At 64.4% G+C, this 51,512-nt stretch carries 52 protein-coding genes, 1 rRNA gene and 1 pseudogene (1 of these 54 cut by a window edge); 41 read left to right on the plus strand and 13 right to left on the minus strand.

All coding sequences use genetic code 11. The annotated features are described in order from the left end of the window. Positions 1 to 15: the beginning of an ABC transporter permease gene (locus CH305_RS20655; protein ID WP_032404014.1), read on the minus strand. The gene continues 843 nt to the left of window position 1, outside the view; only the first 15 of its 858 coding nucleotides appear in the window; its start codon is at positions 13 to 15; its stop codon lies off the left edge, out of view. Next, on the minus strand, positions 12 to 2,873 hold the full coding sequence (locus tag CH305_RS20660; RefSeq protein WP_094704755.1) for an alpha/beta fold hydrolase: 2,862 nt from the start codon (positions 2,871 to 2,873) through the stop codon (positions 12 to 14). Before CH305_RS20660 ends, CH305_RS20655 begins: the two co-directional genes overlap by 4 nt. Before the next feature lie 182 nt (positions 2,874 to 3,055). On the opposite strand from CH305_RS20660, the gene CH305_RS20665 reads away from it, so the two are divergent. After that, positions 3,056 to 3,508, plus strand: a complete 453-nt coding sequence (locus tag CH305_RS20665) for a universal stress protein (protein ID WP_032378962.1) — start codon at positions 3,056 to 3,058, stop codon at positions 3,506 to 3,508. Between the two features lie 71 nt (positions 3,509 to 3,579). Here the strand turns inward: CH305_RS20665 and CH305_RS20670 are convergent, their stop codons facing one another. The 3 genes and pseudogenes from CH305_RS20670 to CH305_RS20680 all read right to left on the minus strand — a co-directional run. Continuing rightward, positions 3,580 to 5,901 carry an ATP-binding domain-containing protein gene (locus CH305_RS20670; protein ID WP_094704756.1) on the minus strand — a complete coding sequence of 774 codons (2,322 nt, stop codon included), beginning with the start codon at positions 5,899 to 5,901 and terminating at the stop codon, positions 3,580 to 3,582. Positions 5,902 to 6,049: 148 nt separating this feature from the next. Beyond that, positions 6,050 to 7,240, minus strand: coding sequence for a DoxX family protein (locus CH305_RS20675; RefSeq protein ID WP_032378960.1), 1,191 nt, complete (start codon positions 7,238 to 7,240; stop codon positions 6,050 to 6,052). Between the two features lie 133 nt (positions 7,241 to 7,373). Beyond that, positions 7,374 to 7,559: pseudogene (locus tag CH305_RS20680) on the minus strand (MBL fold metallo-hydrolase); the annotation flags it as partial. Between the two features lie 30 nt (positions 7,560 to 7,589). Here CH305_RS20680 and CH305_RS20685 point away from each other — a divergent pair. The 9 genes from CH305_RS20685 (at position 7,590) to CH305_RS20710 (ending at position 14,119) form a co-directional block, all read left to right on the plus strand. Then, on the plus strand, positions 7,590 to 9,032 hold the full coding sequence (locus tag CH305_RS20685; protein WP_094704757.1) for a recombinase family protein: 1,443 nt from the start codon (positions 7,590 to 7,592) through the stop codon (positions 9,030 to 9,032). A 259-nt stretch (positions 9,033 to 9,291) separates the two neighbouring features. After that, positions 9,292 to 9,615, plus strand: coding sequence for a helix-turn-helix domain-containing protein (locus CH305_RS20690; protein WP_143545323.1), 324 nt, complete (start codon positions 9,292 to 9,294; stop codon positions 9,613 to 9,615). Between the two features lie 121 nt (positions 9,616 to 9,736). Beyond that, positions 9,737 to 9,874 carry a hypothetical protein gene (locus tag CH305_RS29155; protein ID WP_179278359.1) on the plus strand — a complete coding sequence of 46 codons (138 nt, stop codon included), beginning with the start codon at positions 9,737 to 9,739 and terminating at the stop codon, positions 9,872 to 9,874. Between the two features lie 68 nt (positions 9,875 to 9,942). Continuing rightward, positions 9,943 to 10,539, plus strand: a complete 597-nt coding sequence (locus CH305_RS29160) for a hypothetical protein (RefSeq protein ID WP_179278360.1) — start codon at positions 9,943 to 9,945, stop codon at positions 10,537 to 10,539. Further along, the gene (locus CH305_RS29165) at positions 10,536 to 10,925 is read left to right on the plus strand and encodes a hypothetical protein (protein ID WP_179278361.1); all 390 of its coding nucleotides are present in this window, start codon (positions 10,536 to 10,538) and stop codon (positions 10,923 to 10,925) included. The genes CH305_RS29160 and CH305_RS29165 overlap by 4 nt, the downstream gene beginning before the upstream one ends. After that, a complete protein-coding gene (locus CH305_RS20695; protein WP_179278362.1) occupies positions 10,925 to 12,271 on the plus strand; it encodes a phage/plasmid primase, P4 family in 1,347 nt (448 codons plus the stop codon). Before CH305_RS29165 ends, CH305_RS20695 begins: the two co-directional genes overlap by 1 nt. 215 nt (positions 12,272 to 12,486) lie before the next feature. After that, positions 12,487 to 12,831, plus strand: coding sequence for a hypothetical protein (locus CH305_RS20700; protein ID WP_094704760.1), 345 nt, complete (start codon positions 12,487 to 12,489; stop codon positions 12,829 to 12,831). Beyond that, on the plus strand, positions 12,828 to 13,769 hold the full coding sequence (locus CH305_RS20705) for a hypothetical protein (protein WP_094704761.1): 942 nt from the start codon (positions 12,828 to 12,830) through the stop codon (positions 13,767 to 13,769). Before CH305_RS20700 ends, CH305_RS20705 begins: the two co-directional genes overlap by 4 nt. Then, positions 13,769 to 14,119, plus strand: coding sequence for a hypothetical protein (locus CH305_RS20710; protein ID WP_094704762.1), 351 nt, complete (start codon positions 13,769 to 13,771; stop codon positions 14,117 to 14,119). Before CH305_RS20705 ends, CH305_RS20710 begins: the two co-directional genes overlap by 1 nt. Positions 14,120 to 14,281: 162 nt before the next feature. Here CH305_RS20710 and CH305_RS20715 read toward each other — a convergent pair whose 3' ends face one another. Beyond that, on the minus strand, positions 14,282 to 14,491 hold the full coding sequence (locus tag CH305_RS20715) for an AlpA family transcriptional regulator (RefSeq protein ID WP_094669238.1): 210 nt from the start codon (positions 14,489 to 14,491) through the stop codon (positions 14,282 to 14,284). Positions 14,492 to 14,584: 93 nt separating this feature from the next. On the opposite strand from CH305_RS20715, the gene CH305_RS20720 reads away from it, so the two are divergent. Further along, a complete protein-coding gene (locus CH305_RS20720; protein WP_094704763.1) occupies positions 14,585 to 14,827 on the plus strand; it encodes a hypothetical protein in 243 nt (80 codons plus the stop codon). Between the two features lie 79 nt (positions 14,828 to 14,906). Here the strand turns inward: CH305_RS20720 and CH305_RS20725 are convergent, their stop codons facing one another. Further along, a complete protein-coding gene (locus CH305_RS20725) occupies positions 14,907 to 15,089 on the minus strand; it encodes a hypothetical protein (RefSeq protein WP_094704764.1) in 183 nt (60 codons plus the stop codon). A 438-nt stretch (positions 15,090 to 15,527) separates the two neighbouring features. On the opposite strand from CH305_RS20725, the gene CH305_RS20730 reads away from it, so the two are divergent. The 9 genes from CH305_RS20730 to CH305_RS20770 all read left to right on the plus strand — a co-directional run bounded on the left by CH305_RS20730 (position 15,528) and on the right by CH305_RS20770 (position 23,404). After that, positions 15,528 to 15,707: a hypothetical protein gene (locus tag CH305_RS20730; protein ID WP_094704765.1), complete on the plus strand. Its 180-nt coding sequence runs from the start codon at positions 15,528 to 15,530 to the stop codon at positions 15,705 to 15,707. A gap of 6 nt (positions 15,708 to 15,713) precedes the next feature. Then, positions 15,714 to 16,076 (plus strand): hypothetical protein, encoded by a 363-nt coding sequence (locus CH305_RS20735; RefSeq protein ID WP_094704766.1) that lies wholly within the window; start codon positions 15,714 to 15,716, stop codon positions 16,074 to 16,076. A 5-nt stretch (positions 16,077 to 16,081) separates the two neighbouring features. Continuing rightward, positions 16,082 to 16,525: a hypothetical protein gene (locus CH305_RS20740; RefSeq protein WP_094704767.1), complete on the plus strand. Its 444-nt coding sequence runs from the start codon at positions 16,082 to 16,084 to the stop codon at positions 16,523 to 16,525. Continuing rightward, positions 16,525 to 16,836 carry a hypothetical protein gene (locus tag CH305_RS20745; RefSeq protein ID WP_143545324.1) on the plus strand — a complete coding sequence of 104 codons (312 nt, stop codon included), beginning with the start codon at positions 16,525 to 16,527 and terminating at the stop codon, positions 16,834 to 16,836. Before CH305_RS20740 ends, CH305_RS20745 begins: the two co-directional genes overlap by 1 nt. Positions 16,837 to 17,078: 242 nt before the next feature. Further along, complete coding sequence (locus CH305_RS20750) at positions 17,079 to 17,318, plus strand: hypothetical protein (RefSeq protein WP_143545325.1); 240 nt, start codon at positions 17,079 to 17,081, stop codon at positions 17,316 to 17,318. After that, the gene (locus CH305_RS20755; RefSeq protein WP_094704770.1) at positions 17,315 to 17,566 is read left to right on the plus strand and encodes a hypothetical protein; all 252 of its coding nucleotides are present in this window, start codon (positions 17,315 to 17,317) and stop codon (positions 17,564 to 17,566) included. The genes CH305_RS20750 and CH305_RS20755 overlap by 4 nt, the downstream gene beginning before the upstream one ends. A 144-nt stretch (positions 17,567 to 17,710) precedes the next feature. Continuing rightward, complete coding sequence (locus CH305_RS20760; RefSeq protein WP_094704771.1) at positions 17,711 to 22,519, plus strand: hypothetical protein; 4,809 nt, start codon at positions 17,711 to 17,713, stop codon at positions 22,517 to 22,519. Between the two features lie 70 nt (positions 22,520 to 22,589). After that, positions 22,590 to 22,898 (plus strand): hypothetical protein, encoded by a 309-nt coding sequence (locus CH305_RS20765; protein ID WP_094704772.1) that lies wholly within the window; start codon positions 22,590 to 22,592, stop codon positions 22,896 to 22,898. Positions 22,899 to 22,924: 26 nt separating this feature from the next. Then, entirely contained in the window at positions 22,925 to 23,404 is a 480-nt protein-coding gene (locus CH305_RS20770; protein WP_094704773.1) for a hypothetical protein, read from the plus strand. Positions 23,405 to 23,535: 131 nt separating this feature from the next. Here CH305_RS20770 and CH305_RS20775 read toward each other — a convergent pair whose 3' ends face one another. Further along, the gene (locus CH305_RS20775) at positions 23,536 to 23,829 is read right to left on the minus strand and encodes a hypothetical protein (RefSeq protein WP_094704774.1); all 294 of its coding nucleotides are present in this window, start codon (positions 23,827 to 23,829) and stop codon (positions 23,536 to 23,538) included. A gap of 50 nt (positions 23,830 to 23,879) precedes the next feature. Next, positions 23,880 to 24,569 (minus strand): MBL fold metallo-hydrolase, encoded by a 690-nt coding sequence (locus CH305_RS20780; protein ID WP_094704805.1) that lies wholly within the window; start codon positions 24,567 to 24,569, stop codon positions 23,880 to 23,882. Positions 24,570 to 24,829: 260 nt separating this feature from the next. On the opposite strand from CH305_RS20780, the gene uvrA reads away from it, so the two are divergent. Next, positions 24,830 to 27,760, plus strand: coding sequence for an excinuclease ABC subunit UvrA (gene uvrA, locus CH305_RS20785; RefSeq protein WP_032379507.1), 2,931 nt, complete (start codon positions 24,830 to 24,832; stop codon positions 27,758 to 27,760). A 79-nt stretch (positions 27,761 to 27,839) separates the two neighbouring features. Here the strand turns inward: uvrA and CH305_RS20790 are convergent, their stop codons facing one another. Beyond that, on the minus strand, positions 27,840 to 28,226 hold the full coding sequence (locus CH305_RS20790; RefSeq protein WP_032404077.1) for a DUF1844 domain-containing protein: 387 nt from the start codon (positions 28,224 to 28,226) through the stop codon (positions 27,840 to 27,842). Positions 28,227 to 28,608: 382 nt separating this feature from the next. On the opposite strand from CH305_RS20790, the gene infC reads away from it, so the two are divergent. The 17 genes from infC to CH305_RS20875 all read left to right on the plus strand — a co-directional run bounded on the left by infC (position 28,609) and on the right by CH305_RS20875 (position 47,321). Then, positions 28,609 to 29,349, plus strand: coding sequence for a translation initiation factor IF-3 (gene infC, locus CH305_RS20795; protein WP_052058412.1), 741 nt, complete (start codon positions 28,609 to 28,611; stop codon positions 29,347 to 29,349). A gap of 116 nt (positions 29,350 to 29,465) precedes the next feature. Then, positions 29,466 to 29,660, plus strand: coding sequence for a 50S ribosomal protein L35 (rpmI, locus tag CH305_RS20800; RefSeq protein WP_008715923.1), 195 nt, complete (start codon positions 29,466 to 29,468; stop codon positions 29,658 to 29,660). An 86-nt stretch (positions 29,661 to 29,746) separates the two neighbouring features. Further along, positions 29,747 to 30,136, plus strand: coding sequence for a 50S ribosomal protein L20 (rplT, locus tag CH305_RS20805; RefSeq protein ID WP_032378959.1), 390 nt, complete (start codon positions 29,747 to 29,749; stop codon positions 30,134 to 30,136). Positions 30,137 to 30,174: 38 nt separating this feature from the next. Beyond that, on the plus strand, positions 30,175 to 30,981 hold the full coding sequence (locus tag CH305_RS20810; RefSeq protein ID WP_094704775.1) for an RNA methyltransferase: 807 nt from the start codon (positions 30,175 to 30,177) through the stop codon (positions 30,979 to 30,981). Positions 30,982 to 31,054: 73 nt separating this feature from the next. Then, complete coding sequence (gene pheS / locus CH305_RS20815) at positions 31,055 to 32,122, plus strand: phenylalanine--tRNA ligase subunit alpha (RefSeq protein WP_094704776.1); 1,068 nt, start codon at positions 31,055 to 31,057, stop codon at positions 32,120 to 32,122. 55 nt (positions 32,123 to 32,177) lie between these two features. Then, on the plus strand, positions 32,178 to 34,664 hold the full coding sequence (gene pheT / locus CH305_RS20820) for a phenylalanine--tRNA ligase subunit beta (RefSeq protein ID WP_094704777.1): 2,487 nt from the start codon (positions 32,178 to 32,180) through the stop codon (positions 34,662 to 34,664). A 69-nt stretch (positions 34,665 to 34,733) separates the two neighbouring features. Further along, the gene (locus CH305_RS20825; protein ID WP_094704778.1) at positions 34,734 to 35,285 is read left to right on the plus strand and encodes a hypothetical protein; all 552 of its coding nucleotides are present in this window, start codon (positions 34,734 to 34,736) and stop codon (positions 35,283 to 35,285) included. Between the two features lie 52 nt (positions 35,286 to 35,337). Further along, the gene (gene argC / locus CH305_RS20830; RefSeq protein ID WP_094704779.1) at positions 35,338 to 36,393 is read left to right on the plus strand and encodes an N-acetyl-gamma-glutamyl-phosphate reductase; all 1,056 of its coding nucleotides are present in this window, start codon (positions 35,338 to 35,340) and stop codon (positions 36,391 to 36,393) included. Then, complete coding sequence (argJ, locus tag CH305_RS20835) at positions 36,390 to 37,628, plus strand: bifunctional glutamate N-acetyltransferase/amino-acid acetyltransferase ArgJ (RefSeq protein WP_094704780.1); 1,239 nt, start codon at positions 36,390 to 36,392, stop codon at positions 37,626 to 37,628. The genes argC and argJ overlap by 4 nt, the downstream gene beginning before the upstream one ends. Continuing rightward, positions 37,625 to 38,539 (plus strand): acetylglutamate kinase, encoded by a 915-nt coding sequence (argB, locus tag CH305_RS20840; RefSeq protein ID WP_094704781.1) that lies wholly within the window; start codon positions 37,625 to 37,627, stop codon positions 38,537 to 38,539. Before argJ ends, argB begins: the two co-directional genes overlap by 4 nt. Beyond that, complete coding sequence (locus tag CH305_RS20845; protein ID WP_032378952.1) at positions 38,536 to 39,741, plus strand: acetylornithine transaminase; 1,206 nt, start codon at positions 38,536 to 38,538, stop codon at positions 39,739 to 39,741. The genes argB and CH305_RS20845 overlap by 4 nt, the downstream gene beginning before the upstream one ends. Further along, a complete protein-coding gene (gene argF, locus CH305_RS20850; RefSeq protein WP_032378951.1) occupies positions 39,738 to 40,673 on the plus strand; it encodes an ornithine carbamoyltransferase in 936 nt (311 codons plus the stop codon). Before CH305_RS20845 ends, argF begins: the two co-directional genes overlap by 4 nt. Further along, complete coding sequence (locus CH305_RS20855; protein WP_032378950.1) at positions 40,670 to 41,185, plus strand: arginine repressor; 516 nt, start codon at positions 40,670 to 40,672, stop codon at positions 41,183 to 41,185. Before argF ends, CH305_RS20855 begins: the two co-directional genes overlap by 4 nt. A gap of 51 nt (positions 41,186 to 41,236) precedes the next feature. Continuing rightward, positions 41,237 to 42,436 carry an argininosuccinate synthase gene (locus CH305_RS20860; protein WP_094704782.1) on the plus strand — a complete coding sequence of 400 codons (1,200 nt, stop codon included), beginning with the start codon at positions 41,237 to 41,239 and terminating at the stop codon, positions 42,434 to 42,436. After that, a complete protein-coding gene (gene argH, locus CH305_RS20865; RefSeq protein WP_094704783.1) occupies positions 42,433 to 43,881 on the plus strand; it encodes an argininosuccinate lyase in 1,449 nt (482 codons plus the stop codon). Before CH305_RS20860 ends, argH begins: the two co-directional genes overlap by 4 nt. Positions 43,882 to 43,990: 109 nt before the next feature. Beyond that, positions 43,991 to 47,008: an AMP-binding protein gene (locus CH305_RS20870; protein WP_037151172.1), complete on the plus strand. Its 3,018-nt coding sequence runs from the start codon at positions 43,991 to 43,993 to the stop codon at positions 47,006 to 47,008. A 106-nt stretch (positions 47,009 to 47,114) separates the two neighbouring features. Continuing rightward, positions 47,115 to 47,321 (plus strand): Trm112 family protein, encoded by a 207-nt coding sequence (locus CH305_RS20875; RefSeq protein ID WP_032404027.1) that lies wholly within the window; start codon positions 47,115 to 47,117, stop codon positions 47,319 to 47,321. A gap of 13 nt (positions 47,322 to 47,334) precedes the next feature. On the opposite strand, the gene CH305_RS20880 is transcribed toward CH305_RS20875, so the two are convergent. Next, positions 47,335 to 48,090 carry an ABC transporter permease gene (locus CH305_RS20880; RefSeq protein ID WP_037150724.1) on the minus strand — a complete coding sequence of 252 codons (756 nt, stop codon included), beginning with the start codon at positions 48,088 to 48,090 and terminating at the stop codon, positions 47,335 to 47,337. Further along, complete coding sequence (locus CH305_RS20885; protein WP_094704784.1) at positions 48,087 to 48,818, minus strand: ABC transporter ATP-binding protein; 732 nt, start codon at positions 48,816 to 48,818, stop codon at positions 48,087 to 48,089. Before CH305_RS20885 ends, CH305_RS20880 begins: the two co-directional genes overlap by 4 nt. Before the next feature lie 72 nt (positions 48,819 to 48,890). Here CH305_RS20885 and CH305_RS20890 point away from each other — a divergent pair, with 72 nt between their 5' ends. Next, positions 48,891 to 49,544 (plus strand): DNA-3-methyladenine glycosylase, encoded by a 654-nt coding sequence (locus CH305_RS20890; RefSeq protein WP_052058411.1) that lies wholly within the window; start codon positions 48,891 to 48,893, stop codon positions 49,542 to 49,544. Positions 49,545 to 49,582: 38 nt separating this feature from the next. Continuing rightward, positions 49,583 to 50,857 carry a tyrosine--tRNA ligase gene (tyrS, locus tag CH305_RS20895; RefSeq protein WP_094704806.1) on the plus strand — a complete coding sequence of 425 codons (1,275 nt, stop codon included), beginning with the start codon at positions 49,583 to 49,585 and terminating at the stop codon, positions 50,855 to 50,857. Positions 50,858 to 51,017: 160 nt separating this feature from the next. On the opposite strand, the gene CH305_RS20900 is transcribed toward tyrS, so the two are convergent. After that, the gene (locus tag CH305_RS20900) at positions 51,018 to 51,299 is read right to left on the minus strand and encodes a hypothetical protein (protein ID WP_094704785.1); all 282 of its coding nucleotides are present in this window, start codon (positions 51,297 to 51,299) and stop codon (positions 51,018 to 51,020) included. A 118-nt stretch (positions 51,300 to 51,417) separates the two neighbouring features. Between CH305_RS20900 and CH305_RS20905 the strand changes: the two genes are divergently transcribed. Next, positions 51,418 to 51,512: ribosomal RNA gene (locus CH305_RS20905) — 16S ribosomal RNA — on the plus strand; the annotation flags it as partial.

Consider the following 51,512-nt stretch of genomic DNA (forward strand, 5'->3'; position numbering starts at 1 on the left):
GTGTGCGGTGCTCATGAGCGATCCTTGCTGGTGTCGGACCCGGGGGTGTCTCGGTGGACCAGGTCGAGGAACACATCCTCGAGGCGGGTCGATTGGGAGAATCCGCGCACCGAGACGCCCGCGGTGACGAGTTCTCGGATGACTACGGCGGAGTCGGCGTCGGTCAGGTCCACCGTCACCGTTCCGTCGTCGACGATCACCGCGCCGTCGTGGCCGGAGGCACCCAGCACCGACCGCGCGCGGGTGGCGTCGTCGACCCTGATCTCCGTTTGTCCGCCCGCTGCGGTCAATTCGCGGACCGTTCCGGAACTGATCACCGATCCACGATTCATGACGACCACATGGGTACAGGTCTGTTCGACCTCGGCGAGTAGATGGCTCGACACCAACACCGTTCGACCGGTCTTCGCGTAGTTGATCAGCACGTCGCGCATCGTCCTGATCTGCGGTGGATCGAGTCCGTTGGTCGGCTCGTCCAGGACCATCAGATCCGGCAGCCCCAGCATGGCCTGGGCGATGGCCAGCCGCTGCCGCATGCCCTGGCTGTACGACTTGACCTTGCGTTCGATTGCGGTGCCGAGGTCGGCGATCTCCAGTGCCTCTTCCAGGTGGGCGTCCTCGATCGGCCGCCCGGTTGCCTCCCAGTACAACCGTAGGTTCTGAGTTCCGGTCAGGTGGGGAAGAAATCCTGATCCCTCGACGAACGAGCCGAGTCTGGACAGCACCGGCGCGCCCGGCGTCACCTTGTGGCCGAAGACGCGGATGTCACCGCCGGTGGGAGTGATCAGGCCCATCAGCATCCGCAGGGTGGTGGTCTTTCCGGCACCGTTGGGCCCGAGGAGACCCAGAACCTGGCCCTGCTTCACCTCGAAGCTCACGCCGTCGACCGCGCGGAAGCCGTTCGAGTACGTCTTGGCCAGATCGGTGATCACCAGCGGAGTGTCGATCAGACTCTCGTCCACTTCGGCGACCGCGCGGCGTCTGGTCCGCACGACTCCGGCCACGATCGCACCAGCGACCGCGAGCAGGACGACCCCGATGCCGATCAGCGGTGCCACCGGAACGGTGCTGTTGGCGCTCTCCTCTGCAGGGACTGTGGGCAACGCAATGGTGTTGTCGGTCATGGCCACGCTGAACTGGGCCGGTTCGAGCGGAACGGCGTAGGCCTGATCCGTGGTGGAAACGCTCAGTTCGAGGTGATGACCCTGCTGGACGGTGTAGCTGATGCCAGGCAGCGCGACGGTGACATCGACGGGATCGATGCCCTCGGTGTCGGGGAGGCGGATCGCCGAGACCGCGCCGCCTGGAAGCGTTCTGGTGCCGTTCGGTGCAACGTCATAGAGCTTCGCGAACAGAACGGCTTGACCCGGTGAGGCCAGTGACGCCACTCGCAGGTTCACTCGAGGTACACCGGTGATCGTCACGGACGAATCGACGGGATCGCTTGTGAACGTCGCCGACTGGCCCGGCAGGTCCGCGGTCAGGGCTGCTCCGGCCCCGGTCGATCCGAGAGTCGAGAGCACCGAGCCCAAACCGGGTACCGACGAGATCGCCGACGGCGACGCTCCGGGCGGACGAATGATCGACTGGTTCTCCGCCTTGGGAGTGAAAGTGACGGATTCGGTCCGGGTGGCGTCGGAGTCGGCCGCCAGTCCCGGGTAGTCGGGAGCGGTCATCCGGCGGTTGCGGTCGCCGCCGCGCTCGTCGGCTGCCCGCTGAGTGGAGTAGACGAACGGCTGGCCACCGGTGGCAGTGTCGTTGTCACGCAACGTCGTGTCGAAGAAGTCGGCGATGGCCCGATCGCTCGTGCCGTCCGTTCCGCCGGCGTCGTGGCCGCCGTCGAACCATCGCACGGTGACGTTCCCACCGGCCGCCGCGATCTGACGCGCCGTCGCGTCGGCCTGATCCAGGCCGAACAATGTGTCCTGGGTGCCCTGCACCAGCAGAGTCGGTGCGGTGATGTTCGACGCCACCGCGACGGGTGAGTGTGCGGTCAGCAGATCGAGGAGCTGTTGGCTGGGGATCCCCGTCACCGCGGATTGGGCGTAGGCGTCGCAGAACTCGGGAGAAAACCTGCCGCACGCAGACGCGCCCTCGCCGGTCCCCGATGTTTCGGTCCCTGCATCACCGCTGTCATCGCCGTCGCTGGGCGGCGTGCTCGCTGCGCCCGCTCCGAAGAACACACCGGCCCAGCCACGCTTGAGCACGCCGGGTCCGCCGTACTCCGCCGCGGCGGGAGTGACCGTGTCGCCGAGGGCTTCTCGGCCCTCGGTCGAGGTGACGCCGTAGTTGGGGAACAGGGCCTGACCCAGGTCGTTCCAGGTGATCGCGGCGGCGATGGAATCGATGCGGGGGTCGGTGCCGCCTGCACTCAGTGCCAGTGCGCCGCCGTACGAACCACCGGCGACTCCTATGTGAGGGTCGCCGGGAGCGTCGAGTTCCACTTCCGGTTGTTCGGCGAGCCAGTCGATGAGTCCGCGAGCGTCGGCGACTTCGCGATCGGGGTCGTTGATCGAGATCGAACCCGTGCTGTCGCCGAACCCGCGTGCGCTGTAGGCGAGGACGGTGTACCCGCGAGCCGCGAGGTCACGTGCCTCACCGTCGACCGAGTCCTTGCTGCCGCCGAAACCGTGGGCGAGGAGCACCGTCGGCGCGGGTGTGACAGCCGGGGCGTAGAGCCGCGCGTCGATGTCGACGGTGCCCGTCGACTCGGGGCTGTCCGGTAGCGTGATGCGCGCATCACGAGTGGATGTGTCGGCGCTCGAATCCTGGGGGAGGAGTACGAATGCGAGAGCGGCTACCGCTAGAACTGCAATCACAGCGGCGCCGACAGTCATGGCCCGTCTCGACAGTGGCGGGCGGGGAATCGGCATGCAAACCAATGTATGTGAGTGGCGCGGATCGTGTTGTTCCCCAAGTTCACGTGCCGATCGGCCGGTTCCGGCTAATGTCAGCGAATCAGTCTCCGGACCACGTCATTCGGTCCTGTGACTTGCACCAATCGAGATCGACCAGAAGTGTCACATCTGTGTGTGACCGACAAATGGAGGAATGAATGAGCGCCTACCGCACCGTCGTCGTCGGGACCGATGGCTCCGAATCGTCACTGCGGGCAGTGGAGAAGGCCGCGGCTCTGGCGGGAGACGCCGATGCCACCCTGGTGATCGCCTGCGCGTACTACCCGGCCGATCCCAAGGACACGTCCGCTGCCGCCGACGCACTGCGCGAGGACGCCTACCAGATCACCGGATCGGCACCGACGCGTGAAATTCTGCGCACTGCGCGCGAGCATGCCACCAAGGCCGGTGCGAAGAACATCGAGGAGAAGGCGATCGTAGGCGCTCCCGTCGAGTCGCTGCTGGCACTCGTGGACGAGGTGAAGGGCGATCTGCTCGTCGTCGGCAACCGCGGCCTGAACTCGTTGACCGGGCGCCTGTTGGGTTCGGTTCCGTCGGACGCCGCTCGCAAGTCCACCTGCGATGTCCTGATCGTGCACACCGTCCGCTGATTTCACCCTGCGCACGCCTTACGGCCCGCTCCATCGAATCGACGGAGCGGGCCGTTGGTGTGTGCAGGTCTCTAGGCTTCCGGCTCGAACGGCTGCAGCGCCGAGAGTTCCTTCGGTAGCGGGTCGACGTGCACCACGCCGAGTCGCTGGGTGGCTCGGGTGAGTGCCACGTAGAGGTCGTTCATTCCCTTCGGCGACTCGGCCACGATGGCACTCGGCTCGACGATGAGAACCGAGTCGAACTCGAGCCCTTTCGCGTCCTTGACCGACGACACGGTCACCACGTCCGAAGCCAGATGTCGGAAGTCGGAGACGCGACCGGCTGGAACGAGCACTGCGCTCAGCCCAGGTCGTGGGTGCTCTGCGACCCGCTTCTCCACTGCGGTGAACAGGTCCGCCTCCAGCACTTGCAGCGCCCACGGTGTCACGCCGGTGCTGCGGATGGACCGGGGCTCGGACTGCTCGGGATCGATCGCGGCCAGCACGTCGTGCGCCACCACCATGATCTCCGACGGCGTCCTGTAGTTCACCGTCAGTTCGGTCCGCTTCCAGCGCTTTGCCACATACGGTTCGAGTACCGAACTCCACGAAGACGTTCCGGCGGGATCGCCGGTCTGCGCAGTATCGCCCACCAGGGTCATCCACCGATTCGGTATGCGCCGCATCACCATTCGCCACGCCATGGTCGACAGTTCCTGAGCCTCGTCGACGATCACGTGCCCGTATGTCCAGGTCCGGTCGCCGGCTGCCCGTTCGGCGGTGGTAAGGCGTTGACCCGAATTCTGCCGTCGCGCAAGCTGATCGGCGTCGATCAGGTCGTAGGCCATCAGGATCTCCGGATCGAGTTCGTCCTCGAGGTCCTGTGGTGCCGAACCGGTCAGGATGTCCAGTGCCCCCTGGGCGTCGGCGATCTGGCCGCGCCACTGACGTTGTGCCTGCTCACGTTCGGCCGCATCGTCCACACCGAGCAACTCGGCCAGCTCGTCGAGCAGGGGAGCGTCGGCAGCGGAGAAGCCCCGGCCCCGACGGCTCAGCGAGTCGCGCTCTTCCGCATCCAGTTCCGGTGCGGCCGAGGCGATCTTCTCGGGCGAAGCAAACAGGTCGTGGAGAACCTGTTGGGGAGACAGATCCGGCCACAGCTCGTCGACAGCGGCCATGACGTCCTGGTCTTCGCGCATCTCGTCGCGCATGTCCGCGATGTCGTCGGCGCTGAGCAGGCTGGATCCGTCGACCAGGTTCTGGCCCAGCTTCGCTGCCAGTTGGTTGGCCAGTTGATCGATCAACGAGGACACGAACAGTGGCCGAGCGAGGTTGTGCGGTCGCCGCGACGAGCGAGCGCGTCCGCGAGCTCGGGTGACGATCTTACGGTCGAGCGTGATGTCGTAGGTGTCGAATTTCAGCCGCCTCGGTTGCGCGGGAACTTCCTGCCGGTCGCGTACCGCTCGGGTCAGCACGTCGACCATCGACAGTCTGCCCTTGACCTCGGTGGCCAGGGCCGAATCCTCTCGTTGCGCACGGACTCCCGGGTAGAGGTCGCCGATCGTGGACAACAGCACACCGGTTTCGCCGAGCGAGGGCAGCACCTGTCCGATGTAGTCGAGGAACGTGGCGTTGGGTCCGATGATGAGCACGCCGCTCTTGCCCAGCTGCTGGCGGTAGGTGTAGAGCAGATACGCGGCGCGGTGCAGCGCGACGGCCGTCTTGCCGGTGCCCGGTCCGCCTTGAACGACCAGCACACTGCGATGCTGCGACCGGATGATCGCGTCCTGTTCGCTCTGGATCGTTTCGACGATGTCGTTCATCTGGCCGGTACGCGCAGCATCCAGAGCCGAGAGCAGCGCACCTTCACTTGCGACACCGCCTGCTACGGCAGCATCGCTCGACGATCGAGCCGAGTTCAGATCCAGGAATTCGTCGGCGATCGACGTCACGCGGCGGCCGCGGGTGCGAATGTGCCTGCGCCGCAACACGTTTTCAGGCGCAGCCGGCGTCGCCAGATAGAACGGCCGGGCCATCGGTGCTCGCCAGTCCAGCAGCAGCGTTTCGTAGTCGTTCTTGTCGTCGAGGATTCCGACTCGGCCGATGTAGCGTTCGGGACGATCGTCCACCTTGGGGTCGAGAGAATCCGGATCGAGGTCGATACGTCCGAAGCACAGTCCGTTCTCTGCGGCGTCGTACTTGGCGATGTCCTCGGTGTACATCTGGTTGAACGATTCGCGTTCGCTTCGGGCCTGTGGTGTTCCACCGGTCTCCAACAGCACGGCCCGCAATCGGTTTGCCGCGTATTCGCGCAGCGCGTCGAGCTGCGTGTACAGCCTCGTCAGATGCGCCTGCTCGAGGTCTTCTTCGATCGGTATGTCGGAACCGCTAGATGTGTGGCCGTCGTCCGGCAAAGGGTCTCCTCGGGGATTCGGCCGAGGCGAAGATATCGCCTCGAAATCAGCCAGAGCAGTCTACGCCGCACAACGGCCCTGCCGCAGAACCTCGAGTTCCGGGGCAGGGCCGCTGTGCACGAGCGTGCGCTCGTTCTGTCCGCGAGGACTACTTGGCGTACTGCTGAATCTTCTTGTCCAGATTCTTCTGAGCCTTGGCAACTCGCTTTTCGAGCTTGGCGCGGGCCTGCTCGGTGACCTTCTCGAGCTCCTTGCTCTGCTTCTCGGCGCGCTTGCGAGCGCGCTTGCCGAGTGTCTCCACGCGATCGGACGCCAGATCGGCCCACGTGACTCCGCGCTTCTGAGCCTCGTCGGCGAGGACGGAGCCCTTCTCAGCGGCCAGATCGGCGAGCTTGGATGCCCGCTTCTGCGCGACGTCGGCCAGTTCGACGCGACGATCCGCGGCTACGTCGACGAGCTTCGATCCACGCTTCTGCGCGAGTTCGGCCAGGTCTGTTCCGCGGTGCGCTGCCTTGTCGGCGAGCTTGGATCCGCGCTTCTGGGCCTCGTCGGCCAGGTCGCTGCCGCGGTCGGCGGCGAGTTCGGCGAGCTTGGACCCGCGCTTCTGTGCTTCCTCGGCCAGTTCGGAGCCCTTGTCGGCTGCGATATGAGCCCAGCGGCTCAGTGCCGGCTGAGCAACCTCGGCCAACTCCGAGCCCTTATCGGTAGCGATGTCCGCGAGCTTGGCCAACTTGGGCTGGGCGGCGTCGGCGAACTTGGCCAGCTTCGGCTGGGCAGCCTCGGCGAGATCGGCGCTGCGGCTCGCGGCGACGGCTGCGATTTCCTTGACGCGCTCACCGGTCTCGTGGGTGGAGTGCCCCGGCAGTGCCGAGACGACGGTCTCCTGCGCGCGGCGTGCTGCCCGCTTGCTACGCCATGCGACGGACGGCTTGCCCTCGGTGTCGACGGCCGCGATGAGCAGTCCGCCGAGGAGGCTCAGGTTCTTGAAGAAGTGGATGCGCTGCGCAGCCTTGGTCTCCGGGTCGGTCTCGTTCCAGAAGGCGTGACCCGCCAGCGTCGTCGGAACGAGGCTTCCGGCCAGTGCGATCGATGCGATACGTGGTGCCTTGCCGGTCGCCAACAGAATGCCGCCCGCAACCTGAATGCCGCCGTTGATGCGAACCAGCGTCTCCGGGTCCTCGGGCACATTCGCGGTGACCTCGTTCGGTAGCGCGTCCTTGCCCTGCTCGATCAGCGGAGCGGCAACCTTTGCCTTGCCACTGGGGTTACGGAGTGCGTCGACGCCCCCGGCGATGAAGATCGTAGACATCAACGGACGGGCGATACGGCGGACCAGCATTGACAGCCTCCTGCGTAGTTTCTCGTGTCATCGGCGTTAGGACATCGCACAGCGGTAGGGGAAACCTACCGGGGTGCGTCCTTTTGTCACACTATTCATACCCCGTGTTCGACGGTCTCAAGCGCGCCGATCGTCACCAGCCCCGTTCGCGCCATTCGGCCAGGTGAGGGCGCTCGGCACCGAGTGTGGTGTCCTTTCCGTGGCCCGGGTAGACCACGGTGTCGTCGCCGAAACGGTCGAACAACTTTGCCGTCACGTCGTCGAGAAGGTGGGTGAAGTCCTCGGGGCTTCCAGTTTTTCCGACGCCCCCGGGGAAGAGCGGGTGCTCTGAACGGTAAAGTACACGACCATGACGCAGCGCGCAGCCATCTACACCCGAATATCTGAAGATCCGCTAGCCACAGCCAAGGGCGTCGAGAGGCAGCGGGAAGACGCCGAAGCGCTGATCGCCGCGCGGGGCTGGACCTTGGTGGAGGTCTACACCGACAACGACGTGTCCGCGTTGCGAGGTAAATCCCGTCCCGCGTACACCGCGATGATGGCCGCTGTAGGGCGCGGCGAATTCGACCAGATCGTCGCCTACGGCCTTTCTCGGATCTGGCGCAACCGGTCGGAACGCGCCGCAGGGATCGACCTACTCAAGAATTCCGCCGTCGGCGTCGCTCTGGTGAAGGGGAGTGACATCGATATGACCTCGGCGTCCGGCCGAATGATGGCGGGCATTCTCGGTGAAGTCGACACCGCGGAATCGGAAGTCAAGTCCGAGCGTGTGGCTCGTGCGGCACAGCAGCGAGCGCAAGAGGGTCGAGCGAACGGCGCTGTCGCCTACGGCTGGCAGAGAGAACATCAACGTGACCCCTCCGGCCGCGTGATCCATTGGCAAGACGTGGAGAACGTGGAAGAAGCGGATGTAGTGCGCAGCATCGTTGCGGACTTGTTGGCCGGTCGCACACTCGACTCGATCACCCGAAAGCTGAACGAACGCGGAGTACCTACGCCCCTGCGGCGGGGCGCGTGGCGATCGTCATCGGTCAAGAAGCTGGCATTGCGGGACCTGAACGTGGCGCTACGGACTCACCGCGGGGTTGTGGTGGGTCCGGCAGCGTGGCCACCGATCGTCATGCAGGAGGACCATGACCGCATCAAGGCGTTGTTCGCCGAACCGGGACGTGGACACAAGAAGGGTGGCGCGCGGCGGCATCTGCTGTCGTTCGGCATCGGGGAGTGCGGCAAGTGCGGATCCCGGCTACGAGTGATGACTCGCGGCGGTCATGCGATGTACGCCTGTGACACGTCGGCGGGGTGCACGGGTCGGCGTCAGGTGTGGGTGGACGAACTGGTGACCGAGACCGTGTGCGCTCGGCTGGCACGGCCAGATGCGCGCGAGTTGTTCGCCCGCGATGACACCGAAGCACGAGAGGCCAGGGTCACCGCCGACGCGATCCGAGCTCGGATGGACTCGGCAGCCGATGCGTTCGCTGACGGCGCAATCGATGCGCGTCAGTTGTCGCGGATCACGGCGAAATTGCAGCCGGAGCTCGAGGCATCCGAGATTGCCGCGATGGCTTCGGTGGGTTCTGTCGGCTCTGCCCTGCTCGCTCGGTTCGGGGGACCGGATGCGCGAGCAGTGTGGGACAGCCTCGAAATGACTCAGAAGCGTGCGGTACTGACCGCTCTCGGTGTACGAGTGGTTCTCGTGCCGGGGCTCCGCGGGGGTGCAGGTTTCAAGCCCGAATCGGTGCGGATCGAGCCGTGGCAGAGCGACGAATCCGAGCCGTTACCAAACCGTTAACTTCCAGTCTGGCTCTGCCCGACGGATGCAGGCGCTTCGGGTGTCGCCGGGGCGATAGCGACCATGACCTGCGGTCCGTTCTCGACCGTCGTCTCTCGATCTCGATACGCGGTATGTAAGCCTCGAGACGCAAGGTTGACGAAAAGTGTTGCAGCGCAGTAGATTACAAAATACCAAGCTTGACTGAACTCACTTCCTCGAAGGAACCTTGTAGCAACGCGGTCGGCACGACTGCACAGCATCCAAGGAGATCGAGAAAGTGACTGAAACAGATTTTCGGACTATTCCTGGCCAGCCGGAGCCGATGGTAAGTACGGCGTGGTTCGACCACTTCACCCATCGCGGTGAGAAGGTGTCGGAATCCGAACATATCCGCGTGTTCTGGGCGAGTCCGTCGGTTCGTAACGCGGACGACGCAGTCGACTACTTGTGGCAAACCCGCCTGATTCGAGTGGAAAAGAACGCCATTTACGCGGCCGTCAAACGCGGAGAGCTGACGGCCCTTCGGATCGGCAAGGGCTTGACTTTCCGACCGGCTGATCTGGACGCGTGGATCGCTGCTCGCCAGGTGAACGGGCGATGACCGAAGAGCAACGCGCCGCCATTCGAGAGCGAGCGCAGCAGATAGCGGCATCGGCACCCGCTCTCACCTCGCAGCAAAAGCGGGATCTTGCACGCGTATTCGGAAACCGAAAGTGAACGCGATGACCGACGACGTGAAGCGCGCAATCGACGAGCACGCTCAGTCGGTCGCGGACGCCGCCCCGCCGCTGACCGAGGATCAGAAGACGGCCGTACGACGAGCGGTCAGAGCTGGTCGCGCCACCGAATGGCAGCAGTAACCCACCACCACCGACGAGGCGTGACGTCAGCCGTACACCCCACAATTTCACACAGATACGGGAACGCCATGGAAACGATAAACCGCACTGCACATAGAAAATCCCGCGCACCGGGAGGAACGCGGGATCGTCTAACAACAAGAATCGCTCACCACCAAAGCAAGCCACCAACAAGCTCGAATGTTACCACCGCGCAGCCGCATTCCGCTATAGCATCCGTCGGCGATCTGATCGCACGAATCAACGACCTCGAACTTTCGACCACTGATACCGTTGAGCGCAAGCCGTTTTCGTGGTTGTCGCTTGCGGCAGCAGAAGAGTTCGCCGCTGATTCTCACGATTTTCATCGTCGACCACCTATCCCGATAGTCATGGACGAAGTGGCCGGCCATATCGACCGATTCTTCGCGGGTCTCTCGTGGAAGACCGTGTTCGGCGACTGGGTCGGAGCCGATTACGAAATCGCGCCTACAACCGAGCTTCTGATTCACCCGAGCATCCGCAATGACAGCACCATTGGCACCGTTCTGCGTGGTGAGGGGTGGCGCTGCACCACCGAGTCTTGTGGACACGAAGACCTCACGGGCCTGCGTATGCGCCGCAGTTCTATTGAGATCGTCGACCTCGAGGCCACGGTCGCGAAGCTGTCGACTGGTGCGTCGTGACTACCCGCGAGGCCGAGCTCACGCGGTACCGAGAATGGTGCATCGAACGGGCCGAGAAGCAAGCAGCAGCGTTGCCCCGTACCGCCAAGGACCGCAGGTACCTCCGACTCGCATCGGCCGAGAAGCCCGCCGTTGTTCGGTCTGGCGCGTCGTATCCGGTCGACGACCCGCGGTGGTGGGTCGAAGACCGCTACTGCCACGACCTGCGCACCTGCTATCGGCTCACCGAGACCATCCCCGACGCTCTGATCTTGAAGTTTCGGGACGGTGTTGTCGACACGTCCACCATCAAGCACGAGTTTCTGTTCTGGCTCGACGGCGACGACTTCCGCGCCGACCTGATCGAGACGTTTCGGGTCGAACTACTGAACGAGGACTTTTTCTGATGGCAACCAAGGCTCGGCCGGCACGGTTGTCGCGCCAGCACGAAGGACAGGCCCGGTGGGCGTACATGCTGGCAGAGAAGCACCCGACCGAACTGATGTACGTCAGCGGGATCGGCTGGCACTGGTACGACGGCACGCGATGGGTCGAGGACGTCGATTCGGCCCGCGCGAAACGTCTCGTGCTCGAGCTACTGCGCACCGGTCGATCGGCACCGACAGTGGACAAGGATCTGTTGCGGGAAATCGTCGCCTGCGAAAAGGCGTCGGCAATCAACGGGATTCTTTCGCTCGCAGCAGCTCTCGAACAGTTCCATACCCCCGTCGACCAGCTCGACGCCGATCCGAACGCGCTCAACGTCGCCAACGGCACGCTTGATCTCCTGACCCTCGAACTTCGTCCACACTCTCCGGCCGACCGGATCACCAAGGTCACTCGTGCAGCGTTCGACCCGAACGCCAGCTCAGAGCGGTGGGATCGCTTCCTTCGGTCATCGCTGCCCGATTCCGACGTGCGCGACTTCTTGGCACGCTATGTCGGTCTCGCCCTTCTCGGCCGGGTCGTCGAGCACATTCTGGTCATCTTGATAGGCAAGGGACGCAACGGGAAAGGGGTGTTCTACGCGACCGTCGGATTCGCTCTCGGCGACTATGCGGGCACACCTTCGCCAGACCTGTTCAACCGCGCCGACGGGACCCACAGCGCCCCCGAGATGGCCCTGATGGGAAAACGATGGGTCGCAGTGTCCGAGACGGGAGAAGAAGCAACCCTGTCGGTCGCGACGACGAAGCGCTTGGTCGGCGGCGATCCGATCACGGCTCGACGGCTGTACGGGCACGAAGTGACGTTCAATCCGAGCCACACGGCCGCGATGATCACCAATCACCTTCCGAAGGTCAAAGGCGATGATCCTGCCATCTGGGAGCGGCTCAGGGTTGTTCCGTTCGAGGTGGTCATCCCCGAGAGCGAGCGTCAGAAGGACTTGCCCGAAATGCTCGAGCTGGACGCCGATGCAGTGTTGGCGTGGGCCCTGCGAGGACTGGCCGACTACCGCGATCGGGGCGGTCTCGACGCCCCTGACGCCGTCTCGGCGGCGACCTCGCGCTACCACCGAAACGAGGACGCGGTCACGCAGTTCGTCGAGCAAACACTCGAGAAGGTCGATGGCGGCAAGGTCGTATTCGCTGTCGCGTACCTCCACTGGCAGAAGTGGGCCGCGCGGAACCAAAATCCGGACATGTCGAAGATCAAGTTCTCGAATGCGTTGTCGGACAGAGGTTTAGACGTCAGGAAGGGGACGGCGAACAAGACGTATGTGTACGGGTACGAACTCTCCGTCTCGCAATGACGAAATAACTGGGAAACACCCTCTGACCTGGGAATAGTTAGTCGAGTTATTTTCAGAACCCAATTTTCTCATATCCGCGTGTAGGAGAAAACGTACTTTCGAAAATAACTCGACTAACTCTCCGCAGGTCACAGCGTTGCAGCGGTTAGCCAGAGACCCCGAAACGGCCGAAAACACGGCCATAAAACCACCCAACACAAACAACGGAGGAACCGATGTCCCAATCGAGAGCACGAACCGAAGCCCGACGAGCGGCCCGCAGAGCCAAGGACGACGGCAGCGGTAAGCGGCCGAGCGGGGATCCACTGGCGATCGTCAGGCGCGTCATCGACAGCGTCGTCGGTCTCGAGGTCGACCCGAACGGCGACACCGTGCCGCTCGATCTCAGCGTCGACCAGTTGCTCGCAGCCGGGCAGCTCGCGGCCAAGCTCGCCGAGATCCAACAGACCGAGTATCGCGACGGCCTCGAACTCGCTCGGCTCGCACTCGAGCACCAGACCCCCACTGAGCCTGCATCGCCCGGTGCAGGCAGCACAACGAACGAAGGACACACGAAATGAGCACGCAGGAAAACGGCATCGACTCGAGCAACTGGGACCAGAGTGTCGGCGGGTTCGGACCCGGCGAGGCATCGGAGATCATCGGCAACACCGATGCCCATGCGCACCGGGAGCGACTAGCGCGCGCGAGGGAAGAGTCAGAGCGTCGAGCAGCCGAGGACGACCGTGATCGAGCGAGCGGCATCGGGGTGTCACCGACGCTCGACCACGAGCTCGGAAAGCGACTGACCGACGTTCCACTCAAGGGCATCAAGCGCAACGCGGCCGCGGCGAAGAAGGTGCAGCACCGGCTCGTCGAGGAACGAGAGGAACTGCTGAACCTCGCGGCCGGACAGCGCGACGGCGAATTACTCGCCGCGGCATGGGAAGCGGCAGATGCGAAAACGAAAGTTCCCTCGATCATGGTGGCGGCGCAGGAGTTCGACAGGACTGCGATCCCGACGACGCACCCGATAGCGAGGCATGGACAGTTCGAGGAGCGGCTACGCGGACATTGGGCGAATGCGAACCGCGAGGCTGTACTGGCGGTGCGGGACGAACTCGAGCAGGTTCTCGGCGAGCAGTCGACGTCGATCCTCGATGAAGCCGTGCGCGCGTACCGAACTCTGGTCGATGCGACCGGTGAGGTCGACAACGCGAACGCCGTTATTGCGGACGGTCGGCCCGAGGTTCGCGAGGCATTCCAGCAGTGGCCGAAGTTGGTCGAGCGCTGGCGGCAGATCCAGTGTGTTCGGCAGTGGCTCGCGCTGGTGGAGAATAATGGTTTCGACGAAAAGGCCCCAGATCGGTTGATCCGGACCGGTGCCCGGATGATCGAACAGGAAGTCTGGCGTAGTCAGTTCGTTGGACAGACCGGCGTCGAGCTCGCCCACGTCGACACCCCCGACGCTGCGCTGCAGTGGTTCGCCGAGCGCGAGACCGCCGAGGTGGACGCGTAATGGCGCAGCAGGACGGGACCGAAGCCCGCGGTATGTCGAAGTACCTCGAGGACCGGCCGAACGCTCAGCAGATGACGCAGGCGCAGCAACGAGAGGCCAACGCGGAACGTGGGAAGCCCGCACCGGTCACCGAGATCGCGTCGGCGCACGGGAAGGAGCTGACCCGGCTCGCCCGAGATCCCGAAGCGCGCAAAGTGAAGTACGACGCCGACCGCGCCGAACGAGACCGGCTCGACGCCGAGCGTGAGGCAGCGCGGATCAAGCGAGCCAAGGACGCTCTCGAGCATCGGACCGAGGTTGCCAACCCCCGAGCTCGCGGAATGCGTCGCTACGTCAAGGTCGACGAGTAGGACCGGCGCTACGTGGCCGTGGATCGAGCAGGCATCGAGCGCTCGATCCACGCGCCGCGGCCGAGGAACGAAACCTGCTCACATTCGACACAGTAGGGGTCGCCGGGGCAGGGGTCGCTCAGAGCGACGGCAACAGGTAGGTGCCGGCCCCTAGCGGCTCCGTCAGGCGTCTCGCGTCAAGTCCGTTCGCGCTCCAGCGCCGGGACGGCTGGCGTGCCACTCGTCGATCGTGGACTCGAGCCAGCCCTGGTTACGGCCCACTGTCGCATCGGGTTCGGGAAGATAGCTCTTGCGCTGGTACTGCTTCACAGCGTCGAGCGAGACACCGAGCTTGTCGGCGATCTCCCCGCGTGACAGATAGTGGATGGTCATCGTGGCCCCTTGCGTCGATGGTCGTCGAGAGTGACCTTACCCCTTTTGGGTAGGGGGTTGACTGAATACCCTTTTAGGTATTAGGTTGATCTCATGTCCACCCCCGAGAACGCCACCGCCACAGTCCAGCTCTTCGTCTCCACCACCGACGCTCACACGCGACGCGAGAGTGTGGTCGTCGAGGACTTCCCGACCATCACCGACGCATTCACCGACCTGATCGCGTTCTGCCGCGACGAGCAATGGACGATCACTCCCACGCTCGACGAGGACGGCGTGATCGTCTACCTACTCGCAGGGGACGACATCAGCGAAGGACTCGCGACCATCAGCTAGGCCGAGCAGGAATGACTCGACGACGCAGCAACCCACCGCACGAGATGCACGGTGGGTTGCTCTGAGTTGTGCCGTTGCTTCAGTCGTGAAGCTCGAGCGTCTGCGTCGGCGTAAACGTGGCCTCGCGAAGGCCGAAGCCCTCGCCGAACTTCGCGTAGATCATGTTGGTGTCGACCTGAGCCGACTGCTTCAGTTCGCCGTAGCCGACGAACTTCCTACCTACGAGCTTCGGAAGCTCGGATGCGTTGATAGTCGTTCCCATGTTGAATCGGGCCTCTCTGTGGTGGTGTGTCGAACCGGACTTTCCGGACGACAGGGACAGTAGACGTGGGCACCGACAGTTGACTAAGCGACCAACACGACATGCACTGGAGCGCAGACCCCCAGGGGTGGGAGGCCCCTCCCGGGGGTCCACCAGCCAGGCAGCCAGGTACTGCACATTTCGTCGGCTGCGGTGCGAAAAGAACCGCATTTTGACGCCCTCAAACGCCCTGAACAGGCTTTTTCGGGCTGAACGCGCGTTCGAATGCCGGCCCCAACTCGACGTCCAACATGGTTCGGGTCGACAAAACGTTCGATTTGTCGCGTATTACACAGCCGCTCAACGGATTTCGGAGACGTGGGCAGGAACATTGGACAGATCACCGTACGGCGTACGACCATTGGTGCTCGATCGTTCACCAGCAGAGAGGGGCCTCAGATGCCCACGATCACCCCCAAGTTCCCCGTAGCGACGGCCACGAAGGAGCAGCACGCAGAGATGGCGAGGATCGCTCTCGCGAAGGTCTACGAGCACGCGCCCTACACCGCGGAGGTCGATTGCGATTTCTGGCTCCAGGTCGCGGGTCTGCACTCGTTCCTCTCCGGCCCAGCGGACTGATCGCCCGTGTTCACCGACGCAGAGCTCGCGGCGTGGTTGGTCGCCGAGCGGGATCACCGGATCACCGAGCTCGAGCACAGCGGCCTCGAGTCGTCCGAGGTGCTCGACGAACTGAGAGCGCAGATCGTCGACGCGGCGATCACTCGCCAACTCGACACGGCCGGTCTCGAGCCGCAGAGCGTCGCCGATCTGCTCGCCGCGCTCGATCACATGAAGTTCGTCCGGTCGGACGGGACGGTCGACGTCGAGCGGGTCGAGAAGGCAATCGGAGCTCTCGCACGAGGTGCCGCTGTCGAGAACCGCCCACCACCACGATCGTCGGACCGCGCCCCGAACCGCGGCGTCGGCCGCTACCTCGAAAGGACGTGACAAACATGACCGCCAACGACACCGCGGCCGGCACCGAGTCGGTCGTCGACTTCTACCGCGCCAAGGCGAAGAGTGTCGGAATCGTGCTCGAGGCCGACGACCTCGCGACGGCCGCGGACCTACAGGCCACGACCGATGACATCGCGGCGCTCGATGCAGCTCTCGCCGCCGACGGCCGCACGATCACGACGAAGAGCGGAACGGTCAAGATGCACCCCGCGGTGGCCGCGGTTCGGCAGCTTCGTATGACCCGAGCTCGCTTGGCATCGGTCATGGACGCGCGGATCCTCGCCGCCCGCTCGACGTCCGGCGCTGCGAGCGGTGGGCAGACCGGCATTCGCGGGGTCTACACCGGAGACGGATCTCAGAACCAGGGACGGGACAACGAACGCGGAGCTCGCCGCGGTAAGGGACGTGTGGCGCGCCCCCGAGCGGGACGGGGTGCGTGATGGCTCGACCGATGCTCGCCTCCGACCTGGTGGACGAGGGTCGTCCCGCTGCCCTCACGTTCGACGATGTCCCGCCCGAGTTCCGTCCTAGTAACTGGCGTCGGTGGCTCGGCAAGGTGAAGACAAGGCACGTCGCTGAGGCGCTCGTCAGCGAGATCGAGGAGAAACGAGCGCGCGAGATGGCAGCGAGTGAGATGCGGTCGGACGCCTATTGCCAGTGGCTCGCGGACCATGACCTGGCTACGCCATCCGGTCGACCGCTACGCGGCTGGGATTCGACGTCACTCGCGCGATGGGAGGACAGCCAGTGAAGAGGCTGCAGGTTTCGGCCCGTTGCCAACGCGGGCACCATCTCGAGCCGCGGACGACCTACGTGCGTCACACCGGGGCCGACGAGTCGGCGGCGTCGGGCCACCGCCCAATCGGTTGGGAGTGTGTCGTTTGCCTGCGGGTGGCGTGCTGGCGGGCTCAGTACCCGAACCGAGCGGTGCCGGCCGAACTCCTCGAGCCCGAAAACTACAAGCGGCAGCAAGGAACACTGCGCCGATCCAGAATGCCGAAATTCACAGCCGCGGTTGACTTTCGGTCTGGCTGGCAGTTCACGGACCGTGACTCGACAACGGATACGCGAGCCGAGCGGGAACACACAGCCGCCGAGGCCGAACGCCGCGAGCTCGCTAGGCAAGAACGAGAGCAACAGGACGCCGAGGATCGTCGAGCTCGACAGATCCGGCGCGAGCACGCCGACGACGCTCTGCGGTCGATCCGCGCTCTGATGGGTGCCGCGTCGTGATCGTGCTGCGACTGTTCGGCGTCGAAATGCTGGCTGTCGGCCGTCCCGAGTCGGACGACACCGAGCCGGACGCATTCGACAACACCGCGGGCAGTTTCGAGCTCGCGGACCCCGAACTCGCCGAACGTGACCACGACGTCTACCTCGCGAGCAGGCGGCGGCGACCGGCCATCGTGGCAATCGGATCGAGGCACAACAGCGGTACGCGGGACCGGTCTCGAGTCTTCGGTTTCGGCCCGTCGATGTAAGGATCGAGACTCAATGTTGCTGCAGTGCAACAATTTCCGGTGATCGAAGATTCGACAGACCTGGTCCGACCTCCCTACGCTGACGACAGAGGCACTCCCCGAGAAACCGGGGGTGCCTTTCGTCTTTTATAGGGAGGTTGACCGGTGGCAGGTCGGACGTACGTCGCGGGTGAGGCCGCGGTCAAGCTCACGCCCAACAGTGGCGGCTTTCATCAGACGGCCCGACGCGAGCTCGCGGCAGATAAGCTCAGCACCGGCGTCAGTCTGGTCGCCGACGCGAAAGGTTTCCGGACCGACGCGCGCGAGAAGCTGGCGCGCGGACCGAGACTCACTCACAAGGTGCAGCTCGTCGCCGACACCACTGGCTTCCGACAGGCTGCGCAGGCCAAGCTCGACACCGCGCGGCTCACCGTCAAGGTGCAGCCGAAATTCGACTCGGCGACGCCGGAGCTGCAGAAGCTCAAGACCCACCTCGAGTCGATCAAGCTCACCATCAAGGTCAAGGTCGAAATCGACGACAACGGGTACCGACAGAAGCTCGCTCTGCTCACCCGAGACACGACGCAGCGAGTCCGTGTCGACATCGACCGACGCGACATCGACGGTCTCCGCGAAGCGCTGAACGGTGTCGGATCGACGGTCAACAACACGACCAACAACATCACGAACATGGGCCGCAGCGGAGCGCGCGCTCTCCGGCCCCTGCTCTACGGCTTTCTCGCGCTCGCGGCCGTCTCACTGATCCCGTTGGTCGGCCAGCTCACGCAAGCGCTGGGGGTGATCGCGCTCATCCCGGCCATGGCGACATCGGCACTGGCGTCGATCGCTGCGCTCGCGATCGGATTCAGTGGCATCGGCAAGGCCTTCACCGCGAAAGCTCCGAAGGTCACCGACACTGCAGGCCAGCAGAACCGGCAGGCAGCAGCGCTGCGCGGGATGGCGGCAGCCGAGCGAGGCCTCGCCAATGCACAGCGGCAAGGCCTCGCAGCGCAGAAGCGGCTCAACGACGAACGCAAGATGGCAGTACGTCGACTCCGCGACATGAACGACGAACTCGACTCGGCCGTTCTGAACGAGGAAGACGCGCGGATCGCGATCATCGACGCGCAGAACGACCTCAACCAGGCATACATGGATGGCGACGCGCTCGGCATCCGCAAGGGCCAGAACGCAGTCCGGCAGGCCGAAGAAGGCCTCGACCAGATAATGAAGAAGAACCAGGACTTGCGCGCGGACGTCGAGGCCGCGAACAAGGCCGGCGTCGAGGGTGACGAGCAGGTCATCGCCGCGAAAGAAGGCATCCTCGACGCGAACGACGCGATCCTGTCTGCACAGGAGTCGATGCTCGCTGCACAGGAAAGCCTCAACGAGTCCACCAAGAGCGGCGTCGACGCTGTCAACGAGCTCGAAGAAGCGCTGGCGAACCTCTCGCCGAGCGCACGTCTGTTCGTCGAGACCGTCCGCGGCCTCAGCGACGAATGGAAGGAGCTGCGACTGCAGGTGCAGGAGTCGTTGTTCTCCGGTCTGTCTGGTGAGGTGCAGTCGCTCGCCGACATGTATCTGCCGAGCCTGAAAGAGCAGCTATCGGGCATCGCGACCGAGATCAACGGCGGTCTCAAGTACGCGCTCGACTCGCTCATGTCCGACGGCGCTCGCGAGAACATCGACAAGATCATGGAGATGACTCGGATCTCGATCGGTCCGCTCATCAAGGGCTTCACCGACCTCGCGGCCGGCATCGGCAACATCGCCACCGTCGGATCCGAGTTCCTGCCCGGGATCGCCGACAGCTTCGCCAACTCGATGGCGCGGTTCAAGGAATGGTCCGGCTCCGAAGAGGGCCAGAACGAGATCCGCAACTACATCGCGGAAAGCATCCGGACGTTCGACAAGGTCTGGGAGTTCGTCAAAGAGTTCTCGCGCGTGATGAAAGGCCTGTTCCAGACGTCCGACGAGGCCGGCGAGACCATGCTCGAGTCGCTGACATCGACCATGCGCGAGTTCGCCGACTGGATGAACACTGCCGAGGGTCAGGCCCGGATGGGGACGTTCTGGGAGGACGTCCGAAAGACCATCACGGACATCTTCAACATGATCGGCGCGGCCATCAAGCTCGCCGACAAGATCGCGTCGATTCTCGGCATCAACGACGACAAGCGGACCACGGAAAACGGCGAGATCACCGCGACGAACAAGGGTGGAGATCGCACCAAGTACGGCCCCGGCTACCAGAACGAAGACGACCAGGACGTCGACGCCGACGGTAACCGGGTCTACGGCCGATGGGGGATCTTCCCGGGGTTCAAGAATCCGTTCCAGGGCAACCCGATGGAGAGCGGGGACGAGTCCAAGCTCAACCTCAACAGCGGCGGCAGCATCGCCGACAAGCTCGACAACTGGATCCGCGGCAACGGCTGGAAGACCGACGGCGAGGTCGACGGACCTCCGAAGGTCGGCGTCGGACAGGGCGGTCGCGGCGCTCGCGACTACGGCGCACTCGCCGGACAAATCGAGGGACAACTCAAGGGGCCGCAGGATCTCTCGAGCTGGGATCGGTTCAAAGAGAAGATCTCCGGCATCAAAGACACCGTGCTCGGCGAGAACGGCCTCTCCGGCTGGCTGGGCACGCTCGGAGGCGTGTTCTCTGGTCTCGGCGACACCATCGGCGGCGTCGGCGACTCGATCGGCGAGAAGATCACCGACGTCAAGGAATGGATCGGTGATCTGCGGACCAATGCCGGCGAGTGGCTGGGCAACATCGGCGACTTCTTCGGTGGTCTCGGCTCCCGGGTCGGGACCGTGCTCACCGACATCATCGACAGCAAGTTCCCGTGGCTCAACACCGCGCTGGAAACTATGCGTGGATGGTGGGACTCGGTCACCTCCGGCATCGGTTCGACGTGGGCCACGCTCAAGGAAAAAGCTGCCGAGCCGATCAACTGGATCATCGAGAACATCATCAACGGCGCTCTCAAGAGCGCGTGGAACGCTGTCGCCAAGGTGATCCCCGGGCTCAAGGAATGGGACGGCGTCGACACGATCGCAACGGCGACCCCGAGCACCAGCGGTGGACAGCGGAACTCCCGCAGCCCTGGCGTCCCAGAGTTCCGCACCGGCGGCGTGGCCGGTGTCATGCCGGGATACACCCCCGGCCGCGACCCGTTCACCATCGGCGTGTCCGGCGGCGAAGCGATCATGCGTCCCGAGTTCACCCGGGCCGTCGGCCCCGAGTGGGTCGACGACATGAACGTCGCAGCACGACGCGGCGGCATGGCGGCTGTGCAGGACCGGATGGCGAACTACGCGTTCGGCGGCGTCGTCGACTCGTCGCTGTGGGCCGCAGTGTCGTCCGCGTTCCCGAACGCCACGCTCAACTCGGCATACCGTCCCGGCCACAGCGGCTACCACGGACGCGGAGGCGCAATCGACATCGGTGGACCGATGCAGTCGGTCGCCGACTGGATCTTCCAGAAGTTCCCGAGCTCGGCGCAGCTCATCTGGGGACCAGGACCGCTCATCGCGGCCGGCAACACCGACCAGGGCTACGCGCAGAACTACTTCCGCGACGACCTGGCCGGCCACTTCGACCACGTTCACTGGGCATCGGACGTCCCGGTCACCTCCGACGGCCAGATGGTCTCCGACGAGCGCGGTGGATTGCTCTCGACAATCTCCGGAGCGATCTCCAGCGCGGCGAACTCGGCGCGCTCGCTGGCGGCAAGCGGCCTGAACAAGGCGCTATCCGGCATCGAGAACTCGATCCCCGACTTCGGCGGCTCGATGATCGGCTCGATCCCGAAGGACTTCTTCGGCGCGATGAAGACCTCGATGCTCAGCGCGATCTCCGGATCGAGCGGTGGCGGTGCCGGACCGGACGCTCCGTGGCTCCCGTCGGCCGGTGCCGAGCAGTGGCGACAGATGATGATCGACGCCTACAAGAATCAGGGCTACGATCCGTCGCCGGCCAAGATCGACGCGTGGGTGCGCCAGATCGACACCGAGTCGAGCGGCAATCCGAACATCGCGCAGCAGATCACCGACGTCAACGGCACCGGCGAAGCAGCCGGCGTCGGTCTCGGCCAGATGATCCCGACGACCTGGCAGGCATACCGCGACCCTGCGCTGCCCGACAACCGTCGCGACCCGTGGGCCATGACCAACGCCATGGTCCGCTACGGCGAGCAGAAGTACGGCGACCAGCTACTCAACATGATCGGTCAGGGCCACGGCTACGACCAGGGTGGCCTCGCCAACGCGATGGGTCTCCTGCCGAAGCTCACCGTCGAGCCGGAGCGGGTGCTCTCGCCTGCGCAGACCGTCGCGTTCGAGAAGCTGATCCCGTTGCTCGAGTTCGTGCTCCCGAACCTCAAGCCGCAGGCGCACAAGGATCCGATCCCGGTCACCATCGCCGACACGGGCACGCTCAACGGGCAGCCGTTGCAGGGTGCCACCGTCGGGCCGAACGGCGAGTACATTCCGTCGCCGACCGGCGCCGGAACTCGAGGCCTCTACAGCGTCGGACCGCAGGCCACCGGGTACGAGAAGCCGGTCGCGTTCTCGACGACACCTGCCGGCAAGACGGCGATGTCGCTGGCCGGCACCTTCGGTTTCGGCAAGCAAGCGGCGTACCTGCAGAGCAAGGAAGAACCGCTCATGCAGCTCTCCGGCGGTATCGCCGGAGCAATGGCGGCAGCCGCGGGTGGACCGCAGGCCTTCGCGGCGCACGCGGCGCAGACCAGCGCAGCGGCGATGGCGAACATCGGCAAGAACTTCGCCGAGTACGCACCGGAGGCCGCAGGCGGTATCGCGGAGTCGGCGCTGTCGGCCATCGCCGGACCGCTCATCGGCACCGTCAATACCGGCATGAGCAAGAACGAAGTGACCACCGCGATCGGTGATGCCACCAACCGCGCGATGCGTCGCACGAAGTTCGGAAGGAACAGGACGCGATAACGGTGTGCGACACGCCGACAACGTCTCGTGTCGCGCCGAAGCTGTCGTCAGCTCCCCATAGGGTCTGGGGATGGCAATCAAAGTGACCCTTGACCCCAACTTCACCGTCGGCGACCTGTACGCGTTCGTGGACCTTCTCAGAGCCGCGAACATCGACTCCGAGGTCGTCGTCGGTCAGGTGAACATCGCCAACGACGACGAAATCCTCGACCACTACGAGATCGAGCTACCCGCGGCATCAGCGACGTCGAGCCCGCGGATGCCCGACGCACCGTGGCACCTGTACCGCGAGGCACTGGACGACATCATTGCGGGCGATGGAAACGCGCAGCGGCACCTCGAAGATCTCGCCAAGCTCCGCGACGCCCTGCCCGACTGATGGCTGTCGATCCTGTATGGGCAGGCGTGGTCGGCACCGCTGTAGGTGCCGTCGCCGGTAGCGCATCGTCTCTCCTCGCGCCTCTCATCAACTGGAAGACCGAGAAAAAGCGGCTAGAGGTCGAGGTCAAGAACGCGAAGGAACTCGCGGATCACCAGCACAAGCTCGACGTCGAAAGAGTGAACCAAGAGGCCGCGGCGGCTGCAATTGCCGCCAAACGCGATCTTGTGGCGAGCTGGCGGCAGGGAGTGGCGGATGCGCTACGCGATTTCTTGGATGCGACAGAGAAAGCGGACGACAGGAACTCACGAGGCTTGGGTTGGGAGTTGAAACCTGCTCCCGTTGTCGGCACACCGTGGTTCGAGACACTGCGCCCCTACCTCGACGATAAGCAGGCAGAGGTTTACAACTCCTTCATTCTGCCGAGCGAAGTCATCGTGACCGAAATGCTGGCCAAACGGTTGTCGGCCGAAGTGACACGTATCGCGAGGGACTGGAAAGTCTGACCCTGCACGCAGAACGGCCCCGCCTCAACCGGGAGATCAAGGGCGGGGCCGTTCCTCAAACATCGCGTAGCTGCAGCCGCGCTGTTGGTTGCATCGTGCCCGACGTCGCGGGCATTCGAGAAAACTTCGGACTAGCCGAACACCACCGTCGACAAACCACCCATCGCGAACGGGTCGGTGGGTTCGGGATCCGCGGGGGATATGGCACGCCCGAACTTTTTGTCGAGTTGTCGGTCGAGCTCGGCGGTGCGTTCGAGGTGTTCTGCGTACCCGGTGCGGATCGCGAAGGTCAGTAGGTCGAACTCCTCGCGGCTCATGTTGACCGCGAGCGTCGATGTGAACTCGATCGACACGTCGAAGTCGTCGAACGTGACGACCGGCTCGAAGTTGGGCGCGTTCTCTGTGGTGGTGGTGTGTGCCTGCACTGGATAGACCTTTCGGGGGAGGGCGAGCTATGCCGCGCGCCCCGGCACGGTCACCAACCGCGCTTGCGCCATTCATCCAAGTGCGGGCGCTCGGTGCCGAGTGTGGTGTCTTTACCGTGACCGGGGTACACAATTGTTTCGTCGTCGAATCGATCGAATACCTTGGTTACCAGGTCATCCATCAATGACGCGAAGTCCGCGGGGGTTGTTGTCCGTCCAGGACCGCCGGGGAAGAGTGAATCTCCGGTGAAGAGATGGGTGCGGGTGCCGTCCGTATCGGTCAGCGCGAGTGCGATGGAACCGGGGGTGTGTCCAGTCAGGTGCACCACATCGAACGTGAGCTCGCCCACCGTCACCGTGTCCCGATCGGCCAGCAGGCGGTCCGGAGCGACGGGCAGCGGCTCGGCATCGAGTGCGTGAGCGGCCGTCGGTGACTCCGTGCCACCAGCGATGTCCGCCAGCGCCTGCCAGTGGTCGGCGTGCTGATGCGTCGTCACGATGAGCGAGAGGGTCGGTGCGTTCTCGTCGATGAGCAGCGAAATGCGTTCGGCCTCGTTGGCGGCGTCGATCAGCACCGAATGACCCGTTGCGGAACAGACGACCAAGTAGGTGTTGTTGTCCATGGGGCCGACCGACATCTTCGTGATCGTCGCGCCGGGAATCGTGCGCCGCTGCGGCTGCGAACCCTGAGAGACGACGCCGGTGTAGTTGTCGTCGATGACCATGAGGTGCTCGTCCATTTCGAGGACGCTACCGTCGGCGGCCCGATGAGGGGCGTCGGGGTCGTGCACGTGGAAAAGTGTGTCGGTGCCTGGATCTACCATTGCTACTGCGTGAGGTTCGTCCCTCACCGAGACAGGTTTTCGACGTGGGGTCGTCGGTTACACGACGTGTAACCGGTGCATCGGCACCACACGTCATTACGCGACTCGACAGTTGCACAGTGCTGCATCGAGCAGCGACTCGACTGGACGTGCTCGTTCGGAAAGAAGGGAACACAGTGGCGGATCGCCTGATAGTGCGAGGTGCACGAGAGCACAATCTGCGGGGAGTCGACATCGACCTGCCTCGCGATGCGCTGATCGTGTTCACAGGTCTGTCCGGCTCGGGCAAGTCGTCCCTCGCCTTCGACACGATCTTCGCCGAAGGTCAGCGTCGCTACGTGGAGTCGCTGTCCGCTTACGCGCGGCAGTTCCTCGGCCAGATGGACAAGCCGGACGTGGATTTCATCGAGGGGCTCTCGCCTGCGGTCTCCATCGATCAGAAGTCGACCAACCGCAACCCACGGTCGACCGTCGGCACCATCACCGAGGTCTACGACTACCTTCGCCTGCTGTACGCCCGCGCCGGCACGGCGCATTGCCCGGTGTGTGGTGAACAGATCGCGAAGCAGACTCCGCAGCAGATCGTCGATCAGGTGCTGGACATGGAGGAGGGTCTGAAGTTTCAGGTCCTAGCTCCGGTGGTCCGTACCCGTAAGGGTGAATTCGTCGATCTCTTCGACTCGCTCAACACGCAGGGCTACTCCCGTGTGCGCGTGGACGGCGTCGTACACCAGCTCACCAGTCCTCCTGTCCTCAAGAAGCAGGAAAAGCACGACATCGAGGTGGTCGTCGACCGCCTGACTGTCAAGTCCAGCTCGAAGCAGAGGTTGACGGACTCGGTCGAAACCGCCCTTCGACTTGCGGACGGCATCGTCGTTCTGGACTTCGTCGACCGCGACGAGAACGCTCCGGACCGCGAACGCCGGTTCTCCGAGAAGCTCGCGTGCCCCAACGGCCACCCGTTGTCCATCGACGATCTCGAGCCGCGGTCCTTCTCGTTCAACTCGCCGTACGGTGCCTGCCCCGACTGCGTCGGACTCGGCGTGCGCAAGGAGGTCGATCCCGAGCTCGTCGTTCCCGACGGCGATCTCAGCCTCGCCGACGGAGCTATCGCACCGTGGTCGATGGGCCAGACATCGGAGTACTTCGGCCGCCTGCTGTCCGGGCTCGCCGACGCGATGGGGTTCGATCTGAATGCACCGTGGAACAAGTTGCCCGCCAAGGTCAAGCGAGCGGTCCTCGAAGGCAGCGACCACCAGGTGCACGTGAAGTACAAGAACCGTTACGGCCGAACGCGCTCGTACTACGCCGAGTTCGAGGGAGTGATGCCGTTCCTGCATCGTCGTCTCGAGCAGACCGAGTCCGAGCAGATGAAGGAACGCTACGACGGGTACATGCGCGATGTGCCGTGCCCCACGTGCAACGGTGCCAGGCTGCGGCCCGAGATCTTGTCGGTCACGATCGCGGCGGGCGACTTCGGTCCGAAGTCGATCGCCGAGGTGTGCGAGCTGTCGATCGCCGATACCGCGAACTTCCTGAACAGCCTCACCCTCGGTCGTCGTGAGGAGGCGATCGCGGGCCAGGTACTCAAGGAGGTGCAGGCGCGCCTCGGCTTCCTGCTCGACGTCGGCCTGGAATACCTCTCCTTGGCCCGAACGGCCGGCTCGCTGTCCGGCGGCGAGGCCCAGCGAATCCGGCTCGCCACCCAGATCGGATCGGGCCTCGTCGGCGTTCTCTATGTGCTGGACGAGCCCTCGATCGGTCTGCACCAGCGAGACAATCGTCGGTTGATCGACACGCTGACCCGGCTCCGCGACCTCGGAAACACGCTGATCGTCGTCGAGCACGACGAGGACACCATTCGTACCTCCGACTGGATCGTCGACATCGGGCCGTTGGCCGGTGAGCACGGCGGCCGCGTCGTGCACAGCGGCTCGTACGAGGACCTGCTGACCAACGAAGAATCTCTGACCGGCGCGTACCTTTCCGGGCGGATGGAGATTCCACTGCCGGACACCCGCCGCGTCGTCGACAAGAAGCGTCTGGTGACCGTCGTGGGTGCCCGCGAACACAATCTGCGCGGTATCGACGTGAGCTTCCCCCTCGGGGTGCTCACCTCGGTCACCGGAGTGTCCGGTTCGGGCAAGTCCACGCTTGTCAACGACATCCTCGCGACCGTGATGGCCAACAAGCTCAACGGTGCCCGCCAGGTTCCCGGCCGGCACACCCGGATCAACGGACTCGACCAACTCGACAAACTCGTCCGGGTCGACCAGTCGCCCATCGGACGCACGCCGCGCTCCAACGCGGCAACCTACACCGGCGTCTTCGACAAGATTCGTACGTTGTTCGCAGCCACCACCGAGGCCAAGGTGCGCGGCTACCAGCCCGGCCGATTCTCGTTCAACGTCAAGGGCGGTCGGTGCGAGGCATGCTCGGGCGACGGCACGCTGAAGATCGAGATGAACTTCCTCCCGGACGTCTACGTTCCGTGCGAGGTCTGTGAGGGCGCGCGGTACAACCGCGAGACACTCGAGGTGCATTACAAGGGCAAGACCATCGCCGAGGTTCTGGACATGCCGATCGAGGAGGCCGCGGATTTCTTCGAGGCCATCACCTCGATCCATCGATACCTCAAGACACTTGTCGAGGTCGGTCTCGGATACGTGCGTCTCGGTCAACCGGCCACCACGTTGTCCGGTGGTGAGGCGCAACGCGTCAAATTGGCCGCTGAATTGCAGAAGCGGTCCACCGGCCGCACCGTCTACATTCTCGACGAGCCGACCACCGGCTTGCACTTCGAGGACATCCGGAAGCTGCTCGGCGTGGTGAACGGTTTGGTGGACAAGGGCAATACCGTGATCGTCATCGAGCACAACCTCGATGTCATCAAGGTCTCCGACTGGGTGATCGACATGGGTCCCGAGGGCGGTTCCGGTGGCGGAATGGTTGTGGCGCAGGGTGATCCGGAGGCTGTAGCGGCTGTGCCGGAAAGCTACACGGGTAAGTTCCTGCAGGAAGCGCTCACTCGTGAGTCGGTTGTCTCGCAGCCGGTGAAAGCCGCCCCGAAGAAGCGCAGGCCGCGAAAGGTCGCCGCAGTCCGGTAGCGCCCGCGAACGACGAACGCCGCACCCGGTAGTGCACCGGATGCGGCGTTCGTGTTCGGGTCGTCGTCGAGGCTCTCGCTCAGTGCACCGGACCGGTGTACTTCTCGCCGGGGCCCTTTCCTGGCTCGTCCGGGTGGGCCGATGCTTCCCGGAATGCGCGTTGCAGTGCTTGCAGTCCATCGCGAATGGGTCCGGCATGGGGGCCGAGGTATTCCACCGACGCGGTGACCAGGCCTGCCAGTGCGGTGATGACACGTCGTGCCTCGTCGAGGTCCAGGTAGGGGCTCTCGGCGGGATCCGGCTCGGAGAGTCCCAACTTCTCGGCTGCGGAACTCATCAGCATGACCGCAGCGCGGCTGATGACCTCGACCGCGGGGACCTCGGCGAGTTCACGGACTTCGGGCTCGGTGCCGACTGGGTCGACACCCGCGGGATCGCCATCGGCGGGAGTGGGGGAGCTGGTCATGCCTACGAGAATCCCACGCCGCCTGCGGCCGGGAGAATCGGGTGCCGACGAGTTCGAGGGCGATCGGGCTCGATTGTCGGTTTGTCGAATCTGCTGGTAGTGTGACTCGACGACCGTCTTCGGCGTGCGCTCCTCGATGGAGTTCACCGCACGGAGGCAGCAAGTGGAGCCCGACTCCCACCGGCACGTAGCCTTCAACAAGCTACTTCCGGTCCGGTCGCACGATGGAGATCGTCACAGGTTTCCGGCGTGCTTCCTCCCAGTGAGGAGACTGTACGACGACAGTTGTCGTGCGGGTCGACCGGTCGACATCGGGCCCTGCCATCGGTTCACACCGAGAGCGGGGTTTTTTCTTTGTGGCGGTTCGCGTCGCTGCCGGGAAATGTCGAGGATCGACGGCAACGGGCTGTGCCAGTGGCAGGCGGTCGGGTTACACACCACACCGCACTACCTAGGAGGCCCCATCAGCACTGAGACCCGCATCAACGATCGCATCCGAGTTCCCGAGGTCCGGCTTGTCGGACCGGGCGGTGAACAGGTGGGGATCGTGCGTGTTGAAGATGCACTCCGCTTGGCTCTCGAAGCCGACCTCGATCTTGTCGAGGTAGCTCCCGACGCACGTCCGCCGGTCTGCAAGATCATGGACTACGGGAAGTTCAAGTACGAGGCTGCGCAGAAGGCGCGCGAATCGCGCAAGAACCAGACGCTCACCGTCATCAAGGAGCAGAAGCTTCGCCCCAAGATCGACGCGCACGACTACGAGACCAAGAAGCGCAACGTCGTTCGCTTCCTCGAAGCCGGCTCGAAGGTCAAGGTCACCATCATGTTCCGCGGTCGCGAGCAGTCGCGACCCGAGCTCGGTTTCCGTCTGCTGCAGCGTTTGGGCGCGGACGTCGCGGAGCTCGGCTTCGTGGAGACCTCGGCCAAGCAGGACGGCCGCAACATGACGATGGTGTTGGCACCGCACAAGGGTGCCAAGACTCGCGTCAAGGCACAGGAGAGCGCAGCGGCACCGCCCGCGCAACGCGCACCGGCTCCCGCGCCGGAACAGCCCGCCGATGCAGCCCCGGCTGCCGAGGCACCGGCCGCAGCAGCTCCGGCTACTCCGGCGCAGACCAACTGAGCTTCGTGCTCTACCAGTAAGACAGCCCTACAACTGCTTCGGTGTACAGGTTTTCCGTTGCGCTGTACGGCTGTGCCATGCAACACCGAAGAGCTATTACAGAAGAAGAGGATTTCATGCCCAAGCAGAAGACCCACAGTGGTGCCAAGAAGCGATTCAAGGTGTCCGGCAGCGGCAAGATCCTGCGCCAGAAGGCCGGCCGTCGCCACCTGCTCGAGCACAAGCCCACCAAGGTGACTCGTCGCCTCGATGGTGTCGCCGTTGTCAAGAAGGCCGACGTGCCGCGGATCAAGCGCCTTCTCGGTATCTGATCCGGCCCGCCGCCGACTGATCTCGGTCGGCTTCATCCCTTACCATTCGGGGTTTTCACACACCCCCAGATCGACAGGATTCACCAGTGGCACGCGTAAAAAGGGCCGTCAACGCCCAGAAGAAGCGCCGTTCGATTCTCGAAGCGTCCAAGGGCTACCGCGGACAGCGCTCACGTCTGTACACCAAGGCCAAGGAGCAGCAGCTCCACTCGCTCACCTACGCGTACCGGGACCGCCGCGCGCGCAAGGGTGATTTCCGCAAGCTGTGGATCACGCGTATCAACGCTGCAGCACGGGCCAACGACATCACGTACAACCGCTTCGTCCAGGGCCTGAAGGCCGCGGGCGTCGAGGTCGATCGCAAGATCCTCGCCGAGCTCGCTGTGTCGGATGCCGCGGCTTTCGCAAGCCTGGTCGCCATCGCCAAGGCTGCACTGCCTGCCGATGTCAACGCTCCTGCCGGAGAAGCAGCCTGAGCGAGTCGCCGTACGACGATTCAACTCCGAAACGACCCGTGGATTCGCTGACCGAGCGAACACCGCGGGTCGTTTCGGCCGTCAAGCTCGCGCGTGCCGCGGAACGCAAGAAGACCGGGCAATTCCTCGCCGAGGGGTTCAATGCGGTCTCCGAGGCCGCAAAGTCCGGGCTGGTCCGCGAGCTGTTCTTCACCTCGGATGCCTTCGAGCGTCACCACGCCTTGATTTTGTCCATCGAGGCCGGCGGCGCACGAGTCTTTCCGATCACCGACCGAGCCGCGAAAGCGCTGTCCGACACCGTCACCCCGCAGGGGCTCGTTGCGGTCACCGGACTGGTCGACGTCTCGCTCGGTCGTGCGTTGGCCGATGGTCCGCGTCTGATAGCGGTACCGGTAGAGGTCGCCGAGCCGGGCAATGCAGGGACGGTCATCCGCGTCGCAGACGCCGCCGGAGCGGATTCGGTTGTCTTGCTGGGTGATTCGGTGGATCCTCACAACGGCAAATGCGTCCGCGCCTCAGCGGGCAGTGTGTTCCATCTCCCGATCGCTCGGGAACGTTCGATCGAATCCGGAATCGAGGCGTTACGCAGCGCGGGTCTGTCGATCGTGGCGACGGCCGCCGACGGTGAGGTCGACTTGGACGACGCCGACGAACTGCTCGGCCGGCCGACCGCGTGGTTGTTCGGCAACGAGGCGCACGGGCTGCCCGAGTCGGTGGCTCGCGACGCCGATCACCGCATCCGGATCCCGATCCACGGTCGCGCCGAGAGCCTCAATTTGGCAACTGCCGCAGCGATCTGCCTGTACGCGAGCGCCCGGGCCCAGCGACGCTCCGAGACCTCGTGAGCACCTCTCGCCTAGGATCGATACCTGTCTGCCTCGTGCAGACACCGACTATTACTCGAGGAGTGCAGCTGTCGTGGCGAAGAAAGATGTCGGACCCGAGCCGGTAGATCCGAGCGTGCTGGAGGAATCTGCGCTCGGATCCGCAGTGGACTCGGCGGAGCAGGCGTTCGCCGACGCAACGAATCTCGATGCCTTGACCAAGGTCAAGATCGACCACGTGGGCGGCAAGGCTCCGTTGGCGCTGGCGCAGCGCGCACTCGGAGGGATACCGGGCGAGCAGAAGGCCGACGCGGGCAAACGCGTCAAGGCAGCGCGCGACCGGGTGCAGAAGGCCTTCGACGAGCGACGTGCCATTCTTTCGGCCGAGCGGGACGCGGCAATCCTGGTGGCTGAAACCATCGACGTGACGCTGCCGACCGGCCGGGCTCCGGTCGGTGCTCGGCATCCCATCACGATCATCGCCGAACAAGTTGCGGACGTGTTCGTCGGAATGGGCTGGGAGGTCGAAGAAGGTCCCGAGGTCGAGACCGAACACTTCAATTTCGACGCGCTCAACTTCCTGCCCGACCACCCGGCGCGCACGATGCAGGACACGTTCCACATTGCGCCCGAGGGATCGCGGCAGGTGTTGCGCACTCATACCTCGCCGGTGCAGGTGCGGTCGATGCTCTCCCGTGAACTTCCGATCTACGTGGTCTGCCCGGGGCGGACATTCCGCACGGACGAACTCGACACGACGCATACTCCGGTCTTCCATCAGGTCGAGGGTCTCGCCATCGACAAGGGTCTGACCATGGCGCACCTGCGCGGAACGCTGGATGCGTTCGCAAAAGCGCTGTTCGGCAACGACACCCGCACTCGGATGCGACCGAACTACTTCCCGTTCACCGAGCCGTCGGCCGAGGTCGATGTGTGGTTCCCCAAGAAGAAGGGCGGGGCCGGTTGGGTCGAGTGGGGTGGCTGCGGGATGGTCAACCCGAAGGTGTTGCAGGCCAGCGGCATCGACCCCGAGGTCTACACCGGATTCGCATTCGGAATGGGCCTCGAACGCACGCTTCAGTTCCGCAACGACATCCCGGACATGCGCGACATCGTCGAAGGCGACATCAGATTCACGATGCCCTTCGGTGTTCGGGCCTGACGCCGCTTCACACCCGCCCCACTTCTTCTCGGATACAAGAAAGAGCTGAGCACACGTGCGAGTCCCACAATCCTGGCTGACCGAGGTCCTGCACGCGGGGACTCCCGACTGGGCTGTCTCGCCCGAGGAGCTCGACGCCGGTTTCGTGCGGGTCGGTTTCGAGGTCGAAGAACTTGAATCGCTGGACAACGTGACCGGACCACTGGTGGTGGGCCGGGTGAGCTCGATCGAGGAACTGACCGAGTTCAAGAAGCCGATTCGATTCTGCCTGGTGGACGTCGGGGCCGACGAGCCACAGGAAATCGTCTGTGGTGCGCGAAATTTTGCCCAAGGCGACCTGATCGTCGCCGCTCTGCCGGGCAGCGTTCTACCCGGCGGATTCGCCATCGCATCGCGCAAGACGTACGGCCGCAATTCCAACGGCATGATCTGCTCGACGCTCGAGCTCGGACTCGGCCGAGACCACTCCGGCATTCTGGTGCTGCCTGCAGACACGGCCGCACCGGGTGACGACGCCAAAGAAGTTCTGGGGTTGAAGGACTCGGTCATCGAGCTGAACGTGACCCCGGATCGCGGTTACGCCTTCTCTGTCCGCGGACTGGCCCGTGAGCTGGCGTGCAGCTTCGACTTGCCCTATGTGGACCCGGCGCGGACGACGCCCACCGAGGTCACCGGTGAGGCATGGTCGGTCACCGTCGAATCGAACTCGGGCGCATCACGATTCGCGTTGCGCAAGATCGTCGGCATCGATCCCGCGGCGACCACTCCGTGGTGGATGCAGCGTCGCCTGCTTCTGGCCGGCGTGCGCCCGATCTCGGTTGCTGTCGATGTCACCAACTATGTGCTCCACGAGCTCGGCCAGCCGCTGCACGCGTTCGATGCGGCCAAGCTGAACGGCGATCTCGTCGTCCGCCGCGCGAACGCGGGGGAGAAGCTGACGACACTGGACGGAGTCGAGCGGTCACTCGATCGTGAGGACGTCGTCATCGCCGACGGGTCGGGAGCCATCTCGTTGGCGGGCGTCATGGGCGGGGAGTCCACCGAAGTGGACGACGCGACCACCGAGGTCGTACTCGAAGCAGCGTCGTTCGATCCGCTCGCGGTGTTCCGAACCGGTCGCCGTCACAAGTTGTCCAGCGAGGCGAGCAAGCGTTTCGAGCGGACCGTGGACTCTGCTCTTCCGGTCGCCGCGCTCGATCGTGCGGCACAGTTGCTGGTCGAGATCGCAGGTGGCCGGATCGAGCCGGTGTTGACCGACATCGGCGAGGCCGCCGAGTACCCGGCAGTCACGATGGACTTCGATCTTCCCGACCGAATCGCCGGCGTGCAGTACCCCAACGGAACCGCTGCCCGACGGTTGACGCAGATCGGCTGCAGAGTCGACGTGTCGGTCGACGATGCCGGGCACGGTCAACTGACCGTGACGCCGCCGTCGTGGCGACCGGACCTGGTGCAACGTGCCGACCTGGTGGAAGAGGTGCTGCGTCTCGAGGGCCTCGAGAAGATCCCGTCGGTCCTGCCGTCGGCCCCCGGCGGTCGCGGCCTCACCGCCGAGCAGAAGCGCAGACGAGCGGTCGGCAAGGCGCTCGCGTTCTCCGGCTACGTCGAGGTACTTCCTCCGGTGTTCCTGCCCAAGGGCGTCTTCGACACCTGGGGTCTGGACGAGGACGATCCACGGCGTGCCACCACCTCGGTGCTCAATCCGCTCGAGGCCGATCGCCCCGAGCTCGCGACCACCGTGTTGCCGGGACTGCTCGAGATGCTGAGCCGAAACATCGCCCGCGGTCAGCGTGACGTGTCGCTGTTCGGAATCGCCCAGGTGGTGCTTCGGCACGATGCCACTGCTGCGGTGGACGCGCTGCCGGTGGATCGTCGTCCCACCGACGACCAGATCGCCATGCTTCGAGGGTCGTTGCCGGCGCAGCCGGTGCATGTGGGCGTGGTGCTCACCGGTCAGCGTGAGCTGTCGGGTCCATGGGGCCCGGGCCGCGCCGCCGATGCAGCCGACGCCTTCGCTGCGGTACGCACAGTGGCCGAGGCGGCCGGCGTTCACGTCGATCTTCGTGCCGCCCAACATCTTCCGTGGCATCCCGGTCGGTGTGCCGAGGTACTGCTCGACGGCGAGGTCGTGGGATATGCAGGCGAACTGCACCCGGCGGTCCTCGAGCGGGCAGGCTTGCCGCCGCGTACCTGTGCCGTAGAGCTGAGCCTGAGCGCTCTGCCTGTTGTCGAATCGCTCCCGGCCCCCGAGGTGTCGCCGTATCCGGCGGTGCTACAGGACGTTGCCGTAGTGGTCGATGCCTCCGTGCCTGCGGCGTCCGTCGAGGCGGCGCTCACGATCGGCGGCGGCGATCTGCTCGAATCGATCCGGTTGTTCGACGTCTACGAGGGCGAACAAGTCGGCGAAGGTCGCAAGTCTCTGGCCTTCGCACTGCGGTTCCGTGGAACCGACGGAACGTTGACCGAGGATCAGGCCACTGCTGCGCGCGATGCTGCAGTGGACGCGGCAGCCAAAGCCGTCGGAGCCGAGCTGCGTAGCTGATCTGTCGGCGGCCGAACCGTCGGTTCCGTAGCGTGGAGTCACGAACGCCCACGGTGACGGGAGCAACGAATGAGTGAATCCGGAGCAGACGGCACGGCGTCCGATCTGCAGGTTGTGCACGACGTCCTTGCGGCGGTGGCCGGTCGGCAGCGGCTGGCCCCGTTGGCGGCTGCGGCGACCGCATTGGCCGCGGAGTTGGGCACCGTCGAGCCCGAACCCACTGGACCCGATCGTGGTACGCCACCGGGAACGGTGCCCGATGTCGATGTTCCGCAGGTCACCAGGCCTCGGATCGATCAGCCGCTCGGAGATCCGCCGCCGGGGGCTCCACTGGGCGGCACGGTGCCGGGCATCATCGATGCGGAATTGGTCGATGATGTGCCCGTCGGCGCAGGCGGTGGATATACAGGCGACGCGGTCGGCGGCTTCACCGAATCCGGGGTGCCCACCTGGGACGGTGTCCGCGACAAAGTGGACCATCGCTCGGGAACGGCTGTCGGGGCGGAGGAGTTGGACCGGGAGTCCCGTGCCGGTCGGGATCTGGACAAGCAGTGGAACGATCGTCAGGAAGCCGGCCGCAAGAAGCTCGACGAGATCCGTAAGTCCATGGGCGGAAGCTGACACACCGGACCCGTTCATGAATGAGCTTGCATGATGCTGCATAATAAACCGCATGACTATTTCGGAGGCCGCGCCGAGACGCGTTGCGGTAGCGGGCGCAAGTGGGTATGCCGGCGGTGAGATTCTTCGGCTTCTGCTCGGGCACCCAGCGGTGCGCGACGGTTCGCTGGTCATCGGTTCGCTGACGGCCGGCGGCAATGCCGGGTCCACGCTCGGAGAGTTCCATCCGCATCTGTTGCCGCTGGCCGACCGAGTTCTCGGTCCGACCACCGTCGACGAGCTGGCAGGCCACGATGTCGTGTTCCTCGGGCTCCCGCACGGCAAGTCCGCCGAGCTTGCACTTGCGCTGCCAGAGTCGGTGGTGATCATCGACTGCGGTGCCGACTTCCGCCTCACCGACGGTGCGGCCTGGGAGAAGTACTACAAGAGTCCGCATGCAGGCAGCTGGCCGTACGGGTTGCCGGAGCTGCCGGGCCTCCGCGAGCGGTTGGTCGGTGCGACCCGCATCGCGGTTCCCGGGTGCTATCCGACGGTGTCGTCTCTCGCGCTCGCGCCTGCCGTCGCCGCCGGCATCATCGAGCCGCGGGTCAACATCGTTGCCGTGAGCGGTACATCGGGTGCCGGTCGAGCTCCCAAGGCCGACCTCTTGGGCTCGGAGGTGATGGGCTCGGTTCGGGCGTACGCAGTGGCGGGTGCCCACCGACACACGCCGGAGATCGTGCAGAATCTGTCGGCCGTTGCCGGGAGCGCGGTTGCGGTGTCGTTCACGCCGGTTCTCGCGCCCATGCCCCGCGGAATTCTGGCCACCTGTACCGCGATCACCACTGCCACTGCCGAGCAGGCGGTCGAGGTATACGAAGAGGCTTACGCTGCAGAACCCTTCGTGCACGTTCTTCCCGCCGGCCGCCTTCCTCAGACCGGTTCGGTGATCGGGTCGAACGCCGTACAGATGAGCGTGTCGGTCGATGCCGACGCAGGCCTGCTCGTCGTCATTGCGGCCATCGACAACTTGGCCAAGGGAACGGCGGGAGCCGCCGTTCAATCCATGAATCTTGCACTGGGAATCACCGAGACCGATGGTCTCTCTACTGTAGGAGTGGCGCCATGAGCAGCGTTCGGAGTGAGGCGGAGACCGTCGGTACGGTCGCGGGGAAGCTGGTCCGCACTCAAGGTGTCACCGCTCCCGCCGGGTTCCGCGCGGCCGGAATTCCCGCCGGTATCAAGGTGAGTGGCAGGTCGGATCTGGCCCTGGTGTTCAACGAAGGACCCGACTTCGCGGCGGCGGGTGTGTTCACCCGCAACAAGGTCAAGGCCGCTCCGGTGCTGTGGTCCCAGCAGGTGCTCTCCACCGGGCAGTTGCGTGCGGTGATTCTGAACTCCGGTGGTGCCAACGCCTGCACGGGTGCGCCGGGGTTCCAGGATGCGCATCGTACGGCCGAGGAAGTTGCGTCCGCACTGAGCAACTGGGGTTCGGAGACCGGGGCCATCGAGGTTGCCGTGTGCTCGACGGGTCTGATCGGTGATCGGCTGCCGATGGACAAGCTGCTGCCCGGTGTGACCGAGGTGGTGCACGAACTCGCAGGCGGCATTTCGGGTGGTACCGATGCGGCGTACGCGATCATGACCACCGACACCGTGCCGAAGCAGGCGGCGATTCATCACGCCGACAAGTGGAACGTCGGCGGTATGGCCAAGGGTGCCGGCATGCTGGCACCCTCGCTGGCCACGATGCTCAGTGTCATCACCACCGATGCGGTCGCCACCGCGGAACAGCTCGACAGGGCCCTGCGTGCGGCCACCCGGCTGTCCTACGATCGGCTCGATGTCGACGGCGCGTCCTCGACCAACGACACGGTGCTCCTGCTGTCGTCCGGGGCCAGTGGAGTGGCACCGTCTCAGGAAGACCTCGACGCCGCGGTCCTTGCGGTGTGCGACGACTTGGCCGATCAGATGATGGCCGACGCGGAGGGCGTGACCAAGCGAGTGAAGATCACCGTGTCGGGTGCGATGTCGGAGGACGAGGCCCTGATCGGCGCACGGACCGTTGCCAGGGACAGCTTGACCAAGACGGCACTGTTCGGTTCGGACCCGAACTGGGGACGGGTGCTCGCTGCCATCGGTATCGCGCCGATCGAACTCGATCCCGACCGAATTGCTGTGTCGTTCAACGGCAATCCCGTGTGCATCGACGGCGTCGGCGCGCCGGGTGCTCGTGAGGTCGACCTGTCCGGTGTCGATATCGCCGTGACCATAGACCTCGGTCTCGGTGCCGGTTCGGCCACCATCCGAACCACCGACCTGTCGCACGCGTACGTCGAAGAGAATTCGGCGTATTCGTCATGACCTCGGCAGCCCTGCAGTTGACGGCCGCGCAGAAGGCGTTCACCCTCGCCGAGGCTTTGCCCTGGTTGCAACGATTCTCGGGTAAGACCGTCGTGGTGAAGTACGGCGGAAACGCCATGATCGACGACGATCTCAAACGGGCGTTCGCCGCCGACATGGTGTTCCTGCGTACCGTCGGGATCCATCCCGTCGTCGTACACGGTGGTGGACCGCAGATTTCGGCGATGCTCACCCGGCTCGGGTTGGCGGGAGAGTTCCGCGGCGGATTCCGCGTCACCACCCCCGAGGTCATGGACGTCGTGCGCATGGTGCTGTTCGGGCAGGTCGGCCGGGAACTCGTCGGCTTGATCAACAGTCACGGGCCGTATGCGGTCGGCATCTCCGGCGAGGACGCGCACCTGTTCACCGCGACCCGGCGAACCGTGCTCGTCGACGGACACCAGACCGACATCGGTCTGGTAGGCGACGTCACCTCTGTGGATCCGAAGGCGATCTTCGATCTCATTGCGGCCGGACGTATTCCGGTGGTGTCCACCATCGCTCCCGACCGCGACGGCGTCGTGCACAACATCAACGCCGACACCGCCGCCGCCGCACTGGCGAGTGCGATCGGTGCCGAAAAACTGGTCGTGCTCACCGACGTCGAGGGTCTGTACACCGCGTGGCCCGATCGCACCTCGCTGACGTCCGAGATCGATGCGTCCGCGCTCGATGCGTTGCTGCCCACGCTCGACGCCGGAATGGTGCCGAAGATGGAAGCGTGCCTGCGCGCCGTTCGAGCAGGCGTGCCGACTGCACATGTCATCGACGGGCGCGTCGAACATTCGGTTCTGGTGGAACTGTTCACCGGCCAGGGGATCGGCACCATGGTCACCCCCGATCACTCTTCTACGTCAGGAGTCACGCCATGACCGGCACGGAGTCCACGCTCGATCTTCAACAGCGGTGGTCGAATTCGCTGATGGACAACTACGGTGTGCCGCGTGTGGCGCTCGTGCGCGGTGACGGTGCAGTAGTGACCGATGCCGACGGCAAGCAGTACCTCGACCTTCTCGCCGGTATTGCCGTGAACATCCTGGGCCACGCCCATCCGGCGGTGATCGAGGCGGTCAACACGCAGCTGTCCACTCTGGGACACACCTCGAATCTGTATGCCACAGAGCCCGGTATCGCGTTGGCAGAGCAATTGCTCGCGCACCTCGGTGCCGGGGCCACCGGGCGAGTGTTCCTGTGCAACTCGGGAACCGAGGCCAACGAGGCAGCGTTCAAGATCGCTCGCCTGACCGGTCGTCCCAACATCGTGGCAGCCGAGAAGTCCTTCCACGGGCGGACGATGGGAGCTCTTGCACTCACCGGACAACCCGACAAGCGCACTCCGTTCGAGCCGATGCCCGCGGGCGTGCAGCACGTGCCGTACGGCGATGTGGCCGCGCTCGAGGCCGTCGTCGATTCCGACACCGCCGCAGTGTTTCTCGAACCGATCATGGGTGAGGGGGGTGTGGTGGTTCCGCCCGAGGGATACCTCCTTGCTGCGCGTGAGATCACCGCGAAACACGGCGCGTTGCTCGTTCTCGACGAGGTGCAGACCGGAATCGGTCGAACGGGGTGGTTCTACGCACATCAGTCGGTCGGCATCGTGCCCGACGTGATCACACTCGCTAAGGGCCTGGGCGGTGGCCTTCCCATCGGTGCGTGCATCGGTATCGGAGCCGCGGGGGAACTGCTGCATCCGGGTAAGCACGGCACCACGTTCGGTGGTAATCCCGTGTGTGCCGCTGCCGCGCTTGCGGTGTTGCGCACCATCGCCGACGAGGATCTCCTCTCTCACGCCGACAGCATCGGCAAGACCATCGCTCACTCCATCGAGGCCCTCGAACATCCTCTCGTCAGCCATGTCCGGGGATCGGGGCTCCTCCTGGGAGTCGTGCTCACCGCTGCGATCGCACCGGCGGCCGAGGCGGCCGCGCGAGATGCAGGCTTTCTTCTCAATGCGGCGCAGCCCGATGTGCTGAGACTCGCACCACCACTGATCATCACCGAAGAGCAAGCCGCGTCGTTCGTGACGGCACTACCGGCAATTCTCGACGCAGCACAGGAGGCTCATCAGCCATGACCGTTCAGCACTTTCTCCGAGACGACGACGTCACCCCACAGCAGCAGGCCGAGATCCTCGCTCTGGCCGCCGAACTCAAGCGTGCGCCGTTCTCGAAGCGCCCGCTCGAGGGGCCGAAGGGTATCGGCGTCATCTTCGAGAAGAACTCCACCCGGACTCGCTTCTCCTTCGAACTGGGCATCGCGCAACTGGGCGGGCATGCCGTCGTGGTCACCGGAAGCGATACGCAACTCGGTCGCGAAGAGACGCTGCAGGACACCGGCCGGGTGCTCTCGCGCTACGTCGAGGCCGTCGTGTGGCGCACCTTCGGGCAGAAGCGGCTCGAGCAGATGGCCACCGGCGCAACGATTCCCATCGTCAACGCCCTGTCGAACGAATTCCACCCGTGCCAGGTACTCGCCGATCTGCAGACCCTGATCGAGCACAAAGGGAACCTGAAGGGGCGCACGTTGGCATATTTCGGTGACGGTGCCAACAACATGGCGCACTCGCTGCTCATCGGCGGAGTGACGGCAGGGTTGAACGTCAGGATCGCCGCGCCCAAGGATTTCGCGCCGCTCGGATACGTTCTCGACGCCGCCCGTGCGCGCGCCGAGGAAACCGGGGCCACCATCACCGTCACCGAGGATCCGGCCGAGGCCGCAGCCGGTGCCGACGCGCTGGTCACCGACACCTGGACCTCGATGGGTCAGGAGAACGACGGTCTCGATCGTGTCGCCCCTTTCCGGCCGTATCGAATCGACTCCGATCTCCTGTCCAAAGCCCAGTCCGACGCTGTTGTGCTGCACTGCCTCCCAGCACATCGCGGCGAGGAGATCACCGACGAGGTGCTCGACGGTCCACAGAGCGTCGTGTGGGACGAGGCGGAGAACCGTCTGCACGCGCAGAAGGCACTGCTGGTCTGGCTCCTCGACAAGGCTCAGCGACCATGAGCGAGGACGTCAGTGCGGTGCCGTTGACCGCGTCGACCCGGGCGGGCAGGCAGGCGCGAATCATTGCGCTGCTGGCCACGCATCAGGTACGCAGTCAACCGCAGCTGGCGTCGTTGCTCGCAGCCGAGGGGATCGACACCACTCAGGCCACGCTCTCGCGGGATCTCGAGGAATTGGGTGCGGTGAAACTGCGCGCCCCGGACGGTGGAGTGGGCGTGTACGTCGTGCCCGAGGACGGCAGCCCGGTCCGCGGGGTGTCCGGTGGCACCGACCGCCTCCTGAAGTTGCTGGGGGAGTTGTTGGTGTCCACCGATCACAGCGGGAACCAGGCCGTGCTCCGAACACCGCCAGGCGCAGCGCATTACTTGGCCAGCGCTCTGGATCGTGCAGCAATGCCCGAGATCGTCGGGACCATTGCAGGAGACGACACGATTCTGTTGATAGCCCGCGAGCCACACACCGGTGGCCAGGTCGCGGACAAGATCGAAAAGCTTGCTCGACGCGGTAACTGAGATCCGGTTACCCATCATGCGCAACCAGAACAACGAAGGAGCTTGAATACCATGGCCGAACGCGTCATCCTCGCCTATTCCGGCGGACTCGACACCTCTGTCGCCATCAGCTGGATCGGGCGGGAGACCGGCAAGGAGGTCGTCGCTGTCGCCATCGATCTCGGGCAGGGCGGCGAGGACATGGACGTCGTGCGTCAGCGTGCACTCGATTGCGGCGCAGTCGAATCCGTCGTTGTCGATGCCCGGGACGAGTTCGCGGACGAGTACTGCCTGCCGACGGTGCAGTCCAATGCTCTGTACATGGATCGCTACCCGCTGGTGTCGGCCATCAGCCGTCCGTTGATCGTCAAGCACCTCGTCGAGAACGCGCGGGCTCACGGCGGAACCGTTGTTGCACATGGGTGCACAGGCAAGGGCAACGATCAGGTCAGGTTCGAGGTCGGCTTCAACACGCTCGCCCCCGAGCTCGAGGTGCTGGCACCCGTCCGCGACTACGCATGGACCCGCGAGAAGGCCATCAAGTTCGCCGAAGAGAACGGCATCCCGATCAACGTGACCACCAAGTCGCCGTTCTCGATCGACCAGAACGTCTGGGGACGCGCAGTCGAAACCGGTTTCCTCGAGGACCTGTGGAACGCGCCGACCAAGGACGTCTACGACTACACCGAGGATCCGACGGTCAACTTCCAGGCTCCGGACGAGCTCATCGTCTCGTTCGACAAGGGTCGTCCCGTCGCGATCGACGGTCGTCCGGTCTCGGTACTCGAAGCGATTCAGGAGCTCAACACTCGGGCGGGCGCGCAGGGTGTCGGGCGTTTGGACGTCGTCGAGGATCGGCTCGTGGGCATCAAGAGTCGTGAGATCTACGAGGCCCCGGGCGCCATGGTGCTCATCCGCGCGCACGAGGAGCTCGAGCACGTGACCCTCGAGCGCGAACTGGGCCGCTACAAGCGCCACACCGACCAGAAGTGGGCCGAGCTGGTGTACGACGGGCTGTGGTATTCCCCGCTCAAGGGTGCTCTCGACACGTTCGTCCAACACACGCAGGAGCATGTGTCCGGCGACATCCGTCTGGTGCTGCACGCTGGAGGCATCATCGTCAACGGCCGTCGTAGTGGCGAGTCGCTGTACGACTTCAATCTCGCTACCTACGACGAGGGCGACACGTTCGACCAGTCCGCGGCCAAGGGATTCGTGCAGCTGCACGGCCTGTCCTCGAAGATCGCAGCGAAGCGGGACCTGGGCCTGTGACAACCTCGGACAGCGCACACGGAACCAACGAAGGTTCGCTCTGGGGCGGCAGGTTCGCATCCGGACCGGCCGCAGCGATGGCGGCTCTGAGCAAGTCGACGCACTTCGACTGGGTACTCGCGCCCTACGACATCCGAGCATCGATGGCCCATGCCCGCGTGCTGAACGGTGCCGGACTGCTCACCCCGCAGGACCTCGAGACCATGCTCGACGGTTTACAACGCCTCGCCGACGACGTCGACTCGGGTGCATTCGCGGCAGCCGAGACCGACGAGGACGTGCACGGCGCCCTCGAACGCGGTCTCATCGATCGCGTCGGACCCGAGGTCGGTGGACGCCTGCGTGCGGGCCGATCGCGCAACGACCAGGTGGCGACGCTGTTCCGAATGTGGCTCCGCGACGCGGTCCGCCGGGTCTCGGTCGGAGTTCTCGACGTGGTCGACGCCCTGGCGACTCAGGCTGCGTCGCATCCGACGGCCGTCATGCCGGGCAAGACTCATTCGCAGGCAGCGCAGCCGGTGCTGCTCGCGCATCATCTGCTCGCGCACACTCATCCGCTGTTGCGGGACATCCAGCGCTTCGAGGACTTCGACAAGCGAGCGGCGGTGTCGCCCTACGGTTCCGGTGCGCTCGCCGGTTCGTCGCTCGGGCTGAGTCCGGAGAAGATCGCGGCCGAGCTCGGGTTCGAGTCGTCCGCCGAGAACTCGATCGACGCCACGTCCTCGCGCGATTTCGCTGCGGAGGCCGCGTTCGTACTGGCGATGACGGCCGTGGATCTGTCTCGGTTCGCCGAGGAGGTCATCTCGTGGAGTACGCCCGAATACGGATACGTGACACTGGCCGACGCTTGGTCGACGGGCAGTTCCATCATGCCGCAGAAGAAGAATCCGGACGTCGCGGAGCTGACTCGCGGCAAGACCGGCCGCCTGATCGGCAATCTGACCGGTCTGTTGGCCACGCTCAAGGCTCAACCGTTGGCCTACAACCGCGATCTTCAGGAAGACAAGGAGCCGGTGTTCGATTCGGTGGCGCAGCTGGAGTTGTTGCTCCCGGCGCTCACCGGATTGACCGCGACGCTCGAGTTCCACACCGAACGCATGGCCGAGCTGGCACCAGCCGGTTTCACACTCGCCACCGATATCGCAGAGTGGATGGTGCGACAGGGGATTGCCTTCCGCGTTGCCCACGAGGCAGCCGGAGCGTGCGTCCGGGCGGCGGAAGCGCGGGGCGTGGGGCTGGTCGATCTGACCGATGACGAGCTGGCCGCCATCGATCCGGCGCTCACTCCGGATGTTCGCGAGGTGCTCACCGTAGAGGGTTCCATTTCGTCGCGTGATGCCCGCGGCGGCACAGCCGCGGTCCAGGTGGCGCATCAGCTCGGTGGTGTGCGGGCGACAGCCTCGACGCTTCGTGCGTGGGCCGAGGAACCGGTGTTGCAACACTAGGTGAGCAAGGGACATCCACGCCGGTTCCGTCGAATGTGATGTGAGAAGCTTTCGTCACGTGAAGACCGATGCCGGTCGTTCCGTCGGGGCCGAACGCAGGAGTGTAGTTGTGGGACTGAATGCAGACGCCGTACGTGGTCCACTGCGCCGTGCCATCGCCACGGCCCAGAACGGTCTCGAGGTCATTCGTCTCGGTGGTCTCGAAACCGAGGTGGACCCGTCGCCGTTCCGGGTGATGGATCGGGAGCCGATGTATCGGTTGCGCCGGTACTTCCCCGACGACGTGCCTGCGGATAGTCCTCCTGTGGTGCTCATTCCGCCGATGATGGTGTCCGCCGACGTCTACGACGTCACGACCGATCAGGGTGCGGCCGGCATTCTGCACGGCATGGGCCTGGATCCATGGGTGGTCGATTTCGGTTCACCCGATACCGAAGAGGGCGGGTGGAGCCGTACTCTCGCCGATCATGTCGTGGCGATCAGCGAGGTCGTCGACAAGGTGCACGAGCACACCGGCCGAGACGTTCACCTCGGTGGCTACTCGCAGGGCGGAATGTTCTGCTACCAGGCTGCTGCCTATCGGGGTGGACGAAACCTGGCCAGCCTCATCACGTTCGGGGCTCCCGTCGACACGTTGGCCGGGTTGCCGCTGGGAATCCCGGCCGGCGTGGCCACCCGGGGCGCAGAGTTTCTCGCCGATCATGTCTTCACCCGGCTGGCCGTCTCGGGCTGGATGGCGCGGACGGGATTTCAACTCCTCGATCCGGCGAAAACCGTTCGGTCCCGCCTGGATTTCCTGCGACAGTTGCACGACCGTGAGGCATTGTTGCCGCGCGAGCCGCAGCGACGCTTTCTGGCGATGGATGGGTGGGTGGCATGGTCCGGCCCGGCCGTGGCGGAGCTGCTGAAGCAGTTCGTCGTGCACAACCGCATGATGACCGGCGGGTTCGTCATCAAGGACAGATTGTTGACTCTGGCCGAACTGACGGTGCCGGTGCTGGCCTTCGTCGGTGAGGTCGACGACATCGGTCAACCCTTGGCCGTACGCGGCATCCAGCGAGCGGCTCCGCGCGCACAGGTCTTCGAAACTACCTTGCGCGCAGGCCATTTCGGCCTCGTGGTCGGCAGTACGGCAGCTGCACAGACGTGGCCGACGACGGGCAACTGGATTCGGTGGCGTGAGGATCTCGGACCGAAGCCCGAGGCTGTCCGCGTGATGGAGCGCGAGGACCACAGCGATTCCGACAGCGGTGTGTCGATCACCAATCGACTGATCCACACGGCAGCCTCCATTGCCGAGGTCGGTGTCGGCGTCGGCCGGGGGCTGGCATCGGCAGCGACCGGCGCTGTACGAGGTACCCGTGAAATTTCGTCCGAGGCCGTGCGTACGCTGCCGCGGCTCGCGCGGCTCGGACAGATGCAGCCGCACAGTCGAGTCTCGTTGGGCCGCTTGATCGCCGAGCAGGGACGTAAATCGCCGAACGGCGAGTGCTTCCTGTTCGACGACCGCGTGCACACCTACGACGCGGTCAACGTCCGCATCGACAACGTCGTTCGCGGTCTGATCAGTGTCGGGGTGCGTCCTGCGTCGCGCATCGGAGTGCTGATGGAGACGCGCCCCAGTGCGTTGGCCGCCATGGCTGCGTTGTCGAGGATCGGGGCAGTGCCGGTTCTGCTGCAGCCGGGCAGCGACCTGACTGCAGCACTGCGGACGGTCGATGTCGACACCGTGATCGCAGATCCCGAGAACGTAGCGGCGGCAGTCCCGGTGACGCCGAATGTTCTGGTACTGGGTGGCGGTGAGACGCGTCGACTCGAGATACCGAACGGATACGAGGTGACCGATCTCGAGGCCATCGATCCCGATGCTGTGCGTTTGCCGCAGTGGTACGAGCCCGATCCGGGCCGCGCTCGTGAATTGGCCATGGTCCTGTTCACGACGACCGATCGTGGTCTCGAGCCCCGGTACATCACCAATCACCGCTGGGCACTCTCGGCCTTCGGCACCGCTACCACGGCCGCGCTCGGCCCTGGCGATACCGTGTATTGCCTTGCCCCGCTGCATCATTCGGCGGGAATTCTGGTCACGATCGGTGGCGCGCTCGCGGGTGGCTCGCGGATTGCGCTCTCCCGTGGTCTCGACCCCGAGCGGTTCAGTGAAGAGGTCTACCGCTACGGCGTGACCGTGGTCAGTTACACGTGGACGATGATGCGGCAGATCCTCGACGACGGTCGTTTCCCGGTGGATTCCGGCCATCCGGTCCGCCTGTTCATCGGCTCCGGCATGCCGGTCGGATTGTGGCGCCGCACACTGGCACGATTCAGCCCTGCTCGGGTGCTCGAGTTCTACGCATCGACCGAGAACGACGTCATTCTGGCCAACGTGGCTGGATCGAAGATCGGCTCGAAAGGCCGCCCCCTGCCCGGCAGTGCCCGGGTTGCCCTTGCGGCCTACGACCCGATCACCGGCCGACTCGAAGAGGACGACGACGGATTCGTCCGGCAGTGCCGCGACGACGAGATCGGGCTGCTCTTGGGTCGACCGAGCGGCGAGGGCGAAGCGACCAGCCATGTGATGCGCGGTGTCTTCGAGCCCACGGACGCATGGATTCCCACCGAGAATCTCTTCCGACGCGATTCCGACGGAGACTACTGGCTGATCGACCGCAAGGACACCGTCGTACGTTCGGCGTGCGGCCCGGTCTACACCCAGCCCATCGTCGATGCTGTCGGCGATCTCGACCAGGTGGATTCGGCTGTGGTCTACGGCGTACACGTCGCCGTCGATCGTCCACGGTCGGTTCGTGTCGATGCGGCTGCCACCGAGGTTGCTGTCTGCGCCATTTCTCTGCAACCCGAAGCAGTGATCACCGCTCGTGCATTGACGGATACGCTCGGTGCGCTGCTCCCGGCCGAGCGTCCGGCAATTGTGCACGTAGTGTCCGAAATCCCGGTGGGTCGCGCGTATCGGCCCAATGCGACGGCGCTGAAGGAAGCGGGCATCCCGACGCCCAGTGCCCGGTCGTGGTTCTACGACTCGGAGTCCAACAGTTACCGCCGTTTGACCAAAGCTGTTGTTGCCGAGCGTTTTGTTGGTGGGGGCGAGTCCACCGAAAAGTCCTCCTAGGAGGAACGACTCGAAAATGAGGAGTGGAGCCTGCCGGTGACGGCTCGTTCGGTAGCGTGGTCGAGTACATCACTCCGACTCGGTCGGAGCAGAACGAAGGACACTTGTGGCAATCGATTCGACACTGCTTTCCATTCTCGCGTGCCCGGTGGACAAGGGCTCGCTGTTGCTGGTCGAGGGCGAACTGCTCTACAACCCGCGACTGCGTCGCGCATATCCGATAGAGAACGGCATCCCGGTCCTGCTCGCCGACGATGCGCGTGATGTCGACGACGCCGAGCACGAGTCGATTCTGTCCCGCGCCACCTCCTAGACCGCCTGGTTGCTCACGGGGTTCGTCGACGTAGTGTCGCGGCCGCCCCGGTCAGAGCGGCAACGGTGAATGCCACGACCACAGCGATATCGGTCCCCGTGCGCCCGGTGACGCCTGGGTGACGGGATATCTCTTGCAGGGCGTCCACCAGGTAGCTCAGCGGCAGAACGTTGCTGATGGCGCTCAACCAGCTCGGCATCTGACCGCGAGGTACCAGGAGTCCACAAAGGAACAGCTGGGGGATCACGACGACCGGCATGAACTGAACGGCTTGAAACTCGGTGCGAGCGAATGCGCTGCACAGCAAGCCGATCGCGACGCCGAGCATTGCTGCAAGCCCTGCGATCACCAGAACCCAGGCAACGGAGCCCTCGATGTCGAGCCCGAGAAATCCGAACGCGACAGCGCACGCGAGCAGGGCTTGTCCCACCGCGGCGAGCGAGAACGCGGAGCCGTAACTCGCCAGCAGGTCCAGCTTGGACATCGGAGTCGTCAGCAGGCGTTCGAGCGTTCCCGAGGTTCGTTCGCGCTGCATCGAGATCGACGTGATCAGAAACATGACGACGAACGGCAGGATGCCGAGCATCGTGATTGCGATCCTGTCGAACAGCGACTGCTGGTTCGGCGGTGAGGGAACGTCGCGGTACAGGAAGTACAGCAACACCATCAGCAGAGATGGCACGAGCAGAACCATGGCAACCGATCTGTGGTCGGCTCTGAGCTGGCGAAGAATTCGCCCCGTGCCCGCTGCGTAGATCCTCGCGTTCACGATTGCTGCTCCGCCGATCTGATGATCGAGAGGAATGCACGATCGAGATTCGTTTCGTTCGTCTGCTCGAGCAACGCGTCAGGGCTCGATTGAGCCAGCATTGAGCCGTCACGCATCAGCACGAGCCGGCTGCAGTGCTCCGCCTCCTCCATCACGTGGCTCGATACCAACACCGTCGTACCTGCGTTCGCGAGATCGGCGAAACGCGACCACAGCTCCGAACGAAGCACCGGATCCAATCCGACGGTCGGCTCGTCGAGTACCAGCAGTTCTGGTTCTGCGACCAGCGCACTGGCCAACGAGACCCGTCCCAACTGTCCACCGGAGAGTTCGCCTGCACGCGACGCCGCGTGATCGGCGAGTCCCACTGCCTCGATCGCGGAAGCCACCTCTGCGCGGCTGCGACCGTACAGCGACCCGAAGTACTGCACGTTCTCACGAACGGTGAGGTCGCGGTAGACACTCGGTGCCTGGGTCACGTACCCGACTGTGCGACGCAACGACGCGGAGCCGGCCGGTGATCCGAGAACCGTCACGGTTCCGCTTGCCACGATCTGAGTGCCGACGATTGCGCGAATCAACGTCGTCTTTCCGCAGCCCGAAGGACCGAGAAGTCCGGTGATGGCACCGCGAGGGATTGTCAGCGATAGATTGCGCAGCACTGTTCGCTTGCCTCGGCGAACCGTCAGCCCTGTCACCTCGACAGCATGCTCCCCGGTGAACGCCATGTGGGCCTCCAGACTTCATCGGATGGTGAAGTCATAGCCCTGTCGGCGCGTCGTGGTCAAGGGCGCAGCATCATGGGATGGGTGAACGTCGCTGACTTGGAAAGCGGAGACCCGGACGACGCAGCCCGACGCATTCTCGGGGGAACCGTCCACGCAGGTGAAGTGTCCTTGCGCATCGTGGAAGTCGAGGCATACGGCGGTCCACTCGACGGTCCGTGGCCCGACCCGGCGGCGCATTCCTTCCGTGGTTCGACACCTCGCAACGAGGTGATGTTCGGTCCGGCGGGGCGGCTGTACGTCTACCTGAGCTACGGCATGCACTTGTGCATGAACGTCAGCTGCGGTCCTGACGGGACGGCCGCCGCCGTGTTACTCCGGGCGGGTGAAGTGGTGGCCGGTCATGACATCGTCGAGGGCAGGCGCGCCGGCCGCAGTCCACGATCTGCACGGGTGGAGGCCGGGTGGGGCCGCGGGCCGGGCAATCTCGGTCGAGCCTTGGGCGTCTCGCTGGCGGACAACGGAACGAAACTGTTCGACGCCTCGTCCGCCTTCACCCTCCAGCTACTCCCGCACCCGCTGCGGGAGCAGGCTGTCGCGTCCGGCCCACGCGTCGGGGTGAGTCTGGCAGCTGACCGACCGTGGCGCTTCTGGATTCGTGGATCTTCGGCGGTATCGAGCTACAAACGCAGTCCCCGCGCCGCGGTGCCCGGTGGCCTGGAGGCCTGACCGACGGGTCGATGCGTGCATGCGGGAAGATCGACGTCGTGAGTGAGAACATCATCGACGAAATGACCTGGCGCGGACTGATCGCGCAGTCCACCGATGTGGACGCGCTGAGGGAGGCGACGTCCGAGGGTCCGATCACGCTGTATTCCGGTTTCGATCCGACCGGTCCGTCGCTGCACGCAGGGCACTTGGTGCCGTTGCTCGCTCTCAAGCGGTTTCAGCGGGCCGGACATCGGCCGATCATTCTCGCCGGCGGAGCGACGGGACTGATCGGTGACCCTCGCGACGTGGGGGAGCGGACCATGAATTCTCCCGAGGTCGTCACCGAGTGGGCAACGCGAATTCGAGGTCAGCTCGAGCGTTTCGTCGACTTGGACGACAGCCCCACGGGTGCGGTGGTGGTGAACAATCTGTCGTGGACGGGCGAGCTGTCCGCCATCGATTTTCTACGCGATATCGGCAAGCATTTCTCGATCAACGTGATGCTCGCACGCGAGACGGTCAAGAACAGGCTCGAGAGCGACGGAATGTCGTACACCGAGTTCAGCTACATGCTGTTGCAGGCCAACGACTACGTACAGCTTCGCCGTGAGTACGGCTGCAGTCTTCAGATCGGTGGCTCCGATCAGTGGGGCAACATCATTGCCGGTGTGGAACTGAACAGACGCCAGGATGCCGAGTCGGTCCACGCAATGACCGTTCCCCTGGTCACGTCTGCCGATGGAAAGAAGTTCGGCAAATCCACCGGTGGCGGCAGCCTGTGGCTCGACCCGGAGATGACGAGCCCGTACGCCTGGTACCAGTACTTCGTCAATACCGGTGACGCGGACGTCGTGAAGTACCTGCGTTGGTTCACCTTCCTGTCGAAGGAGGAGTTGGCCGAACTCGAAGTCGCCACTTCGGAGCGTCCGCACGCGCGCGAGGCTCAAAAACGTCTCGCCGCAGAAATGACCACCCTCGTACACGGGGAAGAGTCGACTCGATCGGTCGAGCTCGCCAGTCAGGCACTTTTCGGACGTGCAGAACTGGCAGAACTCGACGAGAAGACTCTCGCCGCCGCGTTGCAGGAAGCATCTGTGGCCGACATCGAGGTCGGTGCTCCGAACACCATCGTGGATCTGCTTGTAGCCACGGGACTGAGCGAAAGCAAAGGCGCGGCCCGGCGTGCGGTCAAGGAGGGCGGCGCATCGGTCAACAACGTCAAGATTTCCGACGAGGACTGGACGCCCACTGCGGACGATCTACTGCACGGACGGTGGCTGGTGGTTAGACGCGGAAAGCGGAACTTCGCAGGCGCGCGGGTCTCGAGCTAGCTTCGCGCGTTGTCAGTGGCCGGAGTCACATCCATGTAATTTGGTTACGACGCCCGTCAGGTGGGTAGTTGAACAGTTGCGACCAGGCTGTTCACACGATTCGCGTGTGAACGACCTGGGGATTTGACGCGTTGTTATCCGGGGCGTAACTTTGTCCAGGTCAGAGCGACACGGACGCCAGCCCAGACCGCAAGGCCTGAGCGAAGCTGAGTTCGCTTTCGACAACATGGAGGGTGGAGCCGCAAGGTTCGACTTCCTTGGATGAGAAGCCAGTTTGACTGTGCTCGATCATCTGATCTAAGCTGGAACGGTTGCCCCGGACATCTACGAGCATCTGCTCGTTGCTGAATGGTGTGTGCGTGTTCTTTGAGAACTCAACAGTGTGTCGATGAATGTCAGTGCCGAATTTTTGTTTGGTGAAAGCATTCGAGGTATCAGCCATCCGCTTGTGGTGGTTGTTGTCGGGTGTTGTTTGAAAATGCTAGTTGAGTTTATTTGCTAGTGATTTGACTCTTTATGTTTATGACTGATTTGCAGTTTCGACTGTTGATCGAGAGTCTTTTACGGAGAGTTTGATCCTGGCTCAGGACGAACGCTGGCGGCGTGCTTAACACATGCAAGTCGAGCGGTAAGGCCTTTCGGGGTACACGAGCGG

Source organism: Rhodococcus sp. 15-649-2-2 (genome assembly GCF_002258645.1).
Taxonomy (GTDB): domain Bacteria; phylum Actinomycetota; class Actinomycetes; order Mycobacteriales; family Mycobacteriaceae; genus Rhodococcoides.

Excerpts from the sequence above, each read along its gene's own strand:
- CH305_RS20660 (WP_094704755.1), bottom strand. The coding sequence starts at position 2,873 with ATGCCGATTCCCCGCCCGCCACTGTCGAGACGGGCCATGACTGTCGGC.
- CH305_RS20665 (WP_032378962.1), top strand. The coding sequence starts at position 3,056 with ATGAGCGCCTACCGCACCGTCGTCGTCGGGACCGATGGCTCCGAATCG.
- CH305_RS20675 (WP_032378960.1), bottom strand. The coding sequence starts at position 7,240 with ATGCTGGTCCGCCGTATCGCCCGTCCGTTGATGTCTACGATCTTCATC.
- CH305_RS20685 (WP_094704757.1), top strand. The coding sequence starts at position 7,590 with ATGACGCAGCGCGCAGCCATCTACACCCGAATATCTGAAGATCCGCTA.
- CH305_RS29155 (WP_179278359.1), top strand. The coding sequence starts at position 9,737 with ATGACCGACGACGTGAAGCGCGCAATCGACGAGCACGCTCAGTCGGTC.
- CH305_RS29160 (WP_179278360.1), top strand. The coding sequence starts at position 9,943 with ATGGAAACGATAAACCGCACTGCACATAGAAAATCCCGCGCACCGGGA.
- CH305_RS20695 (WP_179278362.1), top strand. The coding sequence starts at position 10,925 with ATGGCAACCAAGGCTCGGCCGGCACGGTTGTCGCGCCAGCACGAAGGA.
- CH305_RS20700 (WP_094704760.1), top strand. The coding sequence starts at position 12,487 with ATGTCCCAATCGAGAGCACGAACCGAAGCCCGACGAGCGGCCCGCAGA.
- CH305_RS20705 (WP_094704761.1), top strand. The coding sequence starts at position 12,828 with ATGAGCACGCAGGAAAACGGCATCGACTCGAGCAACTGGGACCAGAGT.
- CH305_RS20710 (WP_094704762.1), top strand. The coding sequence starts at position 13,769 with ATGGCGCAGCAGGACGGGACCGAAGCCCGCGGTATGTCGAAGTACCTC.
- CH305_RS20715 (WP_094669238.1), bottom strand. The coding sequence starts at position 14,491 with ATGACCATCCACTATCTGTCACGCGGGGAGATCGCCGACAAGCTCGGT.
- CH305_RS20720 (WP_094704763.1), top strand. The coding sequence starts at position 14,585 with ATGTCCACCCCCGAGAACGCCACCGCCACAGTCCAGCTCTTCGTCTCC.
- CH305_RS20725 (WP_094704764.1), bottom strand. The coding sequence starts at position 15,089 with ATGGGAACGACTATCAACGCATCCGAGCTTCCGAAGCTCGTAGGTAGG.
- CH305_RS20730 (WP_094704765.1), top strand. The coding sequence starts at position 15,528 with ATGCCCACGATCACCCCCAAGTTCCCCGTAGCGACGGCCACGAAGGAG.
- CH305_RS20740 (WP_094704767.1), top strand. The coding sequence starts at position 16,082 with ATGACCGCCAACGACACCGCGGCCGGCACCGAGTCGGTCGTCGACTTC.
- CH305_RS20745 (WP_143545324.1), top strand. The coding sequence starts at position 16,525 with ATGGCTCGACCGATGCTCGCCTCCGACCTGGTGGACGAGGGTCGTCCC.
- CH305_RS20750 (WP_143545325.1), top strand. The coding sequence starts at position 17,079 with ATGCCGAAATTCACAGCCGCGGTTGACTTTCGGTCTGGCTGGCAGTTC.
- CH305_RS20765 (WP_094704772.1), top strand. The coding sequence starts at position 22,590 with ATGGCAATCAAAGTGACCCTTGACCCCAACTTCACCGTCGGCGACCTG.
- CH305_RS20780 (WP_094704805.1), bottom strand. The coding sequence starts at position 24,569 with ATGGACGAGCACCTCATGGTCATCGACGACAACTACACCGGCGTCGTC.
- CH305_RS20790 (WP_032404077.1), bottom strand. The coding sequence starts at position 28,226 with ATGACCAGCTCCCCCACTCCCGCCGATGGCGATCCCGCGGGTGTCGAC.
- infC (WP_052058412.1), top strand. The coding sequence starts at position 28,609 with ATGTCGAGGATCGACGGCAACGGGCTGTGCCAGTGGCAGGCGGTCGGG.
- rpmI (WP_008715923.1), top strand. The coding sequence starts at position 29,466 with ATGCCCAAGCAGAAGACCCACAGTGGTGCCAAGAAGCGATTCAAGGTG.
- CH305_RS20825 (WP_094704778.1), top strand. The coding sequence starts at position 34,734 with ATGAGTGAATCCGGAGCAGACGGCACGGCGTCCGATCTGCAGGTTGTG.
- argC (WP_094704779.1), top strand. The coding sequence starts at position 35,338 with ATGACTATTTCGGAGGCCGCGCCGAGACGCGTTGCGGTAGCGGGCGCA.
- argJ (WP_094704780.1), top strand. The coding sequence starts at position 36,390 with ATGAGCAGCGTTCGGAGTGAGGCGGAGACCGTCGGTACGGTCGCGGGG.
- argB (WP_094704781.1), top strand. The coding sequence starts at position 37,625 with ATGACCTCGGCAGCCCTGCAGTTGACGGCCGCGCAGAAGGCGTTCACC.
- CH305_RS20845 (WP_032378952.1), top strand. The coding sequence starts at position 38,536 with ATGACCGGCACGGAGTCCACGCTCGATCTTCAACAGCGGTGGTCGAAT.
- argF (WP_032378951.1), top strand. The coding sequence starts at position 39,738 with ATGACCGTTCAGCACTTTCTCCGAGACGACGACGTCACCCCACAGCAG.
- CH305_RS20855 (WP_032378950.1), top strand. The coding sequence starts at position 40,670 with ATGAGCGAGGACGTCAGTGCGGTGCCGTTGACCGCGTCGACCCGGGCG.
- CH305_RS20860 (WP_094704782.1), top strand. The coding sequence starts at position 41,237 with ATGGCCGAACGCGTCATCCTCGCCTATTCCGGCGGACTCGACACCTCT.
- CH305_RS20885 (WP_094704784.1), bottom strand. The coding sequence starts at position 48,818 with ATGGCGTTCACCGGGGAGCATGCTGTCGAGGTGACAGGGCTGACGGTT.
- CH305_RS20890 (WP_052058411.1), top strand. The coding sequence starts at position 48,891 with ATGGGATGGGTGAACGTCGCTGACTTGGAAAGCGGAGACCCGGACGAC.
- CH305_RS20900 (WP_094704785.1), bottom strand. The coding sequence starts at position 51,299 with ATGGCTGATACCTCGAATGCTTTCACCAAACAAAAATTCGGCACTGAC.